45 protein-coding genes and 1 pseudogene are annotated in these 57671 nt (G+C 70.4%); 29 read left to right on the top strand and 17 right to left on the bottom strand.

The window, feature by feature from the left end:
- Nucleotides 1-243: 243 nt before the first annotated feature.
- Entirely contained in the window at nucleotides 244-816 is a 573-nt protein-coding gene (locus ABVB68_RS17550) for a DUF6542 domain-containing protein (protein ID WP_353601981.1), read from the bottom strand.
- A 182-nt stretch (nucleotides 817-998) separates the two neighbouring features.
- Between ABVB68_RS17550 and ychF the strand changes: the two genes are divergently transcribed.
- The 7 genes from ychF to ABVB68_RS17590 all read left to right on the top strand — a co-directional run bounded on the left by ychF (nucleotide 999) and on the right by ABVB68_RS17590 (nucleotide 9366).
- The gene (gene ychF, locus ABVB68_RS17555) at nucleotides 999-2087 is read left to right on the top strand and encodes a redox-regulated ATPase YchF (RefSeq protein WP_353601982.1); all 1089 of its coding nucleotides are present in this window, start codon (nucleotides 999-1001) and stop codon (nucleotides 2085-2087) included.
- Nucleotides 2088-3029: 942 nt separating this feature from the next.
- On the top strand, nucleotides 3030-3374 hold the full coding sequence (locus ABVB68_RS17565; protein ID WP_353602101.1) for a hypothetical protein: 345 nt from the start codon (nucleotides 3030-3032) through the stop codon (nucleotides 3372-3374).
- A gap of 147 nt (nucleotides 3375-3521) precedes the next feature.
- Nucleotides 3522-4274, top strand: a complete 753-nt coding sequence (locus ABVB68_RS17570) for a GntR family transcriptional regulator (protein WP_353601983.1) — start codon at nucleotides 3522-3524, stop codon at nucleotides 4272-4274.
- 506 nt (nucleotides 4275-4780) lie between these two features.
- Nucleotides 4781-4972: an SPOR domain-containing protein gene (locus ABVB68_RS17575; RefSeq protein ID WP_353601984.1), complete on the top strand. Its 192-nt coding sequence runs from the start codon at nucleotides 4781-4783 to the stop codon at nucleotides 4970-4972.
- A 222-nt stretch (nucleotides 4973-5194) separates the two neighbouring features.
- Complete coding sequence (locus tag ABVB68_RS17580) at nucleotides 5195-5614, top strand: (deoxy)nucleoside triphosphate pyrophosphohydrolase (protein ID WP_353601985.1); 420 nt, start codon at nucleotides 5195-5197, stop codon at nucleotides 5612-5614.
- A gap of 478 nt (nucleotides 5615-6092) precedes the next feature.
- A complete protein-coding gene (locus ABVB68_RS17585; RefSeq protein ID WP_353602096.1) occupies nucleotides 6093-6500 on the top strand; it encodes an ATP-binding protein in 408 nt (135 codons plus the stop codon).
- A 277-nt stretch (nucleotides 6501-6777) separates the two neighbouring features.
- On the top strand, nucleotides 6778-9366 hold the full coding sequence (locus tag ABVB68_RS17590; protein WP_353601986.1) for a SpoIIE family protein phosphatase: 2589 nt from the start codon (nucleotides 6778-6780) through the stop codon (nucleotides 9364-9366).
- A 453-nt stretch (nucleotides 9367-9819) separates the two neighbouring features.
- Here the strand turns inward: ABVB68_RS17590 and ABVB68_RS17595 are convergent, their stop codons facing one another.
- Nucleotides 9820-11766, bottom strand: a complete 1947-nt coding sequence (locus ABVB68_RS17595; RefSeq protein WP_353601987.1) for a hypothetical protein — start codon at nucleotides 11764-11766, stop codon at nucleotides 9820-9822.
- Nucleotides 11767-11846: 80 nt separating this feature from the next.
- Here ABVB68_RS17595 and ABVB68_RS17600 point away from each other — a divergent pair, with 80 nt between their 5' ends.
- The gene (locus ABVB68_RS17600; RefSeq protein WP_353601988.1) at nucleotides 11847-13121 is read left to right on the top strand and encodes a glycoside hydrolase family 18 protein; all 1275 of its coding nucleotides are present in this window, start codon (nucleotides 11847-11849) and stop codon (nucleotides 13119-13121) included.
- Between the two features lie 52 nt (nucleotides 13122-13173).
- On the opposite strand, the gene ABVB68_RS17605 is transcribed toward ABVB68_RS17600, so the two are convergent.
- The 4 genes from ABVB68_RS17605 to ABVB68_RS17620 are packed head-to-tail and all read right to left on the bottom strand — an operon-like array spanning nucleotide 13174 to nucleotide 17034.
- On the bottom strand, nucleotides 13174-13944 hold the full coding sequence (locus ABVB68_RS17605; protein ID WP_353601989.1) for a succinate dehydrogenase/fumarate reductase iron-sulfur subunit: 771 nt from the start codon (nucleotides 13942-13944) through the stop codon (nucleotides 13174-13176).
- A complete protein-coding gene (locus ABVB68_RS17610) occupies nucleotides 13941-15872 on the bottom strand; it encodes a fumarate reductase/succinate dehydrogenase flavoprotein subunit (protein ID WP_353601990.1) in 1932 nt (643 codons plus the stop codon). The genes ABVB68_RS17605 and ABVB68_RS17610 overlap by 4 nt, the downstream gene beginning before the upstream one ends.
- A gap of 22 nt (nucleotides 15873-15894) precedes the next feature.
- Nucleotides 15895-16716 (bottom strand): succinate dehydrogenase subunit SdhC, encoded by an 822-nt coding sequence (sdhC, locus tag ABVB68_RS17615; protein ID WP_353601991.1) that lies wholly within the window; start codon nucleotides 16714-16716, stop codon nucleotides 15895-15897.
- 27 nt (nucleotides 16717-16743) lie between these two features.
- The gene (locus ABVB68_RS17620) at nucleotides 16744-17034 is read right to left on the bottom strand and encodes an Rv0250c family protein (protein WP_353601992.1); all 291 of its coding nucleotides are present in this window, start codon (nucleotides 17032-17034) and stop codon (nucleotides 16744-16746) included.
- Between the two features lie 317 nt (nucleotides 17035-17351).
- Between ABVB68_RS17620 and ABVB68_RS17625 the strand changes: the two genes are divergently transcribed.
- The 7 genes from ABVB68_RS17625 (at nucleotide 17352) to ABVB68_RS17655 (ending at nucleotide 28440) form a co-directional block, all read left to right on the top strand.
- Complete coding sequence (locus tag ABVB68_RS17625) at nucleotides 17352-19550, top strand: ABC transporter family substrate-binding protein (RefSeq protein WP_353601993.1); 2199 nt, start codon at nucleotides 17352-17354, stop codon at nucleotides 19548-19550.
- A 140-nt stretch (nucleotides 19551-19690) separates the two neighbouring features.
- Nucleotides 19691-21598 (top strand): translational GTPase TypA, encoded by a 1908-nt coding sequence (gene typA / locus ABVB68_RS17630; protein ID WP_353601994.1) that lies wholly within the window; start codon nucleotides 19691-19693, stop codon nucleotides 21596-21598.
- A 578-nt stretch (nucleotides 21599-22176) separates the two neighbouring features.
- The gene (locus ABVB68_RS17635; protein ID WP_353601995.1) at nucleotides 22177-23211 is read left to right on the top strand and encodes an ABC transporter permease; all 1035 of its coding nucleotides are present in this window, start codon (nucleotides 22177-22179) and stop codon (nucleotides 23209-23211) included.
- A 124-nt stretch (nucleotides 23212-23335) separates the two neighbouring features.
- On the top strand, nucleotides 23336-25144 hold the full coding sequence (locus ABVB68_RS17640; protein ID WP_353602097.1) for an ABC transporter substrate-binding protein: 1809 nt from the start codon (nucleotides 23336-23338) through the stop codon (nucleotides 25142-25144).
- A gap of 90 nt (nucleotides 25145-25234) precedes the next feature.
- Nucleotides 25235-26215, top strand: a complete 981-nt coding sequence (locus ABVB68_RS17645; RefSeq protein WP_353601996.1) for an ABC transporter permease — start codon at nucleotides 25235-25237, stop codon at nucleotides 26213-26215.
- A gap of 10 nt (nucleotides 26216-26225) precedes the next feature.
- Nucleotides 26226-27290: an ABC transporter ATP-binding protein gene (locus ABVB68_RS17650; protein ID WP_353601997.1), complete on the top strand. Its 1065-nt coding sequence runs from the start codon at nucleotides 26226-26228 to the stop codon at nucleotides 27288-27290.
- A 22-nt stretch (nucleotides 27291-27312) separates the two neighbouring features.
- Nucleotides 27313-28440 (top strand): ABC transporter ATP-binding protein, encoded by a 1128-nt coding sequence (locus tag ABVB68_RS17655; RefSeq protein WP_353601998.1) that lies wholly within the window; start codon nucleotides 27313-27315, stop codon nucleotides 28438-28440.
- A 250-nt stretch (nucleotides 28441-28690) separates the two neighbouring features.
- Here the strand turns inward: ABVB68_RS17655 and ABVB68_RS17660 are convergent, their stop codons facing one another.
- The 3 genes and pseudogenes from ABVB68_RS17660 to ABVB68_RS17675 form a co-directional block, all read right to left on the bottom strand.
- Complete coding sequence (locus ABVB68_RS17660; RefSeq protein ID WP_353601999.1) at nucleotides 28691-29431, bottom strand: class I SAM-dependent methyltransferase; 741 nt, start codon at nucleotides 29429-29431, stop codon at nucleotides 28691-28693.
- Between the two features lie 632 nt (nucleotides 29432-30063).
- Nucleotides 30064-30416: pseudogene (locus tag ABVB68_RS36940) on the bottom strand (helix-turn-helix domain-containing protein); the annotation flags it as partial.
- A 149-nt stretch (nucleotides 30417-30565) separates the two neighbouring features.
- Nucleotides 30566-31042: an RICIN domain-containing protein gene (locus ABVB68_RS17675; protein WP_353602000.1), complete on the bottom strand. Its 477-nt coding sequence runs from the start codon at nucleotides 31040-31042 to the stop codon at nucleotides 30566-30568.
- 766 nt (nucleotides 31043-31808) lie between these two features.
- On the opposite strand from ABVB68_RS17675, the gene ABVB68_RS17680 reads away from it, so the two are divergent.
- Entirely contained in the window at nucleotides 31809-32312 is a 504-nt protein-coding gene (locus ABVB68_RS17680; protein WP_353602001.1) for a GNAT family N-acetyltransferase, read from the top strand.
- A 668-nt stretch (nucleotides 32313-32980) separates the two neighbouring features.
- Here the strand turns inward: ABVB68_RS17680 and ABVB68_RS17685 are convergent.
- From ABVB68_RS17685 to ABVB68_RS17705, 5 genes are all read right to left on the bottom strand, one after another.
- Nucleotides 32981-34024, bottom strand: coding sequence for an ABC transporter ATP-binding protein (locus ABVB68_RS17685; RefSeq protein ID WP_353602002.1), 1044 nt, complete (start codon nucleotides 34022-34024; stop codon nucleotides 32981-32983).
- A 26-nt stretch (nucleotides 34025-34050) separates the two neighbouring features.
- A complete protein-coding gene (locus ABVB68_RS17690; RefSeq protein WP_353602003.1) occupies nucleotides 34051-35082 on the bottom strand; it encodes an ABC transporter ATP-binding protein in 1032 nt (343 codons plus the stop codon).
- A 52-nt stretch (nucleotides 35083-35134) separates the two neighbouring features.
- Nucleotides 35135-36115: an ABC transporter permease gene (locus ABVB68_RS17695; RefSeq protein ID WP_353602004.1), complete on the bottom strand. Its 981-nt coding sequence runs from the start codon at nucleotides 36113-36115 to the stop codon at nucleotides 35135-35137.
- 119 nt (nucleotides 36116-36234) lie between these two features.
- Nucleotides 36235-37992, bottom strand: a complete 1758-nt coding sequence (locus ABVB68_RS17700) for an ABC transporter substrate-binding protein (protein WP_353602005.1) — start codon at nucleotides 37990-37992, stop codon at nucleotides 36235-36237.
- Nucleotides 37993-38069: 77 nt separating this feature from the next.
- Nucleotides 38070-39059 carry an ABC transporter permease gene (locus tag ABVB68_RS17705; RefSeq protein WP_353602006.1) on the bottom strand — a complete coding sequence of 330 codons (990 nt, stop codon included), beginning with the start codon at nucleotides 39057-39059 and terminating at the stop codon, nucleotides 38070-38072.
- 704 nt (nucleotides 39060-39763) lie between these two features.
- On the opposite strand from ABVB68_RS17705, the gene ABVB68_RS17710 reads away from it, so the two are divergent.
- From ABVB68_RS17710 to ABVB68_RS17730, 5 genes are read left to right on the top strand one after another with little or no spacing between them, the layout of a single operon-like run.
- Nucleotides 39764-41383, top strand: a complete 1620-nt coding sequence (locus tag ABVB68_RS17710; RefSeq protein ID WP_353602007.1) for a peptide ABC transporter substrate-binding protein — start codon at nucleotides 39764-39766, stop codon at nucleotides 41381-41383.
- Between the two features lie 6 nt (nucleotides 41384-41389).
- A complete protein-coding gene (locus ABVB68_RS17715) occupies nucleotides 41390-42310 on the top strand; it encodes an ABC transporter permease (RefSeq protein ID WP_353602008.1) in 921 nt (306 codons plus the stop codon).
- Nucleotides 42303-43307, top strand: a complete 1005-nt coding sequence (locus ABVB68_RS17720) for an ABC transporter permease (RefSeq protein ID WP_353602009.1) — start codon at nucleotides 42303-42305, stop codon at nucleotides 43305-43307. The genes ABVB68_RS17715 and ABVB68_RS17720 overlap by 8 nt, the downstream gene beginning before the upstream one ends.
- Before the next feature lie 7 nt (nucleotides 43308-43314).
- Entirely contained in the window at nucleotides 43315-44298 is a 984-nt protein-coding gene (locus ABVB68_RS17725) for an ABC transporter ATP-binding protein (protein ID WP_353602010.1), read from the top strand.
- Nucleotides 44282-45409 (top strand): ABC transporter ATP-binding protein, encoded by a 1128-nt coding sequence (locus ABVB68_RS17730; RefSeq protein ID WP_353602011.1) that lies wholly within the window; start codon nucleotides 44282-44284, stop codon nucleotides 45407-45409. Before ABVB68_RS17725 ends, ABVB68_RS17730 begins: the two co-directional genes overlap by 17 nt.
- A gap of 110 nt (nucleotides 45410-45519) precedes the next feature.
- Here ABVB68_RS17730 and ABVB68_RS17735 read toward each other — a convergent pair whose 3' ends face one another.
- Nucleotides 45520-47652, bottom strand: coding sequence for a S9 family peptidase (locus ABVB68_RS17735; RefSeq protein WP_353602012.1), 2133 nt, complete (start codon nucleotides 47650-47652; stop codon nucleotides 45520-45522).
- A gap of 164 nt (nucleotides 47653-47816) precedes the next feature.
- On the opposite strand from ABVB68_RS17735, the gene ABVB68_RS17740 reads away from it, so the two are divergent.
- The 8 genes from ABVB68_RS17740 to ABVB68_RS17775 all read left to right on the top strand — a co-directional run bounded on the left by ABVB68_RS17740 (nucleotide 47817) and on the right by ABVB68_RS17775 (nucleotide 55514).
- Nucleotides 47817-48011: a hypothetical protein gene (locus ABVB68_RS17740; RefSeq protein WP_030346161.1), complete on the top strand. Its 195-nt coding sequence runs from the start codon at nucleotides 47817-47819 to the stop codon at nucleotides 48009-48011.
- Nucleotides 48012-48097: 86 nt separating this feature from the next.
- On the top strand, nucleotides 48098-48958 hold the full coding sequence (gene mshB / locus ABVB68_RS17745) for an N-acetyl-1-D-myo-inositol-2-amino-2-deoxy-alpha-D-glucopyranoside deacetylase (RefSeq protein ID WP_353602013.1): 861 nt from the start codon (nucleotides 48098-48100) through the stop codon (nucleotides 48956-48958).
- Complete coding sequence (locus ABVB68_RS17750) at nucleotides 48955-49371, top strand: DUF6113 family protein (RefSeq protein ID WP_353602014.1); 417 nt, start codon at nucleotides 48955-48957, stop codon at nucleotides 49369-49371. The genes mshB and ABVB68_RS17750 overlap by 4 nt, the downstream gene beginning before the upstream one ends.
- 196 nt (nucleotides 49372-49567) lie before the next feature.
- Nucleotides 49568-51913, top strand: a complete 2346-nt coding sequence (locus ABVB68_RS17755) for a hypothetical protein (RefSeq protein WP_353602015.1) — start codon at nucleotides 49568-49570, stop codon at nucleotides 51911-51913.
- Between the two features lie 133 nt (nucleotides 51914-52046).
- Complete coding sequence (locus ABVB68_RS17760; protein WP_353602016.1) at nucleotides 52047-52976, top strand: ABC transporter ATP-binding protein; 930 nt, start codon at nucleotides 52047-52049, stop codon at nucleotides 52974-52976.
- On the top strand, nucleotides 52973-53713 hold the full coding sequence (locus ABVB68_RS17765; RefSeq protein ID WP_353602017.1) for an ABC transporter permease: 741 nt from the start codon (nucleotides 52973-52975) through the stop codon (nucleotides 53711-53713). Before ABVB68_RS17760 ends, ABVB68_RS17765 begins: the two co-directional genes overlap by 4 nt.
- 5 nt (nucleotides 53714-53718) lie before the next feature.
- The gene (locus ABVB68_RS17770) at nucleotides 53719-54903 is read left to right on the top strand and encodes a sensor histidine kinase (protein ID WP_353602098.1); all 1185 of its coding nucleotides are present in this window, start codon (nucleotides 53719-53721) and stop codon (nucleotides 54901-54903) included.
- Nucleotides 54900-55514, top strand: coding sequence for a response regulator (locus ABVB68_RS17775; RefSeq protein WP_353602018.1), 615 nt, complete (start codon nucleotides 54900-54902; stop codon nucleotides 55512-55514). The genes ABVB68_RS17770 and ABVB68_RS17775 overlap by 4 nt, the downstream gene beginning before the upstream one ends.
- A 4-nt stretch (nucleotides 55515-55518) precedes the next feature.
- On the opposite strand, the gene ABVB68_RS17780 is transcribed toward ABVB68_RS17775, so the two are convergent.
- Together ABVB68_RS17780 and ABVB68_RS17785 are read right to left on the bottom strand one after the other, a co-directional pair.
- Nucleotides 55519-56385 carry a SirB1 family protein gene (locus ABVB68_RS17780; protein WP_353602019.1) on the bottom strand — a complete coding sequence of 289 codons (867 nt, stop codon included), beginning with the start codon at nucleotides 56383-56385 and terminating at the stop codon, nucleotides 55519-55521.
- Nucleotides 56386-56413: 28 nt separating this feature from the next.
- Entirely contained in the window at nucleotides 56414-57640 is a 1227-nt protein-coding gene (locus ABVB68_RS17785) for a GNAT family N-acetyltransferase (RefSeq protein ID WP_353602020.1), read from the bottom strand.
- Nucleotides 57641-57671 lie beyond the last annotated feature (31 nt).

The raw sequence follows: 57671 nt of genomic DNA on the forward strand, positions 1-57671 counted from the left end.
CACAGGCCCGTCCCTTCAGATGGACCAAGACCGCGGACCAGATCATCGACCGCATCTGCCGCTACTGCGACAGGATCTCCGGACCAGCTCACTAGCGGGCCGCCCCCCGGTACGCCGACTCGGCTCGGCTGCGCTCCGTCTGCCGGGCTCGGCTGGGCTGGGATCAGCTCGGCTCGGCTCGGATCGGCTCAGCTCGGCTCGGCTCGGCTGGGATCGGCTCAGCTCGGCTCGGCTGGGCTGGGCTCAGCCGCGCCGTCGGCGCCGCCGTACCCACCGCACCCGGCGGACGAGGGCGATCGCGCCGGCGGCCAGCGTCCCGCCGTACAGCCAGCCGACCTGGGTGGCGAGGCCGGTGACCAGCCCCATGAGCCGGCCGAGCAGCCCCCCGCTGCCGTCGGCGACCGGGAGCAGCCCCATGGCGAACCCGATCGGTACGACGACGGGAGCGGTCAGCAGGTCGCCCTCGCGCACCCACAATGCGATCAGGACGCACACCGGCAGGAACAGCACCCCGTAGACCGGCAGGGACCCGCCGAACAGGAACCGGTCCACAGCGCCGAGCAGGAACATCACCACCACGCAGAACAGACCGCCGCCGAGCCCGGTCAGCCGGGGATTCGGCAGCCTCGGGCCGGCCGGCGCCGTCCCCGGCGCCCGGTCCTGCCGTAAGGCCCGTTCCGAGGCGGACCCGGCCCTGCGGTCGCCGCCGGGCCTGCGGTCGCCGGCGGCCCCGCGCCGCCCCTGCGAGGGCAGGGAGCCCTGCGGCGTGCCTCGCCGCCTTCCGCCGTTCGGGGGTCGTGTCCTGTGCTGCTCCACTGGACCAACTTAGGTCTGTTTATGTGGTCAATCGGTCCTCGGACACGCCGGTGGGAACACCTTGGCCGAGCGTCCGACGCTCCCGCGACCCGCCCAGGCGGAACGCCGTAGACTGGTGGATCGGCCAGTGCCTCTGGCCCCCCTGGCAGCCTCTGGCCCTCTCATCTACGGGAAGTCGCAAAGTGTCGCTCACGATCGGAATCGTCGGCCTGCCGAATGTCGGCAAGTCGACCCTGTTCAACGCCCTGACCAAGAACGACGTGCTGGCGGCCAACTACCCGTTCGCCACGATCGAGCCGAACGTCGGCGTGGTCGGGGTCCCCGACTCCCGGCTCGCCAAGCTGGCGTCGATCTTCACCTCGGAGCGCATCGTTCCGGCCACTGTCGACTTCGTCGACATCGCCGGCATCGTGCGCGGCGCCTCCGAGGGCGAGGGCCTGGGCAACAAGTTCCTCGCGAACATCCGCGAGTCCGACGCGATCTGCCAGGTGATCCGCGCCTTCAAGGACGAGAACGTCGTACACGTGGACGGCAAGGTCTCGCCGAAGGACGACATCGAGACGATCAACACCGAGCTGATCCTCGCCGACCTCCAGACCGTGGAGAAGGTCCTGCCGCGGCTCCAGAAGGAATCCCGGATCAAGAAGGACGTCGCGCCCAAGGTCAAGGCGGTCGAGGAGGCCAAGGAGATCCTGGAGAAGGGCGACACGCTCTTCTCGCACGGCATCGTCCAGGGCACCGAGCGTAACGAGCTGCTGCACGACCTGCACCTGCTCACCAGCAAGCCCTTCCTCTACGTCTTCAACGTCGATGAGGACGAGTTGACCGACGAGGAATTCAAGAACGAACAGCGTGCCCTGGTCGCCCCCGCCGAGGCGATCTTCCTCAACGCCAAGCTCGAGGCAGACCTGGCCGAGCTGGACGAGGAGGAGGCCCTGGAACTGCTGGAGTCCGTCGGCCAGCACGAGCCCGGCCTCGCCACACTGGCCCGCGTTGGTTTCAACACCCTCGGCCTGCAGACCTACCTGACGGCCGGCCCCAAGGAGTCCCGCGCCTGGACCATCAAGAAGGGTGCCACGGCCCCCGAGGCGGCCGGTGTGATCCACACCGACTTCCAGAAGGGCTTCATCAAGGCCGAGGTCATCTCCTTCACGGACCTGGTCGAAACCGGCTCGGTCACCGAGGCCCGCGCCAAGGGCAAGGCCCGCATGGAGGGCAAGGACTACGTCATGCAGGACGGCGACGTGGTGGAGTTCCGCTTCAACGTCTAGTACGTCCGGCGAAAAGGCCGTCTGACCTGCGACCGAGCGGGTTGGGCGGCCTTTGCGGTCCGCGCGGAGTCCGCGGCGTGCCGGATGAGCCCGGCACGCGGGGGAGCGGTTGCGCCGCGTCGTCGACCCGTGGCCAGGCATCGGCCGACAGGCCCGCGCACGCCTTGCCGACGGCGGCCCGGGCCCGTTGCCCGGAGTCGGGCCACAGGTGCGGTGCGAGCGAGCGGCCCGGGGCGGGCGGCGTACCCGCCGCGCAGCGCCGTCGCGTTCCCGGCGCCACCGATCTCGCCGGCCGTGCTCGCCCAGCATGCCGCCCTGTCCGGGGATCGGGCTGCTGTCGTGGGCGCTGCTGCCGGGCACGGGCGGCGGCGCAGCGTTCTGGCAGGGTGTCAGGGAGGGCGCACGCGACGGCCCGAGCACCTCGCCGGCCGAGGGTGAGTGCTCCGACGATCCCGGCGGTTCGCTGTCCGGCGCGGCCTACGACCTCGACACGGTCCCCTGTGCCGGTGAGCACGGCGGCGAGGTGTTCGCCTCCTTCGTCCTGGCCGGTGGCCGCTACCCCGGAGGGGCCGCGGTCACCCGCACCGCCGACGCACGCTGCTGGGACCTTCAGGACGGCTGCGCGATGGACGGCTGGGCGGTCCCGTCCGACGTCCACGTGTACTACCTCACGCCGACCGCGGGCAGTTGGGCGGCGGGGGAGCGCGAGGTCACCTGCGTGTTCGGCGGCACCACCGAGGGCGGCGGCCTCACCGGTTCGCTGCACAACGACGAGACCGTCCCCGACGCCGACCACGTCGCCTGTCTGAAGGCCGCTCACCTTCTCAACGCGGCCCTGGACACCGCCCCGACGCCGCTCACCTTCTCAACGCGGCCCTGGACACCGCCCCGACGCCGCTCACCTTCTCAACGCGGCCCTGGCACCGCCCCGACGCGGAGTAGGTGGAGGACGAACTGCCGGGCCACAAGGCGTGGGCGGGCCGGGTGTCGGCCGCGCCGGCGGGGCAGGCCCGGGTACTGCACGCGCACGACTGGGCCGCCAGGGCCTGCGGGCCGGTCATCGCGCCGGCCGCCCGGCTGGACACGGCACGTGCGCAATGGGCGAAGACCGCCGGGGCCGAGAACGGCGACACCTTCTGCGGGCGCCACGACTTCTACGAGCGCTACGACACCGCCATGCAACTCGTCGCGCCGCGCCAGGCGGTCACCGCCCGGAAGGCCCTGGGGCCCGCCACCACTCCGCCCGGGAGGGACGACGACCGTTCCGACACCGGTATGCGGGTGTGAGACCTCTTATACGGGGGAGAAAGTGCCTGGGTAAAGCCCTCCCGGCCTCCTTGTAATCACTTCGGGTGATTCTCTGGCCTTTGCTTGCGTCGTACAACCCACGGTTGCCAGGCTGTTGCTGTCTGTACAATCTGATGGGAGCGGCCAGTGACTTTCGGTGAGCAGCCGGCGTACCTGCGTGTCGCAGGAGATCTCCGCAAGAAGATCGTCGACGGTGCGCTGCCGCCCCACACCCGGCTCCCCTCCCAAGCCCGCATCCGCGAGGAGTACGGCGTCTCGGACACGGTCGCGCTCGAGGCCCGCAAGGTGCTGATGGCCGAGGGCCTGGTCGAAGGCCGCTCCGGCTCGGGCACCTACGTGCGCGAGCGGCCCGTGCCCCGCCGGGTCGCCCGCTCCGGTTACCGGCCGGCCGGGGGTGCGACGCCCTTCCGGCAGGAGCAGGCCGACGCCTCCGCACGCGGCACCTGGGAGTCCCGTACCGAGCAGACCGAGGCCGGGGCCGCCATCGCCGAGCGGCTCGCGATCCAGCTCGGTGACCGGGTCATGCGCACCAGGTACCTGTTCCGGGAGAACGGTGAGCCGATGATGCTCTCCACCTCCTGGGAGCCCCTCGCCGTCACCGGCCGCACGCCGGTGATGCTGCCCGAGGAGGGTCCGCTCGGCGGCATGGGCGTGGTCGAGCGCATGCGGGGCATCGACGTCATCGTGGACAACGTCACCGAGGAGGTCGGCGCTCGCCCCGGCCTCGCAGAGGAGCTGCACGTCCTCGGAGGTGTCCCCGGCCACGTCGTGCTGGTCGTCCAGCGCACGTACTTCGCCTCCGGCCGCCCGGTGGAGACCGCCGACGTGGTGATCCCGGCGGACCGTTACCGGGTCGCGTACCACCTGCCCGTGAAGTGACGTTGCCCCATGGGCGTCCGAAAACCGGCGCCCGCGGAGCAGCCGACCGGGTGCGGTCGGCTGTCCTCCCGTGGCGGCCTCTCCGAGCATCGGGCGGTGCCTCGCACGCCCCTGCGGGTGAGGTAGCGCACACCCTTGCGGTGCCGAACGGGCGGACGCCTCGTCCGCCCGGCCGCGGCCGACGCCGACCCGGCCGCCGCAATCCGGCCTTTTCCCAGGTGATCGCCCCTTCCGCGGGCAGACCCCCGAGCCGAGGTGGCGCCCTGCGCGACGGCGCGTTCGGCCCCGCGCGCCCCCGGCGTTCTGGCTGGTTGCGTACCTCTTTGTGAAAAGGCGTATTCGCTGCGTAAAGGTTGGGCGTACGCTCGGGCATATGCGGATTGGGGTTTCCTTAGGCGGGGCGCGGCGGGGGCCCGGGACGGAACAGGGGTTCGCTCGCGCCGGCGCAGCCGAACGTGGGGGAGGGCGGGGCGATGCGAGAAGGCGCGACGCGGGCGGAGGGGGCCATGAGTGAGGGCACGGTCTCGCTGCCCTGGATCGTCATACGGCAGGACGACAACGGCAATCGCTACCGCGTCGGCCGGTACGCGACGCGGGCCGAAGCCCAGAAGATAGCCGACAGCCTCGACGACCGAGGACACAAGCAGCTCTACTGGGTCGAACGCATCGGCCACAACGGCGACGGCGGTCACAACTGAGGGGGCCGGCTGTATGGAACGGCGGCGGTCGCGACCGAGGGGGCGGTCGTATGGAACCGCGGCGGTCGCGACGGAGGAGGCGGCCGGCCACGGTGCACGCCGGTAGCCCCGGGTGACGGCGGCGGGCACGACGCGCGGCGGCGCTCGGTACCGACGGGGCGGGCGGCAACGCGCGGCGCCGGCCACAACTGACGTTCCCCGCCCTCCCGTAGGCTCCGGACCATGACCTCCGACACGGAACGGATCGTGGTGGTGGGAGCCGCCCTGCTCGACGGCGGCCGCCTGCTCGCCGCGCGCCGAAGTGCGCCCGCGGAACTCGCCGGACGCTGGGAGCTGCCCGGCGGCAAGGTCGAGGCGGGTGAGCGGCCCGAAGACGCCCTGGTGCGCGAACTGCGTGAGGAACTCGGTATCGACGCCGAACCGGTCGAGCGCGTGCCGGGCGAGTGGCCGCTGCGGGCGCCGTACGTCCTGCAGGTGTGGACCGCGCGCCTGCTTCCCGGCTCCCCGGCCCCGGAACCCCTTCAGGACCATGACGAGCTGCGCTGGCTCTCGTTGGCCGAGGTCTGGGACGTGGCATGGCTGGACCAGGACGTGGCGGCGGTGCGGGAGATCGAGTCCCTGAGCCTGTTGCGGCGCCCTTAGGCAGCCCTGCGGCGGCCCTGCGCGGCCTTACGGCAGCCCTGCGGCGGCCTTACGGCGGCCTCGCACCCGCCCCGCAGCCTCCTCGTGGCCGCCGACTCGATCCGCTCGTGGTCATCCGCCGGTCCGCGTGCAGCTGTCTGCTCGGTCCGTTCGTAGCGGTCTGCTCGGTCCGTTCGTGGCGGTCGGCTCGGCCCGGGTGCGGTCACCGGCTCGGTCCTGCGTATCCGCCGGCTCGGTCCGCCTGTGCGGCCGTCGGCTCGGTCCGCTCGCATCCGCCGGCACCGTCCGCCCGCCGTCACCGGCCCGGGCCGCGGGGCGCCCGACGTGTTCCGGCGCTCGCATCGGCCGGATGCGGCGCCTCGTACGCCGTTCGTGCCACAGTGCGCCCTTCGGCGCGGTACTGCCGGCTTGATATCGGGTATGTGCCCATTAACCCCATGAAACCGGACATGGGTGGGCTCGCTTGCTGGCCTGGGAAGTGATCGGCGTGATCGACACCGATGGCGACTGCGTCGAGTGGTCCTTTCCCGCGGAACCGGGTGCCGTGCGCACCGCCCGGGCCGCGGTGCGCGGCAAGTTGCACGGCTGGAACCTCGACTCCGTCTCCGACCTGGCCGCGTTGCTGGTCAGCGAGTTGGTCACCAACTCGATGCGGCATGCCACCGGTCCCATCGGCGTACGGCTGGTGCGCCCCGCCGGGTTGGACGGCGCGCTGCTGGTCGAGGTCTCCGACCCGCTCCCGGACCCGCCGCGCGAGCGCGTCGCCCGGCTGGAGGACGAGAGCGGCCGGGGCCTGCAGCTGGTGGCCGGTTCCTCGCGCCGCTGGGGCACCCGGCCCGGTGTGGGCGGGAAGACCGTCTGGTTCGAACTGACGGTTCCCGGATGAGGAGGAGACCGCCCCATCGAGTGATGGTGCGGTGTACATCCACCGGTGAGCCGTCCACGTCCCGCTTCCGCTCCCGCGACCGGTCCCGCCCTGCGTGATTCGCGGGCGTGTTCCCTGGTTAGAAGAGTGGAAGTGTTGTCACGGCCCGGTCTGAAAAGCGTCTGGACCGAGCTGTGATCGTGAACACCGTGTCGTGCGGCGCCGTAGTGCTGGATACTGCGGGCAGCCGCCTCCGGTGACCGGTACCGGACGCGGTGAGCTGGAGGGGACGGTTCGCGTGAGCGAGATACCAGCGAAGGCCACGGAGTCCGAGGACCCGTCGGACGGCGCGAGGAAACAGGCCGCGGATGCTGCCGCGGTACCCGGCGACGCCGTGTGGCAGAGCAGTCCGCCCGGTTCGATCTACGACTACATCAAGGTCGCCTCCTTCTCCATCGGCCCCGACGGGCTGGTCGACCAGTGGAGCCTGCGCGCCGAGCAGCTCTTCGGCATCCCCGCCGAACGGGCCGTCGGGATGGACCCCATAGCGGCCTTCGTCGACCCCGACCAGCACGAGCGCGGTCAGCGCAAGATGGCCGAAATCCTCGACGGACGCGAATGGACCGGGGTGGTCCCCTTCCGCATGCCGGACACGCCGGACGGCGGCCGCGGCAAGGAGGGCCTGGCCGAGGTGTACGTCATGCCCACCCGGACCGCCGAGAGCGACAAGGCCGCCGTGTGCATCGTGGTGGACGTCCGCACCCTGCGCGGCATGGAGACCGATCTCGCCGCCTCGCAGGCGATTTTCGGCCAATCGCCCTTCGGTTTCTTGCTGATCGACCCCGATCTGAGGGTCCGTCGGGCCAACAAGCGGTTCGCCTCCATCTTCGGTGGAGCCCCGGACGACCACCGAGGCAAGGGAGTTCACGACTATCTGCCCCGGGCCGAGGCCGAACGGGTTTCGGCCACGCTGCGGCGGGTGCTGGAGTCGGGCGAGTCCATCACCGACATGCACGTCACCGGTTTCGTTCCGGGCTCCGAGGAACGCCGGCACTGGTCCGTCAACCTCTACCGGGTGCACGGCGGCAGCGGCCGGCCCATCGGAGTCGCCTGGCTCGGCATCGACATCACCGCCCGCCGCGCCGCCGCCCGCGAGGCCGCCGCGGCCCGGCGCAACCTCGCCCTGCTCAACGAGGCCGGCGCCCGCATAGGCAACTCGCTCGACCTGGAGACGACGGCCCGCGAACTCCTCGACGTGGTCGTCCCCGGCTTCTGCGACCTCGCCACCGTCGACCTGTACCAAGGGCTGCTGGCCGGCGACGAGGCCCCGCCCGGGCTCGCCGACGGCAGCGCCGAACTGCGCCGTGTCGCCTTCGCCAGTGCCGTCTCCGACGCGCCCTTCACCGGTTCCGGCGAATCCGTCGCGGTCGGCGCCGTCCACCACTTCCCCTTCAACTCGCCCTGCGCCGACGCCCTGCGCAAAGCACGTCCCCAGGCCGTGCCCGCGGAGGAGGGCGGCCTGGTGCAGTCCACGCTGGCCGTGCCGATGGTCGCCCACGACACGGTCGTGGGCCTCGCCCAGTTCGCGCGGACCAAGGGCAGCGAGCCGTTCGGCGACCGGGACCGCGACCTCGCGGTGGAACTGGCCGCACGGGCCGCGGTCTGCATCGACAACGCGCGCCTGTACCGCCGCGAGCACGAGCGGGCGCTGATACTGCAGCGCTCCCTGCTGCCGCCCGGCGACCCGGAGGCCTCCGGACTGGACATCGCCTGCCGCTACCTGCCCGGCAACGCGGCGACGGAGGTCGGCGGCGACTGGTTCGACGTCATCGAGCTGCCCGGGCACCGCACCGCGCTGGTCGTCGGCGACGTGATGGGGCGGGGCCTGCGGGCGGCCGTGGCCATGGGGGAGCTCCGCACCGCGGTGCGCACGCTGGCCCTGCTGGACCTCGAACCGGCCGAGGTCCTCTCGGCCCTGGACGAGATCGCGCGCGGCCTCGGCACCCCCGGCGGAGTCCAGCAGGCCACCCGGACGGCCCGGCAGCCCCGGGACGCCGACCTCTCCGAGGTGTACCTCGCCACCTGCGTGTACGCCGTCTACGACTCGGTGACCAGGCGCTGCACGTTCGCCAACGCGGGCCATCTGCCGCCGGTCCTGGTCGAGCCCGGCGAGCCGGCGCTGATGCTCGACGTGCCGCCCGGCATGCCGCTCGGCGTGGGCGGCGAGCCGTTCGAGGAGGTGGAGGTCGAACTTCCCGAGGGCGCGCTGCTGGCGCTCTACACGGATGGACTGGTCGAGTCCCGCGACCATCCCCTCGACGAGGGGCTCCAGGCTTTCGTGGGCGCGCTCACGGACCCCACCCGTCCGCTGGAGGACGTCTGCGACCACGTGCTCAGCACCCTCGACACCCACCACGGCGAGGACGACATCGCTCTGCTGATGGCCCGGGTGCAGGGTCTGCCCGCCGAGTCCGTCGGCGACTGGACGCTGCCGCGCGAGCCGCGCAGCGTGGGCCGGGCCCGGGAGTACGCCCGCGCGCAGTTGCTCAGCTGGGATCTGGAGCCGCTGGTCGACACCGCGGAACTGCTGGTCAGCGAGCTGGTGACGAACGCGCTGCGGTACGGCGAGGGAGAGATCCGGCTCCGGCTGCTGCTGGACCGGACGCTGGTGTGCGAGGTGTGGGACTCCGGGCTGGTCCAGCCCCGACGGCGGCGGGCCCGCGACACGGACGAGGGGGGCCGAGGACTGCAGCTGGTCGGATTGCTGAGCGCGGCGTGGGGTTCGCGACGAACGCCTCGCGGCAAGACGGTGTGGTTCGAGCTACCGCTGCCCGGCGCCGAGAACGGCCTCACGGACCCGGCAGAGGCCCTGCTCAGCCTGTTCTGACCGGGGGCGGGTCCGCCGCCTGTTTTGACCGGGGCGGGTCTGCGGCCTGTTCTGACCGGGCCGGGTCCGGAGGCTCTTCCGACCGGGGCGGGGTCCGCACCCTTTCCACCGGGGCGGATTCGCGGGCTCTTCTGACCGGGGCGGGTTCGCAGGTCAGTTGACCGCGGCGGGTTCGCAGCCTGGTCTGACCGGGGCGGGTTCGCAGCCTTGTCTGACCCGGGCGGTTCGCAGGTCAGCTGACCGGCCGGGTTCACGGGCCACCTGACCCGGACTCGGCCGCGGGCCGACCTGGCCCGGCCGGCCCGCGCGCCCACCTGACTCGGCCGGCCCGCGCGCCCACCTGACCCGGCCGGCCCGCGTGCCCGCCGGACGCGGGTCGGCCTGTGTGCGTGCGCCTCACCCTGGCCGGCCCACCTGCCCACCTGCCCCGGCCGATCCTGTCGGGGTGGACGGTCAGGGAGCCGGGGGGAAGTGGTGTCTGCCCCGGGTCTGCGGGCCGCCGAAGCTCGCCGGGGGGCCGCCGTCCGGGTCCTCGGCCAGCAGGATCCCGCCGAGGACGGCACCGGCCCGGGTCGCCGGGTCGCCGTCGGTGCCGGTGTAGGGGTCGCCGTGCGTCCGCACATCCCGTTCGGCGAGTTCGCGGGCCCGCCGGGCGACGGTGTCGGCCTCCTCGGCATCCTCCCTGGCGAGCGACCGCACCGCCTGTGCCAGCCGGGCCCGCGCCTCCGCGCCCACCGCGCCCCGGTGCACCGCCACGAACTCCTCCGCCCCGGTGACAGAATTTTGGGCCACAAGCAGGGCCGCGGTGTCGAGCACCCCAGACCGTGCCGCCCCCAGCCGCGCCAGGGCCCGCGTGATCCGGCGCAGCGCGTCCAGCGGGTCGTACGGCCCCCCGGTCGCCTCCGCACGAACGGCGGTCAGCACCGCGTCCGCGTGAGCGAGCCGGGCATGCAACTCGCCGGCGGCCGGTGAGGCCCACACCCGGCCCGCCGGAACGGCCTCCTCCTGACCCGGCTTGCCCTCCGGTGCCGTCTCCGTCTCCGGCCCTGACTCGGTCTCCGGCCTCGCCTCCGCCTTTGACCCCGACTGCGCCTCCTGCCCCGGTTCCGCCTCCTGCCCCGGTTCCGCCTCCGCCCTGGCCTTCGTCTCCGGCCTCGCCTCCGTGTCCGGCCTGGTCTTCGTGTCCGGCCTCGTCCTCGTCTCCAGCTCCGATTCCGGCCTCGCCTCCGCCTTTGACCCCGACTGCACCTCCTGCCCCGGCACCGCCTTCGGCCCGGCCTTCGTCTCCGGCGTCGCCCCCGCTCCCCGCCCCACCCCCTGCTCCGTCTCCGCCCCCGCTCCCTGCCCCGCCCCCGTCATTCCGTGCCGCACCCCCCGCAGCCTCGCCTCTGCTTCCGTCAGGGCGGGGGGTACCAGGCCGGACGCCTGGTGGAGCCGGTCCGCGAGTCGCTCCACCGCGTCCAGCAGGGTGCCGGCCTGCGCGACGGCGCCCTCGGCCGCGCGCAGGTGGGCCGCCGCCCCCTCCTCCTCGCCCGAACCGTCCGCCCGGCGGGCCCGGTTCAGCTGGTCGGTGGCGAACAGCAGCCGGTCCTCGGCCTGTTCGACGTACCCGGTGACGGACCCGCCGGCCAGGGGCGGATACCGCCCGTGCAGTGCCGCGAGCGTCCCCTGAGCGGCCGTCGCCCGAGCCGTCAGCTCCCGGAACCGTCCCTCGGCGACCTCCAGCGCGCCGCCCACCCCTCGCTCCAGTCCGCGCAGTCCGTCCAGGGCCGGTGTCTCGGCGTCCAGTCGCCGTCCCGCCTCCGCGCACCGCCCTATCACCCCCACCAGCGCCTGCCGGCGTGCGTCCGGTTCCGCCGGTGCCCCCTCCTCGTACCGCCGCCAGATCGCGAACGCCGCCGACAGCTCGGTCTCGGCGGCCCGCACGGCCTGCGTGAACGGTTCGACCTCCACCTCGCCGAACCGCTCGCGCACGAAGGACAGTTCTTCCCGGCTGGTGCGCACGCAGTCGTCGGCGAGCACCAGCGCGGCGCGGGCCTGGCGCTCGGAGTCGGCCGGGGTGGGCGTGGGCGGCCGCACGGAGACGATCCCCGGAGTCGTACGGGAGCGGGCCCGCCGGGTGCGCCGCAGGTAGCCGTATCCCGCCAGCGCGACGGCGGCGCCGCCGGCGACCAGCGGCAGCACGAGATCGGCGGTTGACGTCTCGTCCTGCTGCGCCGCGGCGGCGCCGGCGACCGGACCTGAGGCCGCCAGGGGAACCGGTTCGCGGGCGCCGACCGTCATCACCGGCAACACCAGCCACCCGGATGCGACCACGGCACCCAGCACGGCCTGCGCGACGCGCACCCGTATCTGCGCCTTGGCGTGCCGGGGCCGGCACCGGATCAGGGAGGACGTCACATTTCGGAGCGTATGGGCAGGTAGGCGGCTTCGCGAGCGGGATGGATACGGGTGGGGGACTTGGCGGACAGGGGGACGCAATGGACAACGGAGCGATGACCGGAGCGGGCGCGGGGGAGCCCGACGGCACCCCCGGCCGACCGGACCCCCATCCCGCAGACGGTGCCTCGGAGGCGGGGCGGCCGGGCCCGCAGGCCGTTGACGGTGTGGCGGAGACGGGGCGGCCGGGTCCGCAGTCGGTGGACGGTGTCGCGGAGGCCGAACGGCCGGGCCCGCAGCCCGCAGACGGTGCAGCGGAGGCCGAACGGCCGGCCCCGCAGGCCGCTCGCGTCGCGGCGGAGGCCGGGCGGCGTAGGCGGCGGCGAGTCCTGCGTTGGGTGATCGGCTGTCTCGTGCTGCTCCTTCTGCCCCTGATCACCGCCGAGACCGCCCTGCGGCTCAACTACACCGGTGATCCGGCCCCCGGCACCCGCACCCGCCACCAGGACGCCCTCTGGCTGGGCCACGCCTGGGTGGACGGACGCAAGGGGGACGAGGACGTCGAAGCGCTCGCCCGGCGGCTGCGCGGTACCGGCATACGCGATCTGTACGTCCACTCGGGGCCGCTGGAACACGACGGCACCCTGCCCGGCTCCGCGTACCCGAAGGCACGCCGGCTGATCGCGGCCGTCCACCGGGAGCTGCCCGGCGTCCGCGTCCAGGCCTGGCTCGGCGACAAGCTGGCCGGCGAGACCCCGGACGGCCTGCGGCTGGAGCGGCCCGCGACCCGCGCCGCGATCCTCGCCTCCACCCGCCGGATCCTCGCCGCCGGTTTCGAGGGCGCCCACTTCGACCTGGAGCCGCTGCACTCCGGCGACCAGGACTACCTGGCCCTGCTCGACGACCTGCGCGCCCTCACCCGCGCCCGGCACGCGCTGCTCTCCGTCGCCGCCCACCAGATCGACCCGCTGCCCGCGTTCCACTCCTTCTGGGGCGCGACCACCGGGCACCCCAAGTGGTGGTCGCAGGCCTACTTCGGGCAGGTGGCGCGCCGGGTCGACCAGATCGCCGTGATGTCGTACGACACCATGCAGCCGCTGCAGAGCCTGTACGGCGGGTACGTGGCCCAGCAGACCAGTCTCGCCCTGGAGGTCACCCCGGACACCACCGACCTCCTCATGGGCCTGCCCTTCTACCACGACAACCGCTTCGGCCACCGGGCGCGCGCCGAGACCGTCCCGGCCGCCGTACGGGGTGTGCGCCTCGGGCTGTCCCGCACCGACGCCGGCCGCGCCCGCTTCGGCGTCGCCCTGTACGTCGACTTCGCGGCGACGGAGGGCGACTGGCGGGCGTACCGCGAGGGCTGGGCCGACTGAGTTCCGGGCCGGGTCGGGCCGGCTGAGTTCCGGGCGGGGCCGGGCTACGGCGCTACGAGGGCCGCCTTCCGATCTTCGAGCCCAGCCACACCAGCGGGTCGTAGCGGCGGTCGACGGCCCGTTCCTTCAGCGGGATCAGTGCATTGTCCGTGATCCTGATGCCCTCGGGGCAGACCTCCGTACAGCACTTGGTGATGTTGCAGTAGCCCAGGCCGTGTTCGTCCTGGGCCGTGCGCGCCCGGTCCAGGCCCGACTCGGCGGCCGCGTCCAGCGGGTGCATGTCCAGCTCGGCGACGCGCATCAGGAAGCGCGGGCCGGCGAACGCGGTCTTGTTCTCCTCGTGGTCGCGGACCACATGGCAGGTGTCCTGGCACAGGAAGCACTCGATGCACTTGCGGAACTCCTGCGAGCGGTTCACGTCCTCCTGCATCATCCGGTACTCGCCGGGGCCGACTCCGGCGGGCGGCACGAACGCCGGGATCTGCCTGGCCTTCTGGTAGTTGAAGCCGACGTCGGTCACCAGGTCGCGGATCACCGGGAACGCGCGCAGGGGCGTGACGGTGATCGTCTCGTCGCGGTCGAACACCGACATGCGGGTCATGCACAGCAGCCGCGGACGGCCGTTGATCTCCGCGGAGCACGAACCGCACTTGCCCGCCTTGCAGTTCCAGCGCACGGCGAGGTCGGGCGCCTGGGTGGCCTGGAGCCGGTGGATGATGTCGAGCACCACCTCTCCGTCGTGGGCCTCGACCGCGAAGTCCGTCAGGCCGCCGCCCTGCGCATCGCCCCGCCACACCTTGAAGCGGGCCTCGTAGCTGCTCATTCGTACAGCTCCTCTTCGGCGAGGTACTTGACCAGCTCCTCCTTCTCGAAGAGGGCGAGCAGGTCGGGGCGGATGGGCTCGGTGGTCTCGCGGGTCAGGCGGATCTGGCCGTGGGCGGGGTCGGCCGCCGCGAGGCCGCCGGTGGGGTCGGCGAGGGCGCACACCAGGTTCACGTTGCGCCAGGCGCGGTCCATCTCCGGGTGGTCCTCGCGGGTGTGCCCGCCGCGCGACTCGGTCCGCTCCAGCGCGGCCCGCGCCACGCACTCGCTGACCAGCAGCATGTTCCTGAGGTCCAGGGCGAGGTGCCAGCCCGGGTTGAACTGGCGGTGCCCCTCGACGCCGGCCCGCCGGGCCCGCACCCGCAGCTCGGCGAGCTTGTGCAGGGCCTGGGTCATCTCGCCCTCGCGGCGGATGATGCCGACCAGGTCGTTCATGGTCTGCTGGAGTTGCTGGTGGAGGGTGTAGGGGTTCTCCGGCGGTCCGCCCTCGCCCTCGGTCTCCGCGGAGAAGGGCCGCAGGGCCTCCGCGGCCGCCGTGTTGACCTGGCCGTCGTCGACCGGCGGCCGCAGCCCGGCCGGCCCCTGCGCGTACTCGGCCGCGTGCCGGCCGGCCCGGCGCCCGAAGACCAGCAGATCGGACAGGGAGTTGCCGCCCAGGCGGTTGGAGCCGTGCATGCCGCCGGCCACCTCACCGGCCGCGAACAGTCCCGGCACCCCGCGCGCGGCCGCCGTGTCCGAGTCGACGGCGATGCCGCCCATCACGTAGTGGCAGGTCGGGCCGACCTCCATCGCCTCCGCCGTGATGTCGACGTCCGCCAGCTCCTTGAACTGGTGGTACATGGAAGGCAGCCGGCGCCGGACGACCTCCGCCGGCATCCGCGTCGAGACGTCCAGGAAGACCCCGCCGTGCGGTGAGCCGCGGCCCGCCTTCACCTCGGCGTTGATCGCACGGGCCACCTCGTCGCGCGGGAGCAGTTCGGGGGGACGGCGGTTGTCCTCGGGTGCCTCGTACCACCGGTCGGCCTCCTCCTCCGACTCGGCGTACTTCTCCTTGAACACGTCCGGGATGTAGTCGAACATGAACCGCTTGCCCTCGGAGTTCCGGAGCACCCCGCCGTCGCCGCGCACCGACTCGGTGACCAGGATGCCCTTCACCGACGGCGGCCAGACCATGCCCGTCGGGTGGAACTGCACGAACTCCATGTTCACCAGGGGTGCGCCGGCGAGCAGCGCGAGCGCGTGGCCGTCGCCGGTGTACTCCCACGAGTTCGACGTGACCTTGAAGGACTTGCCGATGCCGCCGGTCGCGACGACCACCGCGGGGGCCCCCAGCACGAAGAAGCGGCCGGTCTCGCGGTCGTAGGCGAAGACGCCGGAGACCCGGTCCCCGTCCTTGAGGATCCTGGTGACCGTGCACTCCTGGAAGACCTTCAGCCGGGACTCGTAGTCGCCGGTCTCCTCGAAGTCCTCCTGCTGCAGCGAGACGATCTTCTGCTGCAGGGTGCGGATCAGCTCCAGGCCCGTGCGGTCGCCGACGTGCGCGAGCCGCGGGTACTCGTGGCCCCCGAAGTTGCGCTGGGAGATGCGGCCGTCCTTCGTGCGGTCGAACAGCGCGCCCCAGGTCTCCAGCTCCCACACCCGGTCCGGGGCCTCCCGGGCGTGCAGCTCGGCCATCCGCCACTGGTTGAGGAACTTGCCGCCGCGCATGGTGTCGCGGAAGTGCACCTGCCAGGTGTCGTGCTCGTTGGCGTTGCCCATGGCCGCCGCGATGCCGCCCTCGGCCATCACGGTGTGCGCCTTGCCGAACAGGGACTTGCAGATCACCGCCGTACGGGCGCCCCGCTCGCGCGCCTCGATCGCGGCCCGCAGCCCGGCGCCCCCCGCGCCGACCACGACGACGTCCCACTCCTGCCGGTCCACCACGGACATCAGTCGGTCCTCAACTCATTCTCTAGAAGAAGCGCGGATCGTCGAAGACACCGGACGCGACCAGGTAGACGTACAGGTCGGCGAGGGACACGCTCACCAGCGACGTCCAGGCGAGCAGCATGTGCCGGGCGTTGAGCCTGCCGACGAACTGCCAGGTCCGGTACCGCACGGGGTGCTTGGAGAAGTGCTTGAGCTTGCCGCCGACGATGTGCCGGCAGGAGTGGCAGGAGAGGGTGTACGTCCAGATCAGCGCGACGTTGACGAGGAACACCAGGGTGCCCAGGCCCATGTGGCCCCACCGGTAGTGCGTGTCCCGGAAGGCCAGCACCGTGTCGTAGGTCAGCACGCCGGCGACCAGGACGGCCGCGTAGAAGAAGTACCGGTGGAGGTTCTGCAGGACCAGCGGGAAGCGGGTCTCACCGGTGTACCTGCGGTGCGGCTCGGCCACCGCGCAGGCCGGCGGGGACGCCCAGAAGCTGCGGTAGTACGCCTTGCGGTAGTAGTAGCAGGTCAGCCGGAAACCGAGCGGGAAGACCAGGATGATGATCGCCGGTGAGATGGCCCACCAGCTGCCGAACACGTCGGCGTTCGGTCCGCCGTGCATGGTCGCGCAGTTCCGCGCCAGACAGGGCGAGTAGAGGGGCGACACGTACGGCGCCGCGTAGTAGTCCGCGTTCGCGAAGGCCCGCCAGGTCGAGTACACGACGAAGGCGAGCAGGCCGGCCGCGGTGGTGGCGGGCGCCAGCCACCAGCGGTCGGTCCGCAGGTGCGGGGCGGCGATCGCGGCGCGGGTGCCGGTGCGTACGCCGCCGCTGTTCTGTTGGGGTTCCGTACCAGTAGCCAAGAGGGACTCCGGTCGGTTCGGGGGATGTCAGGGGGCGTGGCGGTCGCGGGCGCCCAGGCCCTCGTCGTCCGAGTCCGTCCACAGGCTGATGTCGTAGGGCGTGTCGGAGATGGTGACGAGGTCGGGGCGGCGGGCGGCGTCCGGGGCGGCCGCGGCCGCCCGCAGCAGCGCCACGCTCTCGCGCAGGTGGTCGGCGTCCAGCCGGACCCGGCGCATCTCCAGGCCGCCGCTGCCGAGGTGGTCCTCCAGGCGTCCCAACGACCGGTGCAGATCGTCGAGGGAGCGCTGGACCGAGGTGATGTCGTCGTGCACGGTCATGACTTGCCCCTCACTTCCATGGATCCGGCGGAACCAGGGCGGCAACGTTCATGCGCCTTGGAGTGTTGCGCGCCACACGTGCCGGTGTGAAGGCATGTGCAGCGATTGGCGGAGGCGCACCGGTGCATCACCGGAGGGGTTGCGCCGCACGGGTGGGGTTACCGCCTGCCGTCGCCGTGTCGCCCGCTGTGGCCGGATCCTTTCCACTTCAGTGGCCGCATAGATCTGATCAGCTCCATATACCGCCAAAAGTGATCAGCTCCATATACCCGCACAAAAGTGAGCATAAAGCCCGCGGCTTCCCGGAGGTAGCAGAGATGTCCCACGACGGCGTCGGCCTGCGCGCGGTCATGCGCTCGGTCGCCTTCCTCACCGCGGGCGCGCTCGCGGTGTCGCTCCTTGCCGGCTGCAGCTCCGAGGACGAGGTCAGCAGCCCCCTCGCGCCGCAGGACATCGCTCTCGCCGCCCGCGACCGGGTCGCCGACGGCGGCACCCTGAAGTGGGCCGTGGACGCCGTACCGGAGACCCTGAACACCTTCCAGGCCGACGCGGACGCGGGCACCACCCGGATCGCGCAGGCCGTGCTGCCCTCGATGTTCCGGCTCGACGCGAACGGCCGGCCGGTGGCGAACCCCGCCTATCTGGAGTCGGCCAAGGTCATCGAGACCGAACCGCGCCAGGTCGTGCTCTACAAGCTGAACCAGCAGGCAGTCTGGAGCGACGGCCGGGAGATCGGCGCCGCCGACTTCGCCGCCCAGTGGCGCGCCCTGTCCGGCAAGGACAGCGCCTACTGGACCGCCCGCAACGCCGGCTACGACCGCATCGCCAAGATCGAGCGCGGCGCCAACGACCTCCAGGTCCGGGTCACCTTCTCCCGCCCGTACGCCGACTGGAGATCGCTGTTCTCCCCGCTGTACCCGAAGGACGTCATGGGCACCCCGGACGCCTTCAACGACGGCGCCCGCCGCAAGCTGACGGTCACCGCAGGCCCCTTCAAGGTGGAGAAGGTCGACACCGCCAAGAAGGACGTCGTCCTCACCCGCAATCCGCGCTGGTGGGGCAATCCCGCCAAGCTGGACGAGATCGTGCTGCACGCCGTGACCCGCGACAAGCGGGCCACCGCGCTCGCCGACGGCACGGTGGACCTCGCCGAGATCGACGCCGCCGAGGCCCAGCGGATCGGCCTCGCCACCGGCAAGAAGGGCTCCGGCTCCCCCTTCCAGGGCGGCGGCAAGACCTCCGTGGCCAAGCTGCGCTCCTGGGCGCTCGCGCACGGCTTCGACTCCGAGGAGGTCAAGGGCGGCAGGAAGAAGCTGCTCAAGGCCGTCACGGAGTACCTGGAGCAGCAGCAGGCCCTCGGCGACTTCGCCGTCCGAAGGTCCCTGGAGCCCGCCTACACCCAGCTCGCCCTCAACGGCTCCGCGGGCCCCCTCACCGACGAGCGGGTCCGGCGGGCCGTCGCCCGCGCGCTGGACCGCACGGAGCTGGCCAAGCTGGTCCTGACCCCCCTGGGCCTGCCCGCCGTCCCGGTCGGCAGCCATCTCGCCCTGTCCGGCCAGCCCGCCTACGCCGACAACAGCGGTGCCGTCGGCGGTCCGGACACCAAGGAGGCGCAGGCGCTGCTCGCCGACGCCGGCTGGGTGGCCGGAGGCCCGATCAAGGAGCAGAAGAAGGCGGAGAAGGCGGCCGGGGCGGAGAGCGGGAAGAGCAGGAAGAAGGAGGAGGAGGGGTCCGAGGGCGGCGAGGACGGCGCGTACATCGTCGGCGAGGACGACAAGGGCCGCGAGGAGGAGCAGGCCAAGGGCAAGCACCACGAGTCGGCCGAGGGCACGCACGAGCACGGCGAGGAGAGCGGCCGGCATTTCGCGCAGGAGGGCAAGCACGGCGGCGCGCCGGGCGCGTACGCCCCGCAGGGCACGGCCGCCCCGGCCGCCGCGCCGGCCGGACTGCTCGCCAAGGACGGCAAGCCGCTGGCCCTCGACTTCGTCCTGCCCTCCGGCCCCGGCTCCGAGACCCTGAACACGGTCGCCGAGCGGATCAGGGCGATGCTGGAGCGGGTCGGCATCCAGGCCACGATCACCAAGGTCTCGGACGAGAGCTACTTCAAGGACCACATCGCCTCCGGCGACTACGACCTCGCCCTGTACTCCTGGCCCGCCTCGGCCTTCCCCGCGACCGACGCCCGGCCCGTCTACGCCAAGCCGGTGCCGGCCGCCGACGGGTCGGTGAACGTCGAGCAGAACTACACGAGGGTCGGCACCGACCAGGTCGACCAGCTCTTCGACGAGGCGGCGGCGACGCTGGACGAGGACGAGGAGCGTGCGCTGATCCGCAAGGCCGACTCGCGGATCTGGGCGGCGGCCGGCTCCATCCCGCTCTACCAGCGACCTCAGCTGGTGGGAGTGCGGAAAGACCTGGTCAACGCGGGTGCCTTCGGATTCCAGACACCGGTCTACGAGGACATGGGCTACCTGAGGAAGGGTGCCAAGGGCGCCCCGAAACCGTCCGGCGGCTGAGGCCCGCGGGGCCCCGGGGAGGCCGAACCCCTCGGGGCCACGTAATATGGGGTGAGGCCGTGGCATGTCAAGCCCGGCAGGGCCCGCGTCATTCGGACGTACGAGAGGGCCTTCCTCACACTCCGGGAGTACGTCGCAATATGGCCACGCGCCACGACATCCGCAATGTCGCCATCGTCGCCCACGTCGACCACGGCAAGACCACCATCGTCGACGGCATGCTGAAGCAGGCCGGCGCCTTCGCCGCCCACCAGCTCGAGGGCGTCGACGACCGCATGATGGACTCGAACGACCTGGAGCGTGAGAAGGGCATCACGATCCTCGCCAAGAACACGGCGGTCAAGTACCACCCGAAGGACGGCGGGGACCCGATCACGATCAACATCATCGACACCCCCGGCCACGCCGACTTCGGCGGCGAGGTGGAGCGCGGTCTGTCGATGGTCGACGGTGTCGTGCTGCTGGTGGACGCCTCCGAGGGCCCGCTGCCGCAGACCCGGTTCGTGCTGCGCAAGGCCCTCCAGCAGCGCCTGCCCGTCATCCTGTGCATCAACAAGACGGACCGCCCGGACTCCCGGATCGACGAGGTCGTCAACGAGACCTACGACCTCTTCCTGGACCTGGACGCGGACGAGGAGCAGATCGAGTTCCCGATCGTCTACGCCTGCGGCCGTGACGGCATCGCCTCGCTGACCAAGCCGGACAACGGCACGGTCCCGGCCGACAGCGACAGCCTGGAGCCGTTCTTCTCCACCATCCTGGAGCACATCCCGGCCCCGACGTACGACGAGGAGGCCCCGCTCCAGGCCCACGTCACCAACCTGGACGCCGACAACTTCCTCGGCCGTATCGCGCTGCTCCGCGTCGAGCAGGGCGAGCTGCGCAAGGGCCAGACGGTCGCCTGGATCAAGCGCGACGGTTCGGTCAGCAACGTCCGCATCAGCGAGCTGATGATGACCGAGGCGCTCACCCGCAAGCCCGCCGAGAAGGCCGGCCCGGGTGACATCTGCGCGGTCGCCGGTATCCCGGACATCATGATCGGCGAGACCCTGGCCGACACCGAGAACCCGATCCCGCTGCCGCTGATCACGGTCGACGAGCCCGCGATCTCGATGACGATCGGCACCAACACCTCGCCGCTGGTCGGCCGCGGCGGCACCGGCAAGGGCGCCGACGCGAAGGCGGCCGTGAAGGACCGCAAGGTCACCGCCCGCCAGGTCAAGGACCGCCTGGACCGCGAGCTGATCGGTAACGTCTCGCTGCGCGTGCTGGACACCGAGCGTCCGGACGCCTGGGAGGTCCAGGGCCGTGGTGAGCTGGCGCTCGCCATCCTGGTCGAGCAGATGCGCCGCGAGGGTTACGAGCTGACCGTCGGCAAGCCGCAGGTCGTCACCAAGGAGGTCGACGGCAAGACCTACGAGCCGGTCGAGCGCATGACGGTCGACGTGCCCGAGGAGCACATGGGTGCCGTCACCCAGCTCATGGGCGTCCGCAAGGGCCGGATGGACAACATGTCCAACCACGGCTCCGGCTGGGTCCGCATGGAGTTCGTCGTCCCCTCCCGCGGTCTCATCGGCTTCCGTACCGAGTTCCTGACCCAGACCCGCGGCACGGGCATCGGCCACTCCATCCACGAGGGCTTCGAGCCCTGGTTCGGCAACCTGACGACCCGCAACAACGGCTCGCTGGTCGCCGACCGCTCCGGTGCCGTCACCGCCTTCGCGATGACGAACCTGCAGGAGCGCGGCGTGCTGTTCGTGGAGCCGGGCACCGAGGTGTACGAGGGCATGATCGTCGGTGAGAACTCCCGCGCCGACGACATGGACGTCAACATCACCAAGGAGAAGAAGCTCACCAACATGCGGTCCTCCTCGGCCGACTCGTTCGAGGCGATCGTCCCGCCGCGCAAGCTCTCGCTGGAGCAGTCGCTGGAGTTCTGCCGCGACGACGAGTGCGTCGAGGTGACCCCCGAGGCCGTTCGCATCCGCAAGGTGAACCTGGACGCCCGTGAGCGCGCCCGCGCCGCGAGCCGCGCCAAGCACGGCTGATCCGCAGGGCACTTGAGCCCGGGTCCCCCCAGCATGGGGGGACCCGGGCTTTTTGCAACCCCTTTTACGGCTGCCGGCGGCCCACCGGGCCGTGATCGTGTCCGTAATACGGAGATCGTCGACCGATAGCCATGTAACACGTCCGTTTCGCGGCCTTCTCGACGCGAACAGTTTGTCCAGTTTTTGGAAGTTCTACACGGCAGCTGTGACTGAATTGAGATTTAAAGACAGTGGTCGCCACCTGGCTCATGGCAGATAGTTAGCCGCGTAGCGCTCGGGTCAATGGGTCTCGCGCTGTGGGGACAGCGCCGACTCACGAGCACCAGGGGGTGTCTGACCCTCCGTCAGGGGTGGCGGAGGGAAGACGGAAACCCTCTCCTGTTGGTGAACACGTGAAGTCATGAGGAGGAACCCCCATGCGCGGTGTCACAAGCACCAAGCGGGTCAGTTCGTCACTTCCAGCGGTGTGATTCGGCTGTAGAACTACGCGCGTCCGACTGCGGCTTCGCCCGCGGGTGCGACGCGTTCCCGGAGTACCCGGGCACCTCTCACACTCATATCTGTGAAACGGACGAACCGTGACAAGTCCTATCGACATTGAGGACGGCGGGACCTCGGTCGTCGTCGACGGCGAACCAGGGCCGGAGGCGAAGAGCGAAGCCGTCAAGCTCGAAGGCCGGTCCCCCGGCCAGCTGATGTGGATGCGCTTCAAGCGCGACCGCACCGGTGTGATCTCGGCCTACGTCGTGGGCTTCTTCTTCCTGATCGGCCTGCTCGCCCCGCTGATCTCCAAGGTGTACGGCAAGAATCCGTACACGGTGTACGCGGACGAGCGTCCGGAACTCTTCGACAGCGCCGGCGTGCCGGTGCAGCCCAACGGCGGCATCAGCGGTGAGTTCTGGTTCGGCCTCGAACCGGGCAACGGCTACGACGTTTTCACCAAGCTGATCTACGGCATCCGCACCTCGCTGATGATCTCGGTCGCCGTCACCGTGGCGGTCGTGGTGACCGGCATCCTGCTCGGTGTCACCGCCGGCTACGTCGGCGGCAAGGTCGACTACTTCATCGGCCGGATCATCGACTTCCTGCTCGCCTTCCCGGCACAGCTGTTCTTCATCGCGAGCATGCCGGTCGTGGTCTCCCTGTTCGTCAGCCCGCGCGACGAGACGCCCACCTATGTCCGGGTGGTGGCACTGATCCTCGTGCAGTGGTTCCTGGGCTGGATGGGGCTCGGCCGCATCCTGCGGGGCACCGCACTCGCGCTGCGAGAACGGGAGTTCATCGAGGCGGCCAAGGTCAGCGGCGCCTCGCCGTGGCGGATCATCCGCAAGGAGATCCTGCCGAACATCGTCACCCCGCTGCTCGTGCAGGCGACCTACCTGCTGCCCGGCTTCGTGACCGCCGAGGCCGGCCTGTCCTACCTGGGCGTGGGCATCGTCGAACCGACGCCCGACTGGGGACAGATGTTCTCCAAGGCATCCACCGAACTGGTGATGCAGAACGACATCACCTACATGTTCTTCCCCGGCATTTCGATGATCATCTTCGTGGTCTCGTTCAACCTGCTCGGGGATTCGGTCAGAGACGCCTTCGACCCCAAGACCGCGCGCTGACCTCGGCACCGCAATCCCACGGAACCTCAGTTCCGTTGCACAGCACTGCATTTCCAGCAGTTCTTTTCGCACTGGTGACACACAGAACGCACTGGTGACACACAGATGGGTGGGAATCTTCGTGATGAGTAGGGGCGGACGCCACGCATACGGCGCACTCTCCGTGCTCGCGGCCGGGGCTCTTGTGCTCACCGGTTGCAGCAAGGGCGGCAGCGACAGCAACAGCGGCGACAAGAAGCAGGAGGAGAACGCCAAACGCCAGCAGGCGTCCATCAAGTTCGGTGACGCGGCGGCCTCCACCGGCCCGGCCGCCGACGTGCCCGGCGCCAAGCCCGGCGGCACGATGGAGGTGCTGCAGCGCGACACCTACGCCCACCTCGACCCGGCGCAGATCTACGTCTCCGACGAGGGATCGCTCGCCATGCTGCTGCACCGCGGGCTGACCGGCTACAAGGCCACCAGCAACGACGGCAGCAAGCACGAGGTGGTCGGCGACCTCGCCACCGACTCCGGCACCACGACGGACGGCGGCAAGACCTGGAAGTACACGCTCAAGGACGGCATCAAGTTCCAGGACGGATCCCCGATCACGTCCAAGGACGTCCGCCACTCCGTCGAGCGGCTCTTCGCGCCCTTCATCAACCAGGGCCCGACCTACCTCCAGCAGTGGCTGTCCGACAAGCCGGGCACCGAGTACCGCAACCTCCTCAAGGGCGGCCCGTACAAGGGCAAGCACCTCCCCGCCTCCGTCCTCGAGACGCCGGACGCGAAGACGATCGTCTTCCACTTCAAGACCCCGCACCCCGACCTCCCCTACGCGCTGGCGATGGCCGGCTACGCGGTGGTCTCGGAGAAGGGCGACACCAAGGAGAAGTACGACAAGGCCCCGGTGGCGACCGGCCCGTACAAGATCCAGTCGTTCAAGTCCGGCAAGTCGATGGTGCTGGTCAAGAACACCAACTGGGACCCGAAGACGGACCCGATCCGCCACCAGTACGTGAACCAGTTCAACTTCACGTTCAACCAGCAGTACGAGACCTCGACCAAGGCCCTGCTCGCCGACACCGGCGCGGACCAGACCGGCGTCAGCTTCAACAACCAGGTGGACGCGGGCAACCTGTCCCAGGTGCTGCGCGACCCGAAGCTGAAGGGCCGCACGGTCTCCGGCTACCAGCCGTACGTGGGTCAGATGAACATCAACATGAGCCACAAGCCGTTGCAGGACAAGACGGTCCGCGAGGCCATCGCCTACGCCCTGCCGATCAACCCGTTCGTGCGCGCCTACGGCGGCACCGACGCCATGGAGGTCGCCGGCGGTCTGATCTCCCCGACCGTCTCCGGCTACGACGCCACCTTCGACCCGTTCGGCAAGAAGAAGAAGCCGGCCGGTGACCCGGTGAAGGCCAAGGAGCTGCTGAAGAAGGCCGGCAAGCTCAACATGAAGCTGACCTTCGGCTACATCAACACCCCCGAGGGCCAGCAGTACTCCACCGCCATGGCGGCGGGCCTGAAGAAGGCCGGCTTCAACGTCCAGCGCCAGGAGATCCCGGCCGAGACCTACTACGACCAGGTCTCCAAGCTGAACAACAACTACGACATCTACCACACCGCGTGGGGCGCCGACTGGCCGTCCGCCTCGACCGTGATCCCGCCGCTGTACGACGGCCGCGTGATCGCCGACGGTGCGCAGAACTACTCCCACATCAACGACCCGAAGATCAACAGCGACATCGACCGGATCAACAAGATCACCGACCCGGTCCAGTCCGCGGCCGAGTGGGAGAAGCTGGACCAGTACATCGTGAAGGACAGCGTCAACGTCGTCCCGACCGCGTACTACAAGCAGACCCAGATCGCCGGTTCCAAGGTCGGCGGCCTCGTCTACGACGACGTGCTCGGCGGCATCGACCCGCGTCGCCTCTACATCAAGTAACCGTTCCCTCCGGTACCCGGCGCGCCCCCGCACGTACAAGGGGTGCGCCGGGTACCGCCCGGACCGCCGACGTCTGAGAGCTGCCCTGTCATGCTGCGCTTCCTCGTCCGCCGGATCATCGGTGCCGTCGTCATTCTGTTCCTGCTGAGCATCGTCGCGTTCTTGCTGTTCTTCGGGGTGCCCCGGGACCCGGCGCTGCTGATGTGCGGCAAGACCTGCAACCCGGACAGCATCGCGAACATCCACCATGTGCTCGGCCTGGACAAGTCCATCCCCGAGCAGTACTGGGTCTTCCTGCACAACCTCGTCCTGGGCAGCGACCAGTTCGCCCAGGGCCCGTGCCCGGCCCCCTGTTTCGGCTACTCGTACCACACCAACGAGCAGGTCTGGGCCACGCTGATGGACCGCCTGCCCACCACCATCTCGCTCACCCTGGGCGCCTCCGTGTGCTTCCTGCTCGCCGGCCTGGGCACCGGGCTGCTCGCGGCCTGGCGGCGCGGCACGATGGTCGACAAGACGGCCACCGCGGGTGCCATGGTGCTCAGCTCGATGCAGATCTACTTCCTCGGCCCGCTGGCCCTGGCGATCCTCGTCTACCAGACACACTGGTTCGACAAGCCCGCCTACAACGAGCTCACCCGGGACCCGCTCACCTGGTTCACCGGCCTGATCATCCCCTGGGTCGTCCTCTCCACGATCTTCGCGGCGCAGTACACCCGTATGTCACGGTCCTCGATGATCGAACAGCTCCAGGAGGAACACGTCCGCACCGCCCGCGCCAAGGGCATGTCCCGGCGGTACGTCTTCTTCCGGTACGCCTGGCGCGGCTCGCTGATCCCGATCGTCACCATCTTCGGCATCGACCTCGGCGCGCTGCTCGGCGGCGCGATCATCACGGAGGTCACCTTCAGCCTGCCGGGCATCGGGCAACTCGCCGTGCAGTCCGTCTTCTTCAGCGACCTGCCGCTGCTGCTCGGCGTGATGCTGTTCTCCGCCAGCATGATCCTGCTGTTCAACATCATCGTCGACGCCGCGTACGCCTTCATCGACCCGCGCGTGCGGCTGTCCTAGGAGCACTGTCGTGACCACTCTGACCAAGAAAGCCGGCGCCCCGGACCCGGCCGGCACCGGGCCCCTGCTCTCGGTACGGGACCTGCACGTCAGCTTCAAGACCGAGGACGGCGTCGTACGGGCCGTGGACGGCCTCTCCTTCGACGTGGAGCGCGGCAGGACGCTCGGCATCGTGGGGGAGTCCGGCTCGGGCAAGTCGGTGACGAACCTGACCATCCTCGGCCTGCACAACCCCATGTTCACGACGGTCGAGGGCGAGATCCTGCTGGACGGGCAGGAACTGACGACGGCCCGTGAGTCGGAGCTCGAGAAGCTGCGCGGCAACAAGGTCGCCATGATCTTCCAGGACCCGCTCACCGCGCTCTCCCCGTACTACACCGTCGGCCGCCAGATCGCCGAGCCGTTCATGAAGCACACGGGCGCCTCCAAGAAGGACGCCTGGGACCGCGCCGTGGACATGCTGGGTAAGGTCGGCATCCCGAACCCCAAGGAGCGGGCGAAGGACTACCCGCACCAGTTCTCCGGCGGCATGCGCCAGCGCGCGATGATCGCCATGGCGCTGGTGTGCGACCCCGACCTGCTGATCGCCGACGAGCCGACGACCGCCCTGGACGTGACGGTCCAGGCGCAGATCCTGGACCTGCTCAAGGACCTGCAGCAGGAGTTCGGTTCGGGCATCGTCTTCATCACCCACGACCTGGGGGTGATCGCCGACATGGCCGACGACATCATGGTGATGTACGCGGGCGGCGCGGTGGAGCGGGGCACCACCGGTGAGGTGCTGCGCTCGCCCCAGCACCCGTACACCTGGGGCCTGCTCAACTCGATGCCGCGGCTGGACTCCGACCTCGGCGCCCAGTTGTCGCCGATCCCCGGCGCCCCGCCCTCGCTGCTCACCCCGCCGTCCGGCTGCCGCTTCCACCCCCGCTGCACCTTCCAGGACCGGGTGGCGGGAGCGGGCCGCTGTGTGAACGAGCGCCCGCTGCTCGCCCCCGACCGGGCATCGGCCTGCCACCTCACCGCCGACCAGAAGCGGACCATCTTCATCGAGGAGATCAAGCCCCGACTGGGCTAGGTCGACATAGGAGGACACCGTCATGAAAGAGGACCTGGTCCTCCCGGTCCCGCGCGAGAAGAGCGCCGGCGCGGGCGGGGAGCCGCTGCTGGAGGTCTCGGGGCTGACCAAGCACTTCCCGGTGAAGGGCGGCTTCCCGATCCGCCGCACCGTCGGCGCGGTGCAGGCCGTGGACGGCATCGACCTGACCGTGCACGCCGGCGAGAGCTTCGGCCTGGTCGGTGAGTCGGGCTGCGGCAAGTCGACCACCGGCCGGCTGATCACCCGGCTGATGGAGCCGACCAGCGGCACGATCACCTACCGCGGTCAGGACATCAGCCATGCCTCACGTGGGCAGCTGGCGCCGATCCGCTCCGAGATCCAGATGATCTTCCAGGACCCGTACTCGTCGCTGAACCCGCGGCAGACGGTCGGCAAGATCATCTCGGGTCCGATGGAGATCAACGACATCAACCCGGCCGGCGGCCGCGAGAAGCGGGTCCGCGAGCTGCTGGAGACCGTCGGTCTCAATCCCGAGCACTACAACCGCTTCCCGCACGAGTTCTCCGGCGGTCAGCGCCAGCGCATCGGGGTGGCCCGTGCGCTGGCCCTGGAGCCGAAGCTGATCGTGGCCGACGAGCCGGTCTCCGCCCTGGACGTCTCCATCCAGGCCCAGGTCGTCAACCTGCTGCAGAAGGTGCAGAACGAACTCGGCATCGCCTTCCTCTTCATCGCGCACGACCTGGCGGTGGTACGGCACTTCTCGCAGCGCGTCGCCGTCATGTACCTCGGCAAGATCATCGAGGTGGGGGACCGCGACTCCATCTACACCCGCCCGCGCCACCCGTACACCCACGCCCTGCTGTCCGCCGTCCCCGAGGTCAGCCTGGAGGAGGAGGGCGCGCCGGCCCGCGAGCGCATCCGCCTGGCCGGTGACGTCCCGTCGCCGATCAACCCGCCCTCCGGCTGCCGCTTCCGCACCCGCTGCTGGAAGGCGCAGGAGAAGTGCGCGACCGAGGAGCCGCCGCTGGTCCAGATCGCCGGGAACCGCAGCGGTCATCTGACGGCCTGCCACTTCCCGGAGGAGCCGACCACCGAGGCCCGGGACGAGGACATCGTGCTGGACCCGGCGCTGGCGGCGCTGGAGGAGGGCGCGACGGGCCAGCCGTAGACGACGGTCCGGCGAACCGGCCACGGCCCGTGGTCCGGCGGATCGGGCGGGGACCGTGGTGGTTCGGCGAACCGGCCACGGACCGCGGTCCGGCGGATCAGCCGTGGAGGACAACTCGGTGGATCAGCCGCGGGGACCGGGGCCCGGCGCGCGAGTTGGGGACCGGGGTCCGGCAGGCGGGTTGGGGACCGGGGTCCGGCGGGCCGCTCCCAGGCCCGCCGGACGGCGGTGACGCCCTCGGCTGCCGTCCCTAGGCCGGCCGGGCCACGGTGATGATCTCGGGGGAGGCCGGGGCGAGCGGCCCGCGCCCCCAGTCGCCGTACTGCTCGACGACGGCCAGGCCGGCCTCCGTGAGGAAGTCCGCCAGGGTCGGCGGGTCGAGGAAGCGCAGGACGCCGTGGCTGACCCGCGGTGCGGGCCAGTCGTCGGCGTCGAAGTTCTCCGTGTAGCGCACCCGCCCCGCGCGCGGTCCGCCCTCGCGCACCTCGTGCCACACCCGCACCGGCGTGCCGTCGGCGGCCGTGGCCTCGTACACCCGCTCCGGCGTCCATCGCTCCCAGGCGCGGGCCTGCGGATTGCGGGTCTCGAAGACGAACCGTCCCTGCCGGCCGAGGGCCGCGCGGACCGCCCGCAGGCAGCCGCGGATCTCCTCGTCACCGACCAGCTCCTGGAAGGCGTGCCCGGTCATCACGACGAGGTCGAACTCCTCCTCCCACCGCCGCACCCGGGTGTCCCCGAGCACCCACTCGACGTCCGGACGGTCCCGGCGGGCCTGTACGAGCATGGCGGCCGCGGGATCGAGCCCCATCAGCCGGCCCCGGTGCCCCTCGGCCCGGGCCCGTCGCAGTAACCGGCCGGTACCGCACCCGATGTCGAGCACCGAGTGGGACTCCCTCACCAGGCCGAGGTAGAAGTCGTCACCCGGCCCCCAGGGGTTGAGGTCGTCGTAGAGCGAGGCGAGCGTGAGATCGGCGAACGAGTGATCTACCACCGCGGCAGTGTGACACACGTTGTTGAACGGTGCGTCAGTTTCCAGTGCAGTTCCTGAACTTGCCTCATACTCAGGCCGGCGTGGTCTTGTGCCCACCTCGTGGCAAGCAGGCTGGCCGAACGCCTCGCCGGTGGCGCGGACTCCGTCCACGTCGTGACGGGTTCTGGTACACCGGCCGGTGAGCCGTCCTTCGTGCACAGATTGCCGAGCCCTCTGCGGACGCGGGCTGGTGTCGGTTTACACCTCGGTCGGCATCTCCCAGGCTCTGCGGAGGTCTGTGGCCAGCGGTCGGGCGGGCCGGAACTGGGCATAGTCGGCGATCACCAACGATGTCCACCGGTCGGCTGCCGCCGAGCTGCGGAGCCGGGCTCGGTCCACCCGAGGGCCTGCTTGAACAGTCGGAAGGTGTGCTCAACTGTCGGGGCGTCGGAGGAAGAACTGCCAGCAGCGGTTGGTACCCGCTTCGGTGGCGTCGGTGCGCGACCGCCACACCGCCAGTCAATCCAGCCGCGTTCGACACCGGACCGTAAATGACGAGCCGAGCGACTCCCAACTCCAGTGACCAGCGAACAAAGACGGCCGGCCGCCCTCAGTGCTTTCCAGGGGGCGTCGCAACACGCGGGCAGCGGCGCGGCCTGGGCGGCGTGGAGCCGGTACCGGCCGTTGCCCGGATGCCGGTTGCGGCGGTTCTCGCGGCTGATGGTGGACGGGCTGCGGCTCAGCTCGGCGGCCATTGTCCGAACGGTGGCGCTCTTCCCCAGCCGGTCGGCGACGTAGATCCGGTCGTCCTCGGGCGGGTATCTGGACAGACCAGGAGGCGGCATCACCGTGTTGATCGGTGGTGCCGCCTCCTGCCTGCGGTCGGCGCTGCGGCCGTTACGCCATCGCCGGCCGGTCTTCTCGTTGATGCGACGATCCGGCGTGCCTCTTTGTTGCTCAGACCCTGATGCATGAGCTGGGAGTGCGCCTCCCGCTCTCGCGCCAGCTACTAGTGCGCCTGAGTGACTGTCCGTAGGTCCCGGATCTCGATCTCCATCGCCTCCCCTGAACTGGGGTACGACGACCACTGGAACGGAGGGAGGAGGTGCGGCCTTCTGCCTTCGAAGCAGCCGACCCGGACCCCTGTTCCGTGGATCAGTACTTGATGATCCAGATCATCTTCGGAGAGTACTTGTGCCCGTGGTTGATCAGGATCCGCTTGCCGCACGACACCTTGCCGCTTACGACCTTGAAGTAACCGCACTGCATTGCGCCGATGGTGGTCTGTGCGTTCGGGTTCAGACTGGAGAAGAAGAGCTGAGGAGCGTCGGAGTATTGCCGCCCGTATACGGGCTTCTCGCGACCGGCGTCGCCCAGGCAGAAATCACCACCGGGGGAGACGTAGTTACACAGCTTCGCGGCCTTGTAGTTCCACCACTGCCACTGCGTCCTCTTACACTTCTCTTGGGTGATCTTCTTGTTGTAGCCGTTCCATTCCAGGCACTTGCCGGTGTCCTTGTTCACGATGTAAAAGGTGTGGCCTGGGGCAGCCTGGGCCGAGACCGGGCCGAAGAACGAGAAGGCGAGCGCCAGAATGGCTACGAGGAGCCCCGATTTCCTGATGTGCTGCACAGATATTCCCTCAACTCTCAGTGGCTGGTCACTCACTGTGAGTCTGATCTTTCCCGTCATGCAGGACTGTCGTCAAGGGAGCTGAGCAAGACTTGAGGCTCGCGCGCGAGGCCTGGCAGGCGTCTTCGGTGGGCGAGGAATGAGGCCGCAGCTGGGCGGCGGGACCCTCATTTTGCCCGAATCGGACGCATGCGAGGATGGGTTTATGGCCCGGTAAACCCCGTTTTCGCATAGAGGCGGCGGCTGACTCAGGACCGAGCCGGAGAGCGGGCGTGACCTGGGTCTGGTGAAGACTTGGGGGGTGGCAGCCCTCGCCCGGGTCCGGCAACGGGAGCAAGTTCGTGTGGTGCGGACTCAATGCCGCCCGGGACTTCTGCCAGAGGCTGGCCGCTTCTTGGCCCAACTCCGGTGCGGCCAGTAATTTCGATGTGAGGCAGAGGGCCTGGACGAAGATCACGTCGCTGGAGATGAGGTGGTCGTTCTCCATGAGTAGTTAGGCGGAGAAGTCGCGGTGGGCGCTCGAGCCGCACGCGGACTCCTACGAAATGTTCGTGCTGCAGGTGGTAGCCCCGAAGAAATGGTCTCTGTACCCACGTCTTGACCCGGTTCCTCGGGCGGGGGCTCGGCTGAGCCGGGCACGACTGGGTCCTGAAGAGGAGACATCGTCCTGGATCCGGCGACTCGTTGTACCTTCGATGCAGGGCCTGGCGGTCTACGGGGAAAATCCAGGGGAGCGGACGGCCGCGCGCTGCTACGGTCGGGCGCTATGAGCTGGCTCCCCGATGACTTCGTCCATCCCGTCCTGGTACCGCTGCCGGGCAGTCGTCATCACCTGCGGCCGATCCGGGAGGCGGACACCCCGCTTGACTATCCGGCTGTGATGGGTTCGCGCGAGCGGCTGTGGACCATCTTTGGTCCAGCCTGGGGCTGGCCCCCGGCCACCATGACGTACGAGGCCGACCAGGCCGACCTGTTGCGGCACGAGAAGGAGATCGCCGCACACCAGTCTTTCAACTACGCGCTGTTCGACGCGGCGGAGACAGCTCTGCTCGGCTGCGTCTACATCGACCCACCGGAGAGGGCCGGCGCGGACGGCGAGATCTCCTGGTGGGTGGTGGACGAGCTGGTGGGCAGCAGGATCGAACAGGCCCTCGACGAGCTGGTGCCGCAGTGGATCGCCGCCGACTGGCCGTTCGAGCAGCCGCGCTTCCTCGGCCGCGAGATCTCCTGGTCGAGCTGGCTCGCCCTGCCGCAGCACCCCGACACGTAAGTGGTTGTTGCACGTACCGATCTTGAAGGCTATCTACGAACGGGAGTCTCGATCGGGTGACTGCGGCGGTTTCCACGCGTTAACGCAGGGCCTCCTGGTAGCTCGGGGATGCGATCCCATTCCGAGTGGTTCCCGGAGGCCCTGTTGTCTTTGTACGTGCCGGAGCACGTTGACTTCAACTCGCCCGCCGGGTCGTACGATTACCTCGCGGACGTGTACGGCAACGCGCTGATCGCCGAGTTCCCACGACCGGCTGCGCGGGACGCTTCGTGAGCGCGAGGGCCGCGAGGCCGAGCTCACTGCGGGGATAACCGACGCGCAGTCGGTGCGGGCCGCCGTGACGGGGCCGGCCGTCTCGCCGGCTACGACGGCGGGAGATACGGCTTCACAGGGAGGTCTCCTCTCCAGCCCACGCGAATGGCCTGATCGCGATAGCGACCGAGCAGCGCGGGCCTTTGTCCGGGGCGACGCTGGCTGCCCTATGTCCAGAGGGCGGGCAACCAGACGTATGACGGCCGGTTCCGTCTCCTGGCTTGCTCTCCGACCAAAGATGACCCGCGCTCGGGTGAGCGCGGGTCATCTTCCCCTGGAGCGGACGTTCATGGGCTCGGGTCAATGGGCCGGGAAAGTCCGTTCCGCAAGAGGGCGGCTGACGGGAAAGGGGTGTGTCAGACCGCCGCCTCGGGGTCCTTGGAGAGACGGGGCGCGGGAACGGTGTCCGCCGTCTCCGGGTAGTGGCACGCCGTCAGGTGGCCGGGCTTGTTGCCCTCCACCTGCACCAGCGGCGGAGCCTCCGTCGCGCACTTCTCCGTCGCCTTCCAGCAGCGGGTGCGGAAGCGGCAGCCGGAGGGCGGGTTGATCGGCGACGGCACGTCGCCGATCAACCGGATGCGCTCACGCGGCTCCTCGTCCACCGTGGCCTCGGGCACCGCGGACAGCAGGGCCCGGGTGTAGGGGTGGCGCGGGTTGCCGTACAGGTCCTCGCGGTCGGCGATCTCGACGATCTTGCCGAGGTACATGACCGCGACGCGCTGCGAGAAGTGCCGCACGATCGCGAGGTCGTGAGCGATGAACACGAACGCGATGCCGAGTTCGTTCTGCACCTTCTGCAGCAGGTTGACGACCTGGGCCTGGATGGAGACGTCCAGGGCGGAGACCGGCTCGTCGGCCACGATCAGCTTCGGCTCCAGGGCCAGCGCACGGGCCACCCCGATGCGCTGGCGCTGACCGCCGGAGAACTCGTGCGGGAAGCGGTTGTAGTGCTCGGGATTGAGACCGACGATCTCCAGCAGCTCCCGGACCCGCTTTTCGCGGCCGCCGGCCGGGTTGATGTCGTTGATCTCCATCGGACCCGAGATGATCTTGCCCACCGTGTGCCGCGGGTTCAACGAGGCGTAGGGGTCCTGGAAGATCATCTGAATCTCGGAGCGGACCGGGGCCAGTTCCTTGCGGCCCGCATGCGTGATGTCCTGGCCGCGGTAGCTGATCTTGCCGGCTGTGGGCTCCAGCAGGCGGGTGATCAGCCGGCCGGTGGTCGACTTGCCGCAGCCGGACTCGCCGACCAGGCCCAGGGCCTCGCCTTCGGACACCTGGAAGTCGAGCCCGTCGACGGCCTGCACGGCTCCCACCGTACGGCGGATCGGGAAGCCGCCCTTGATGGGAAAGTGCTTGGTCAGCCCGGAGACGTCCAGGAGGGGAGTGGTGCTGCTCATGGTGGTGAAAATCCCGTCTCTTTACGTCAGTGGGCCCTGGCGGCGGTGTCGAGGAACTCGTGACGCTGCTCGTGTGTCAGGTGGCAGGCGCTGCCGCGGCCGTCCACGAGTTCCAGCAGCGGACGCTCCTTCGCGCACTTGCCGCCCTCGACCTTCTCGGCGAAGGCGCAGCGCGGATGGAAGCGGCAGCCGGTCGGCGGGTTCAGCAGCGAGGGCGGCGAACCCGGGATCGGAGTCAGCGGCACGTCCACCGGGCCTTCCAGGCTCGGCATCGAGCCCAGCAGACCGAAGGTGTACGGGTGCTGCGGATCCCGCAGCACCTCCGCCTTCGAACCGCGCTCCACGCATCGGCCGCCGTACATCACCAGCACGTCGTCGGCGATGTCCGCGATGACGCCCAGGTCGTGGGTGATGAAGATGATCGAGGTGCCGAACTCCTGCTGAAGGTCCTTGAGGAGATCCATGATCTGGGCCTGCACGGTGACGTCGAGCGCGGTGGTCGGCTCGTCGGCGATGAGGAGCTTCGGGTCGCACACCAGGGCCATGGCGATCATCGCGCGCTGGCGCATACCGCCGGAGAACTCATGCGGGTAATTGTCCACGCGGCGGTCCGGCTGTGGGATTCCCACCCGCTTCAGCATCTCGATCGCCCGCTCCCGGGACTCCTTCTTGGAGGCGCCGGTGTGCTTGCGGTAGACCTCGCCGATCTGCGTGCCGATCGTGTGGTACGGCGACAGCGAGGCCAGGGCGTCTTGGAAGATCATCGCCATCTTGTTGCCGCGGAGCCTCTCGAGCGTTCTCTCCGAGGCGCCGTTCAGCTCTTCACCGTCAAGTTCGATCGAGCCCTCAACCTTGGTGCTGTCCGGGTTGTGCAGGCCCAGGATGGTCAGATTGGTGACCGACTTACCGGACCCCGACTCACCCACGATGCCCAGCGTCTTGCCGCGTTCGAGGTCGAAGGAGAGGCCGTCGACGGCCTTGACGACGCCGTCCTCGGTCGAGAAGTGCACCTTCAGATCCTTGACGGAGAGGAAGGGCTGCGAATCGGTGCTCGTCACGGGGACGCTCCAGAGGGGGGTGATGCGGGGTAGCTGGTGGGGGCGGCCGGGGTCAGGAGAGCCGGATCCGCGGGTCGATCAGGGCGTAGCAGGCGTCGACGACGATGTTGGCGATCACCACGAAGGCGGCTGTGATGATCATGACGCCGAGCAGCATGGGCAGGTCGTTGTTGGTCACCGACTTCACGGCGAGCATGCCGAGGCCCTGGAGGCTGAAGGTCTTCTCGGTGATCATCGCGCCGCCGAGCAACACACCCATGTCGATGCCGAAGATGGTGACAATGGGGCCCATCGCACCTCGCCAGGCAAAGCGGAAGAAGACGTTGCGCCGGGACAGACCCTTGGCGCGGGCCGTACGGACGTAGTCCTCGGTCAGCGTCTCGACCAGTTGGGAGCGGGTCATCCGGGTGTAGTTGGCCGTCCAGATGAGGGCCAGCACGAGCCAGGGCACGAGCAGCCCGCTGAACCAGGTGCCCGGGTTGTCGCTGAAGGGCGTGTACGAGGGCTGCTTCAGCAGGTGCGACTGGTACACGAGGAGGTACAGGGCGACCGGTCCCACGAAGTAGATCTGCATCGACGAGGCGACCAGCGAGGTGGAACTGGCGATCTTGTCAACAGCCTTGCCCTGCTTCACCGCGGCAAGCATGCCCGTGCCGATACCAAAGATCAGGAAGACGACCGAGGAGCCGATGGCGAGGGACGCCGTGGTCGGGAAGCGGTCCAAGACCGTCGCGAGAACCGGCTGGCGGTTGATGAACGAGTAGCCGAGGCACGGTGCGTCGCAGTGCCCGAAGCCCGTGTAGTCCCGCCCCACGAAGATGGCCTCGAGCCAGTGCCAGTACTGGACCGGCAGCGGGTCCGAGATCCCCATGTTGTGTCGGATCACGTCGAGCGTCTCCGGCGTGCAGACCTTGCCGCAGGCGACTCGGGCCGGGTCGCGCGGCACCGCGTAGAAGAGCATGAACGTGATCGCGCTGATGATGACCAGCGTGATCACGGCGCCGAGGAGCCGGCGGACGAGGAAGCGAAGCATGGGGGTTGGCTTTCCTGGGAGGGCCGTCGTGTGGAACGGGCCGGGCCGGGGTGACCGGGAGCCCGGTGGACGAGCCGAGGGTGGGGCGGCCGGGAGCCGCCCCACCTCTCAGGTGTGGATCAGGCCTTGACGTACATCTTGTAGAGCATGCAGCCGTCGAACTGCGGGTCCATCTTGACGTTGCCGAGCTTCGAACCGTGCATGTACAGACGCTTCATGTAGACGTCGGGGATGAAGGCGCCCAGCTCCGTGACCTGCTTGTCCAGGGCGGCCCACATCTCGTTGGCCTTGTCCTGGTCCGGTTCCGCCGTGGCGGCCTTGATGGCGGCGTCGACGTCGGGGTTCTTCAGGTGGCAGTAGTTGGTGCCCTGGTCCACGATGTTGTGGCTGTCGAACAGAGCCTGGAAGACCGAGTAACCGGTCGGCCAGTCGGCGGACCAGCCGCCCCAGTAGATGTCGTACTGGTTGTCGATCTTGCCGATCTGGTCGTACCAGGTGGTGGAGTCAATGCCCTTGGATACGACGTCGAAGCCGGCCGCCTTCAGGGCGTTCTCGACGACGACCTTCACCTTGGCGTTGATCGGGTCCTGCTGGTAGGCGTAGACGACCTTGGTGCCGAGCTTGCCGGCCTTCTTCAGGATTGCCTTCGCCGCAGCGGGGTCGCCCGCCGGGTTCTTCAGCTTGCCCCACACATCCTGCGACTTGTAGCCGGCGACGAGCGGGCTCATGACGCCGGTCGCGTAGTCACCGCGGTGCAGGCCACCCTGGATCGACCGGATGCCGGCGGTCGGCCAAGCGCGGATGATGGCCTCACGGACCTTGATGTCGGTGATGCGGGTCTGGTTGATCCAGTAGAGACTGGTACCGCTGCTCAGGGACTCGAACAGACGGTCCTTGCCCTTGGCGGTCGCCTGCTGGACCCGCGACTGCGGGACGGTCCGCCACGACACGGCGAACTGGTCGTTGCCGGAGTCGGCGATGAGACGGTCCGCGGCGGTCTCCGCCTCGATACCGAAGGTGAAGTCGAACTCGTCCGGGTACGCGTTGCGGATCGGGTCCGTGTTCGGGTCCCAGTGCTCGTTGCGAACCAGCATCATCGACTTGTCGGTGATGTGCGACTTGATCCTGTACGGACCGTTGGAGAACGGCTTCTTGTCGTAGTCCTGCTTGGTGTCGTGCTTCACCGGGGTCGGCGCGTAGGACTGCATCGCGACGACGTAGTTGAAGTCCGGACGCGCCTCGGACAAGTGGAACGTGACGGTCTTGCCGCTGGTTTGGATCGACTTCAGGTGCTTGCCCTTGAAAGGACCTGCGTAAGACTTGCGGTAGTTCTGGGTGCCCGTCAGCCAGGACTGGGCGTAGACCGCACCCTCGGTGACGAAGTTGGCGAAGGCACGCTCGAAGCCGTGGCGGACGTCGTCGACGGTGACGTCGGACCCGTCCTCCCACTTGACACCGTCCTTCAAGGTGAAGGACCAGGTCTTGCCGCCGTCCTTCATCGTGCCCGTGTCGGTGGCCAGGTCGCCGACCAGCGTCATGGAGCCGTCGTCGCCGATCTTGTAACCGGTCAGGCCGCGGGAGAGGACGATGACCGCCAGCGAGTTCCAGGCGTAGTAGGTGCGCTGGGGGTCGAGGTGCGAGAAGTCGTCGTCGTTCAGCAGGTAGACCTTGCCGCCCTTCTTGGCGCCGGTGACCTCCGGGGCCGGGCCCTTGGAGTCCTCCGCGGTACCGATCTTGACGGTGGTCGTGTGGGCCTTGGCCGCCTCCTGCTTACCGGTGCTGCTGCTGGAGTTGCCGCTGCTGCACGCGCTCAGCACGGTGGTGGAGGCCGCCGCGACACTGGTGGCTATCAGGAAGTTTCTGCGCGAGAAGGACATCGCATCCTGCCTTGAAGTGAGTTGATGAGAGAAGCCCGGCACCCGGCGGTGTTGCCGTGGTCCTGAAGCGGGCTGGATCAGCGCTTGGTCTTCGGGTCGAGCGCGTCGCGCAGCGAGTCACCGAGAAGGTTGAACGCCAGCACGAAGATCACCATGGTGATGCCGGGGAACAGCAGGAAGGTGAAGTCGTCCTGATAGAAGCCGGCGGCGTATCCGAGCATGACGCCCCAGTCGGGGGTCGGATCCTGCATGCCGACACCGAGGAAGGCCAGCCCTGCCTCTGCGGTCACCATCGCGGGCAGCAGGAGCGTGCCCTGGATGAGAATCGGCGTCCACAGGTTGGGCAGCAGTTCCTTGAAGATGATCCGGGCCGGAGAAGCGCCGGTGACCTTGGCCGCCTCGACGAACTCCCGCTCGCGCAGGGCCAGCACCTGACCGCGCAGCAGCCGGGCGATGGAGGCCCAGCCGAACACCACCAGCAAGGTGATGAGCGAAACGACGACGATCCAGGTGGGCGTGTCCTCGTTGGGCGGCACGAAGAGGTTGAGGACCACCGGGGTGAAGGCCACGAAGAACAGCTGCTGCGGGAAGGCGAGCAGGATGTCGATGACCCGTCCGAGGAGCCAGTCCGTCTTGCCGCCGACGTAACCGGCCGTGACGCCGATGACCACGCCAACGATCATGACGAGGAGAGTGATCGCTGTCGAGATGAGCAGCGAGTTACGGATCGCGTACAACAGGAAGGTGAAGACGTCGCGGCCGAGCTGCGGATCGAGGCCGAACCAGAACTCACCGTCGATACCGCCGTTCGGCTTCGCCGGGTAACCGTTGTCCCCGAGCAGGCCGGGCGTGTTGATGCCATAGGTCGTGTACGGATCCTTGCCGTACAGCTTGGCTATGAGCGGTGCGGCAATGCCGATCACGAAGAAGAGGATCACGACGATCGCCGAGATGACGCCCGTGCGGTCCCGCTTGAAACGGCGCCAGGCCAGCTGGCCGGGGGACCTGCTCTGGCTGCCCTTCGAGGCGTCCGAAGTGTCCGACTTGGCGACGATATCGTCGGTCACCTCAAGCGGGGCAGCCGCAGATGGAGTTGGGGGGGTCATGGTGCTCCTGGCCCAAGGGAGGGTCTGATGACTCCGCAGGGCGCTCCCCTACGGGCTACGCCGGACTTTTTCAACGCAATTCATTCAAGGTCAATAAATTCTCGGTCGCCTTGGTTGTCTCTTTGCCTTCTTTACTCGTACTTGACCATTCCGTAGCTACGCGGGTAGCGCGCCGTAATCAATCCGTGCTTCACATCGGACTAATTGGACTATTCCGGCAACAAGTTCGATATGCGGACGCTGATGTGTCGAAATGCGTACAACGGAACGTCGCAATCCAACGTTTCGGCATCGTTGCGTGAAGATCTATTGCGCCGCCGACCAAGATCCATCGTCGAGCGGTCCGGCTACCCCCTCCCGCCCGCTTGAAACAAAGAGGAAGGCGCGGGAAAAGCACCGCATTCAAGCGCTCGATGTCTGCAACACCGATGATTCCCAGGATGTCGGACTGTTTGGATCTTGGATTGCTCGGCGAGGCCGGGTCGGTGCTCCGTGACGGCGGTGGTGGCGCGGTCGCGGGCGGTTTCGTCCCGCGCCGGCGGACCCGGCCGGGTGCGCGTACATCCGGCTGACCGCCCGCGCGTCCGGTTCGGTACCTGGGCATTACACCCATAAGTTCGTGATATCGACCGCTTATGGGGAAATGTCCACGGAGGAGGTACGCCATGCGCGGAGCCACGCGCGCCCGATGGGCTGCCGCCGGGGTGGCCGTCGTCCTCGCGGCCACGGGCTGCGGCTCGGGCGGCGGCGGCAACGGCGGCGCGGTGCTCAGCTCCTCCTGGGGTGACCCGCAGAACCCGCTGGAGCCGTCCAACACCAACGAGGTGCAGGGCGGCAAGGTCCTCGACATGATCTTCCGGGGCCTGAAGAAGTACGACCCGAGGACCGGCCAGGCCCAGGACTGGCTGGCCGCGTCCATCGACACCGCGGACTCGCGGAACTTCACCGTCAGGATCAAGGACGGCTGGACCTTCTCCAACGGCGAGAAGGTGACCGCCCGGTCCTTCGTGGACGCCTGGAACTACGGGGCGAGCCTGCGCAACAACCAGAAGAACGCCTACTTCTTCGGCTACATCGACGGGTACGACAAGGTCCACCCCGACAGCGGCGCGCAGCGCGCCGACACGCTGTCCGGACTGAAGGTGCTCGACGACCACACCTTCACCGTCAAGCTCAACCAGAAGTTCTCCGGCTTCCCCGACACCCTCGGGTACGCGGCCTTCGCCCCGCTGCCCCGCACCTTCTTCACCGACCACGCGGCCTGGGTGAGGAAGCCGGTCGGCAACGGCCCGTACACGATCGAGTCCTACACGAAGGGCTCGCAGATGTACCTGAGGAAGCGGGACGACTACCCGGGCCCGGACAAGGCGCGCAACGACGGCGTGACCCTCCTGGTGTACACCGACAGCAACACCGCCTACACCGACCTCCTGGCCGGCAACCTCGACCTCGCCGACGACATCCCCGCGGCACAGCTCAAGAACGTCAAGGGCGACCTGGGCGACCGCTACATCAACACCCCCGCGGGCATCCTCCAGACCCTCGCCTTCCCCTACTACGACAAGGCCTGGAACAAGCCCGGCTCCGCGAAGGTCCGCACCGGCCTGTCCATGGCGATCAACCGCAGGCAGATCACCGACACGATCTTCCGGAGGACCCGGACCCCGGCCACCGACTGGACCTCCCCGGTCCTCGGCACGGACGGCGGCTTCAAGGCCGGCCTGTGCGGCCGGGCCTGCGACTACGACCCCGTGCGGGCGAAACAGCTGATCAAGGAGGGCGGCGGCATCCCCGGCGGCCAGGTCAGGCTCACGTACAACGCGGACACCGGCTCGCACAAGGAGTGGATCGACGCGGTGTGCAACTCCATCAACAACGCGCTCGGCAACGACAAGGCCTGTGTCGGCAACCCGGTCGGCACCTTCGCCGACTACCGCAACCAGATCTCGCAGGCCAAGATGCCCGGCCCCTTCCGGGCCGGCTGGCAGATGGACTACCCGCTCATCCAGAACTTCCTGCAGCCGCTCTACTACACCGGCGCCTCCTCCAACGACGGCAAGTGGTCCGACAAGCACTTCGACCGGCTCGTGGACCAGGCCAACGCCGAGACGGACACCGCCAAGGCGGTCGCCACCTTCCAGCGGGCCGAGGAGGTCGTCCGGGACAACATGGCCGCCATCCCGCTCTGGTACCAGAACGGCAACGCCGGCTTCTCCGAGCGGCTGTCCGGCGTGGCGCTGAACCCCTTCAGCGTCCCCGTCTACAACGAGATCAAGGTCGGCTGACCCGCCGTGGGACGCTACGTTCTCCGGCGCCTGATCCAGATGATCCCCGTGTTCATCGGCGCCACGCTGCTGATCTTCCTGATGGTGAACGTGATGGGCGATCCCGTCGCCGGCCTGTGCGGGGAGCGCGCCTGCGACCCGGCGACCGCCGCCCAGCTGAAGAGGGAGTTCGGCCTCGACAAGCCGTTGTGGCAGCAGTACGTGACCTACATGGGGAACGTCTTCACCGGTGACTTCGGTACGGCGTTCAACGGGCAGCCGGTCACCGAGCTGATGGCGACGGCGTTCCCGGTCACCGTCCGGCTGACCGTCGTGGCCGTCCTCTTCGAGATCGTCATCGGCATCACGCTCGGAGTGGTGACCGGGCTCCGGCGCGGCCGGCCCGTCGACACCGGTGTCCTCCTGGCCACCCTGGTGGTGATCTCCGTCCCGACCTTCGTCACCGGTCTGCTGCTGCAACTGCTGCTCGGCATCAAGTGGCAGTGGATCCGGCCCTCGGTCCGCACCGGCTCCTTCGACGAGCTGATCGTCCCCGGCCTGGTCCTCGCCTCGGTCTCGCTCGCCTACGTCACCCGGCTGACCCGGACCTCCATCGCCGAGAACAAGCGTTCCGACTACGTCCGCACGGCGATCGCCAAGGGCCTGCCCCGGCGCCGGGTCATCACCCGGCACCTGCTGCGCAACTCCCTGATCCCCGTGGTCACCTTCATCGGCACCGACATCGGCGCGCTGATGGGCGGCGCGATCGTCACCGAGCGGATCTTCAACATCCACGGTGTCGGCTACCAGCTCTACCAGGGCATCCTGCGCCAGAACACCCAGACGGTCGTCGGCTTCGTGACCGTCCTCGTGCTGGTCTTCCTGGTCGCCAACCTGCTCGTGGACCTGCTCTACGCCGTACTCGACCCGAGGATCCGCTATGCCTGAACAGCCCTACGAGCCCGAGCGCGCCATCGCCGGCACCGGCATGGGCGGCGCGATGGACCTCGCGGCGAGCGAGGCGAGCACCCTGGAACAGCAGTCGTCGGACGCCTCCGGCGGGCCCCCGGGCGGGCGGAAGGGGGCCGGCCCGGCCGACAGGCCGCGCTCGCTGTGGTCCGACGCCTGGCGGGACCTGCGCCGCAACCCGGTCTTCCTGCTCTCCGCGCTCGTCATCCTCTGCCTGGCCCTCATCTCCCTGTGGCCCGGGGCGATCACCACCGGCAGCCCCCTGACCTGCGACCTGGCCAAGGCCCAGGACGGCTCGGGACCGGGGGCCCCGTTCGGGTACGACGGCCAGGGCTGCAACGTCTACACGCGGACCGTCTACGGCGCCCGTACGTCCGTCACGGTCGGCCTGTGCGCCACGCTCGGGGTGGCCGTGTTCGGTTCGGTCCTCGGGGGGCTCGCGGGCTACTTCGGCGGGGTCTGGGACGCGGTCCTCTCCCGCGTCACCGACATCTTCTTCGCCATCCCGGTCGTCCTCGGCGGTCTCGTCCTCCTCTCCGTGGTGACCAGCAACACGGTCTGGCCGGTCATCGGGTTCATGGTGCTGCTGGGCTGGCCGCAGATCTCCCGGATCGCGCGCGGCTCGGTGATCACCGCCAAACACCACGACTACGTGCAGGCGGCCCGTGCCCTCGGGGCCTCCGACGCCCGCATCATGCTCCGGCACATCGCCCCGAACGCCGTGGCACCCGTGATCGTCGTGGCGACCATCGCGCTGGGCACCTACATCGCCCTGGAGGCGACCCTGTCCTACCTCGGCGTCGGCCTGAAACCGCCCAGCGTCTCCTGGGGCATCGACATCTCCGCGGCCTCGCCGTACATCCGCAACGCCCCGCACGCCCTGCTGTGGCCCGCGGGAGCGCTGGCGATCACCGTGCTGGCCTTCATCATGCTCGGCGACGCGGTGCGCGACGCCCTCGACCCGAAGCTGAGGTGAGCGCGCCGTGCTGCTCGAAGTCGAGGACCTGCACGTGGAGTTCCGCACCCGGGACGGTGTCGCCCACGCCGTCAACGGGGTGAGCTACGCGGTGGACGCGGGGGAGACCCTCGCCGTGCTCGGCGAGTCCGGGTCCGGCAAGTCGGTGACCGCGCAGGCGGTGATGGGGATCCTGGACACGCCCCCGGGGCGGATCACCGGCGGCCGGATCCTCTTCCAGGGACAGGACCTGCTCACCCTGAAGGAGGAGGAGCGGCGGAGGATCCGGGGCGCCGGGATGGCGATGATCTTCCAGGACGCTCTGTCGGCGCTCAACCCCGTGCTCTCGGTCGGGGACCAGCTCGGCGAGATGTTCGTCGTGCACCGCGGGATGTCGCGGAAGGCCGCGCGGGCCGAGGCCGTCGAACTGATGGACCGGGTCCGCATTCCGGGCGCGGCCCAGCGGGTGCGGGACTATCCGCACCAGTTCTCCGGCGGTATGCGCCAGCGCATCATGATCGCGATGGCGCTGGCCCTGGAGCCGGCGCTGATCATCGCCGACGAGCCCACCACCGCCCTGGACGTCACCGTGCAGGCCCAGGTGATGGAACTCCTCGCGGAGTTGCGGCGCGAGTACCGCATGGGGCTGATCCTGATCACCCACGACCTGGGTGTGGTCGCGGACGTCGCCGACCGGATCGCGGTGATGTACGCGGGCAGGATCGTCGAGTCCGCGCCCGTGCACGACATCTACAAGGCCCCGGCCCACCCCTACACCCGCGGCCTGCTGGACTCCATCCCGCGCCTGGACCACAAGGGGCGGGAGCTGTACGCCATCAAGGGCCTGCCGCCGAACCTGATGCACATCCCGCCGGGCTGCTCCTTCCACCCGCGCTGCCCGATGGCCCGGGACGTCTGCCGCACCGACGAGCCCCCGCTGTTCGCGGTGTCCGAGGAGCGGGGAAGCGCCTGCCACTTCTGGAGGGAGTGCCTGCATGGCCACGACCACTGAACCGATCCTGGAGGTCAGCGGGCTCGTCAAGCACTACCCGCTGACGCGGGGCGTGCTGTTCAGGAAACGGATCGGCGCGGTGAAGGCCGTGGACGGCGTCGACTTCGCGCTTCACCGGGGCGAAACCCTCGGCATCGTCGGCGAGTCGGGCTGCGGCAAGTCCACGGTGGCGAAGCTGCTGTGCCATCTGGAGCGCCCGACGGCGGGCTCGATCCGGTTCAAGGGCGAGGACGTCACCAGGCTGTCCGGCCGCGCCCTCAAGGCCGTGCGCCGCAACATCCAGATGGTCTTCCAGGACCCGTACACCTCCCTCAACCCCCGGATGACGGTCGGCGACATCGTCGGCGAGCCCTACGACATCCACCCCGAGGTCGCGCCCAAGGGCGACCGGCGCCGCCGGGTGCGGGAACTGCTGGACGTGGTCGGCCTCGACCCGGAGTACGTCAACCGCTATCCGCACCAGTTCTCCGGCGGGCAGCGCCAGCGCATCGGCATCGCCCGGGGGTTGGCGCTGCGCCCCGAGATCATCGTCGCCGACGAGCCGGTGTCCGCCCTGGACGTCTCGGTGCAGGCCCAGGTGATCAACCTGCTGGACCGGCTCCAGTCGGAGTTCGAGCTGTCGTACGTCTTCATCGCGCACGACCTGTCGATCGTCCGGCACATCTCGGACCGGGTCGGGGTGATGTACCTCGGGCGGATCGTGGAGACGGGGCGGGACGCCGAGATCTACGACCACCCCACGCACCCCTACACCCAGGCGCTGCTGTCGGCGGTCCCGGTCCCCGACCCCGCGGCCCGCGAACGCCGCGAGCGGATCGTCCTCACCGGTGACGTGCCGTCCCCGACGAACATCCCCTCCGGCTGCCGCTTCCGCACCCGCTGCTGGAAGGCCCGGGAGCGCTGCGCCCTCGAGGTACCTCTCCTCGCGGTCCCCGCCGTGTTCCGGGACACCACCGGGCCCGCGGCCCACGACTCGGCCTGCCACTTCGCCGAGGAGATGGCGCCGGCCGGGCACCCCGCACCGGGGACCGAGCCGCCGGAGGGGCCGGAACAGCCGAAAGAGCCGGAACAGTCGAAAGAGCCGGAACGGCACGGCAACGGGCCGGGGTGACATGGCGCACCCCGGCCCGTACACGGCACCCGCACGGCCGTACGCGGATCAGCCTCCCGCGTCCGTGTCTCGGTGCCGCTTCCGCGAAGTTGCCCGCGCGTTAACGCGGTTCAGGCGGATGCGCCGCGTTCCGCCAGGGCGTGCCGCAGGAAGTCCACCTGGAGCAGCAGCAGGTTCTCGGCGACCGTCTCCTGCGGGGTCATGTGGGTCACCCCGGACAGCGGCAGCACCTCGTGCGGGCGGCCGGCGGCCAGCAGGGCGGAGGACAGCCGCAGGGAGTGGGCGACCACCACGTTGTCGTCCGCCAGGCCGTGGATGATCATCATCGGGCGGTGCGGCTGCGCCGGGTCGACCAGACCCTCGTCGTCGATCAGCGAGTTGCGGCGGTAGACCTCCGGCTGCTCGTCCGGCAGGCCCAGGTAGCGCTCCTGGTAGTGGGTGTCGTACAGCCGCAGGTCGGTGACGGGCGCACCGACCACCGCCGCGTGGAAGACGTCCGGGCGGCGCAGCGCCGCCAGCGCGGCCAGATAGCCGCCGAAGGACCAGCCCCGGATGGCGACCCGGTCCAGGTCCAGCGGGTACCGGTCGGCGAGGGCGTGCAGTGCGTCGACCTGGTCCTGGAGCACGACGGCCGCCACGTCGTCGCGGATCTCCTTCTCCCAGGCGGGCGAGCGGCCCGGGGTGCCCCGGCCGTCGGCGACGATCACCGCGAAGCCCTGGTCGGCGAACCACTGCGAGGTCAGATGGGCGTTGTGCGCGGCGACGACCCGCTGGCCGTGCGGACCGCCGTAGGGGTCCATGAGCACCGGCAGGGGAGTGTCACCGTGGTAGTCACGTGGCATAAGCACGGCGCACGGAATTCGGCGTGCGCCCCCCTCGGTGAGCGTGACCCGAGGGGACATACCGGGATCTTCGGCGTACGACCGGACAGTGGCCGCCGGTTTTCCGTCACGCAGCACCTGGACACGGGCGCCCGGCCTGTCCAGCGTGGCGGACACGAGCACGGTCACGTCCCCGGCCCGTACCGCCGAGTGCACGCCGGGCTCCTGCGACACGCGCTCCACGCCCAGCTCGTTCACCCGGTACACATGGACCTCGCCGATCTCCGGCGTCTGGGCCTCCGCGCCCGCCGAGGCGGAAACCAGTACGTCGTCGGCGCCCACGTCCAGTACCGCCCGGATGTGCAACTGCCCCCTGGTCAACGGGCGTTCGCCGACCGCCAGGACCCGGGCGCCGCCCTCGTCCGCGATCCGCACCAGGTGCCCGGACGGGCTCCAGCAGGGCACGCCGGGGAACAGTTCCAGCCATGTTGGATCTTCATCGGCGTGCACCATGCGCGTCGCGCCGGTGTCCGGGTCCACCGCGAGGAACAGCTGGCTGCGCTGGTCCCGTGCCTGCACGAGCAGCAGCGGCGCACCCGCCTGTGACCAGTGCACACGGGCCAGGTACGGATAGCGGGACCGGTCCCACGCGACCTCCGTGCGCTCCCCGTCGAGACCGCACACGAACAGCCGCACGTCCGCGTTGGGGGTGCCCGCAGCGGGGTACGCGACCCTGTTCGGCTCCCGCGCGGGGTTGGCCGGGTCCGCGATCCACCACCGCTGCACCGGCGTGTCGTCCACCCGCGCCACGAGCAGCCGGCCGGAGTCCGGAGCCCACCAGAAGCCCCGCGTCCGGCCCATCTCCTCGGCCGCGACGAACTCCGCGAGGCCGTAGGTCACGTTCTCCGACTCCGGTTCCGCGAGCGCCCGGTCGCCGGCGCCCTCGGCCTCCACCACCCGCAGCGCACCCCGCGCCACATACGCGATGTGCCGGCCGTCGGGCGCCGGACGCGGGTCGATCACCGGCCCCGCAACGCGCAGTTCGCGCGTGTCCCCGGCCCGCAGCCCGGCCGTGAAAAGCCGGCCTGACAAGGCGAAAGACGCCAACTCCACGGCGGTGTCGGTGGCGTAGCCGACGATGCCCGCACCGCCCTCCCGGCTGCGCTCCCGGCGCGCCCGCTCCTCGGGCGGAAGCTCTTCGGCGGCGCCCTCCAGGAGGGCATCCGGCCCGGCCGCCAGGCGCTCCCGGCCGTCCGGCAGGTCCAGTACCCACAGGGCGTTGGCCCGGTCCGTGCCGGAGCCCGAACGCAGGAACACGACACGCGAACCGTCGGGTGCCACGGTGAACGCACGCGGCGCGCCGAGCGTGAACCGCTGGGTCCGGGCGTGCCGGCGGGGGAAGGAGTCAGCCTCGGTCGTCATACCCCGACCATATTGGCCATGCGCCCCCTTGTGCGGCCGTGCGCCGAGCGATGCGCGAGTACGGATAGTTATGATCACTACCGCTGTGTGGGTATGAACCTGCCGGCGACCGCTTGGAATTGCTCAACTGATCTGGATCTCGCGATCTTTGGAGGTGAGCCGCCGTGGCACTCTCGATTTCGGCGGTGGTGCTGCTGGCGATCATCGTCTTCCTGCTGATCAAGAAGTCAGGACTGAAGGGCGGCCACGCGGTCGTCTGCATGCTGCTCGGTTTCTATCTCGCTTCCTCGACCGTCGCTCCCACGATCAGCGAGCTGACGACGAACGTCGCGAGCATGATCGGCAGCATCAAGTTCTGACGGCCCCGGCCGCGGTGGTCCAGGGGCGTCGCCGCGGCGCCCTCGCGGCAGCGGTTCCCCGGGCCGGGACCTCGTAGGGTGGTCCCATGACGGAACTGCCCTCCCGGCGTCTGCTGCTCGTGCACGCGCACCCCGACGACGAGTCGATCAACAACGGCGCGACCATGGCCAGGTACGCGGCCGAGGGTGCCCACGTGACCCTGGTCACCTGCACCCTCGGCGAGCGGGGCGAGGTCATCCCGCCGGAGCTGCGGCATCTGACCGGACCCGCGCTGGGCGCGCACCGGCGCGGCGAGCTGGCCGCCGCCCTGCGCGAGCTGGGCGTGAGCGACTCCCGGCTGCTCGGCGGCGCCGGCCGGTACGGCGACTCCGGCATGCTCGGCACCGCCGACAACGACGACCCCGGCTGCTTCTGGCAGGCCGACGTGGACGAGGCCGCCGGCCGTCTCACCGAGGTGATCCTGGAGGTCCGCCCCCAGGTCCTCGTCACCTACGACGACAACGGCGGCTACGGCCACCCGGACCACATCCAGGCCCACCGGGTCGCCATGCGCGCCGTGGACCTCGCGGCCGAGCGGGGCCACCGCATCGCCAAGGTCTACTGGAACCGCGTCCCGCGCTCCGTCGCCGAGGCCGCCTTCGCCCGCCTCCGGGACGAGCTGCCCGTGCTGCCGTTCGACAAGAGCGCGGCCCTGGACGAGGTGCCGGGCGTCGTGGACGACGAGCGGATCAGCACCGCGATCGACGGCGCCGCCCACGGCTCCGCGAAGGCCGCGGCGATGCGCGCCCACGCCACCCAGATCGAGGTGGCCGAGCCCTACTTCGCGCTCTCCAACGCGCTCGCCCAGCCGCTGTTCACCACCGAGTACTACGAGCTGGTGCGCGGACCCGGACAGCCCGGCGAGAGCGACCTGTTCGCCGGGCTCGACACGGGGGAGGCGGCATGAGCGGTGCCGGACAGGGCTCGCTGCTCGCCCAGCCGCTGCGGCGCCCCTCCGCCGGACGGGTGGCCGCCTACGTCGGGCTCTTCCTGCTCGGCGCGGTCGTGGGACTCGCCGGGACCCTCGTGCAGCCGGCCTGGTTCCCGGGCGGGCTGCTGCTCGCCCTCGCGGGCGCGGCCGGACTGTTCCTCGGCGGGGCGCAGGCCACCGGCGGCCGGGCCGGGGCGGTGGCACCGGCGGCCGGCTGGATCGTCGCCGTCGTCCTGCTCACCACCGCGCGCCCGGAAGGGGACTTCCTCTTCGGCGCCGGAGGCGGCTCCTACCTCTTCCTCCTCGGCGGCATGGCCCTCGCTGTGATCTGCGCCACCCTTGGCTCCGGGAGGCAACCCGGCGCCGGCTCTGCCCGACTTGAGAAGTGACGTACCACTTCGCCGGGCGGCGCACGTGGGAGTCCGGTGTGGGTTTCCTCGGCGGTCATGGGATAAGCGCCAGAAGTGGCCAGTATGGTGGTGCGCGCCGCCGAGCCTCCCCCAAGCACTCGATTTCGCGCGAGTCGGGGGGACCCCAGAGAGTTGAGGTCGCAACGGGCGGTGGAGCCAACTGGGAGAACCTGCCTTGAGTCGTGAAACTGACACTCCGTCCTCCGGGCCCAACGGGCGCGGCGGAGCCGCGTACCCCTCCGGCACGCCGCCGTACGGGACCCCCATGGCTTCCGAAGACGGCCCGGACGCGGGCCGTTCCGGCACGCGGCCCGAGGAGAAGAAGACCGAGACCACGCTGACGACCCGGATCAGGATCAACATCCCCGGATCGCGGCCCATCCCACCGGTCGTCGTGCGCAAGCCCGTCGGGGACACCGACACCACCGGCGACGAGACGCCCGCCGCCGACCCGCGGCCCGCGCCCGACCGGACGCCCGCCCGCGCCGCCGAGGCCCCCGCCGAGAGCGCGCCGCAGGCGGAGGAGAAGACCAGCGACTGGTTCGCGCCCCGCAAGTCCGCCCCCGGCAAGGGCGGTCCGGGCGGCGGCGGCACGAACGGGGCCGGTGCCCCGGGTGGTTCCGCACCCGCCGGCCCGTCCGGCGCCCGTACGGGTGGCGCGGGAGCATCCGGTGCGGCCGGTACCACCGGCGCACGCGGCGGCGGTCGCCCCGGCGGTGTGGTCGGCTCCATGAGCGTGCCGGGCACCCCGCGCGCCGGCGCCACCAACGGCAAGGGCCTGCCCGGTGCCACCGGCGGCCCCGTCGCCCCCGGCCACGGCGGCGGCACCGGCTCGTTCGACGTGACCGAGGCACTGACCGCGGGCCCCCTCGGCGGCTCCCGCCCGGGCGCGTCCGGCGGCGAACAGCGCCGCGACGCCCTGCCGTACTTCGCGGAGAACGGCGGCGGCCAGGACGGCTTCGGCGGCGCGGGCGCGAGCGGCGGTGACTACGACGGCTTCACCGGCGGCACCGGTGGTCCCGGCGGCTTCAGCGGGCAGGGCGGCCCGGGCGGCTCCAACGGACCTGGCGGCACCAGCGGTTTCAACGGGCCCGGCGGCCTCGGCGGCCAGCAGGGCCCGGCCGGGCCCACCGGCGGCCCGGTCACCGGCGACGGCACCCTGGTCCCACCGGCCGGCGGCCTCGGCCCGGCCGCCGGTGAGGCCTTCGACAGCCCCGGCGGCCCGGCCGGCTACGGCGGCCCCGGCGGCCAGAGCACCCCGCCCGCCCGCAGCGCTCTGGCCGACCTCGACGGCCCCGCCGGCCCCGGTGTGCCGGGCGCCGGCCCCGCGGGACGCGGCCCCGGCGGCGGGCTCAGCGACGACACCGCGATCCTCACCCCGCAGAAGCCGGCCGACCCGGGCGCGCCCGGCTACCGGTCCCCGGCCGCCGACAACGTCTCCGGACACACCGTCACCAGCGGCATCCCGGTCGTCCCCGGTGCCGCCCCGTTCGGCTCCGCCGGGCACCCCGGCGGCCCGGCGGCGCAGACGGCACCCCGGCCGGCCGCCGCTCCCAAGGCGACGGCCAAGCCGAAGAAGAAGGGCCGCAGCAAGCTGGTGCTGCTCGCCGTCGCCGTGGTCGTCGTCGCGGGCGGTGCCTACGGCGCCGGGCTGCTGATGAACCGCACCGACGTGCCCAAGGGCACCACCGTGCTCGGCGTCGACATCGGCGGCGGCACCCGCGACGACGCCGTCAGGAAGCTCGACGACGCCTTCGGCAAGCGGGTGAACAAGCCGCTGAAGCTGGCCGTCGGCGGCCGGACGGTCACCCTCACGCCGGAGAACGCGGGGCTGCAGTTCGACTTCCAGGCCACCGTGAGCCAGGCCGCGAAGAGCGACTACAACCCGGTCCACGTCATCGGCTCCCTCTTCGGGGAGAATCGCGTGGTCGAACCGGTCATGCCGGTGGACGAGGAGAAGCTGCAGGCCGCCCTCCAGCACGCCGGCGGTGGCTCCGGATCGGTCACGGACGGCACCATCCGCTTCGAGGCCGGCAAGGCCGTCGCGGTCTACGGCAGGGTGGGCAAGGCCGTCGACTCCGCCCGGTCCGCCCAGGCGGTCGAGGCGGCCTACCGCACGCTCGTCGAGACGGACACGGCCACCCCGGTCACCGTCCCGACGACCACGAGCCGGCCCACGGTGCCCGACGCCGAGGTCGACCGCGAGATGCGGGACTTCGCCAAACCGGCGATGGCGGGACCCGTCACGGTGATGACGGACCCCGCGCACTCGGTGCTGATGAGCCCGCAGAAGTCGCTGTGGAAATTCCTGAAGGTGACGTCCGTCAACGGCAAGCTGGTCGACAAGCCCGACCTGGCCGCCCTGAAGCAGCTCTACGGCGGGGCGTTCGACCACGTCCTCATCACCCGCGGCAACGGCAAGAAGACGCCCGTCACGCCCGAGGACGTCTACGGAGCCCTGCGCCCGGCGCTGATGAGCAGGACCAACCGGGTCGCGGTCATCCAGACCAACCCGAGCTGACCCGCCGTACCGGGGGGCGTCCGCGAGACGCCCCCCGCCGTCCCCGTCACCCGATCCGCATGACATCTGTCATCCGGCACTCGGGACCGGCGGCACTGCCGGGGCGGGGACCCCTGCGGCCAGCATGGACGTCATGACGACGACAGCGGCGCCGGCCGCCACCACCCCGGTGGTCGGCTTCGACCAGGTGACCAAGACGTACGGCAGCACACGGGCGGTCGACGGGCTCTCGCTCCGGCTCCACCCCGGCGAGACCGTCGCCCTCCTCGGCCCGAACGGGGCCGGCAAGTCCACCACCCTCGACCTGCTCCTCGGGCTCAAGCAGCCCGACGGCGGCACGGTGAGCGTGTTCGGCACCAGCCCGCGCGAGGCCATCGTCGCGGGCCGGATCGGTGCCATGCTGCAGAGCGGTGGCCTGATGGACGAGGTCACCGTCGCCGAACTGGTCGGACTGGCCTGCTCCCTGCACCCGAAGCCGTACCGGGCCTCGGACGTGCTCGCCCGCGCCGGCATCACCCAGTTCGCGGACCGCAAGGTCGACAAGCTCTCCGGCGGTCAGGTCCAGCGCGTCCGCTTCGCCCTCGCCACGGCCGGCGACAGCGACCTGATCATCCTGGACGAGCCCACCACCGGCATGGACGTCTCCGCCCGCCAGGCCTTCTGGGCCACCATGCGCGAACAGGCCGACCGGGGCCGCACCGTCCTGTTCGCCACCCACTACCTCGAAGAGGCCGACGCCATCGCCGACCGGGTCCTGGTGCTGCACCGCGGCCGGCTGCTCGCCGACGGCACGGCCGCCGAGATCAAGGCCAGGGCGGGAGCCCGGCGGGTCTCCTTCGACCTGGCGGGCGCCATCGACGACAGCGCCCTGCGCGCCCTGCCGTTCCTCACCTCGTTCGACGTGTCCGGGCAGACCGTCCGCCTCCAGTCCACCGACGCCGACGCGACCGTCCACGCGCTGTACGGCCTCGGTGTCTATCCCCGCAATCTCGAAGTCGCCGGCCTCGGCCTGGAGCAGGCCTTCGTCGCCATCACGGAGGCCGAGGAGGCCAGGCAGTCATGACCGCGCTCATCAAGCTGGAACTGACCCGCGCCCTGCGCAACAAGAAGTTCCTGTTCTTCTCGGTGCTCTACCCCTCGATCATCTACCTGATCTTCTCCAGCAGCGCCGGCACCGGCGAGAAGGTCCAGGGCGCCGCCCTGACCGTCGCCACCTACCTGATGGTCTCCATGGCCTCGTTCGGCGCCCTCACCGCCGTCCTGATGGGCAACAGCGAGCGGATCGCCAAGGAACGCGAGAGCGGCTGGGTACGGCAGCTGCGGCTGACCGCGCTGCCCGGACACGGCTACGTGCTCGCCAAGACCGCCGGCGCGGCGGTGGTGAGCCTGCCCTCCATCGTCGTGGTGTTCCTCGTCGCGGCCGGCGTCAAGCACGTCCGCCTCGACGCCTGGCAGTGGCTCGCCCTCACCGGCGTCATCTGGGCCGGCAGCCTCGTCTTCGCCGCGCTCGGCGTCGCCATCGGATACCTCGCGTCCGGTGACGCGGTCCGCCCGATCACGATGATCGTCTACTTCGCCCTGTCGCTCCTCGGCGGCCTGTGGATGCCGTCGACGGCCTTCCCGCAGGTCCTGCAGGACATCGCCGAGTGGCTGCCCACGCACGCGTACGCTTCCCTGGGACGGGCCATCGAACAGAGCCGGGCCCCGCACACCACGGACATCGCCGTCCTCGCCGCCTACTTCGTCCTGTTCGCGGGCGGTGCGGCCTGGCTGTACCGGAAGGACACGCTGAAGGCGTGAGCACGATGACGGAAGACCGGCAGACGGCGATGCCGACACCCACACCGGTGGGCTGGCCGCCCCGCAACCGGCGCGAGCTGCTGGTCAAGACGCTCTGGATCGGGGTCTGGCTGGTCTTCCTCAGCTCCCCGGTCGACGACCTGGTGGGCGGCCGCCACACCACCGGCGCCACCGTGGCCGGCGCCCTCGGCCTCGCCGTCTTCGTCGGGGTCTATCTGACGCTGGTCTACCGCAACATGGGCCGGCCGTTCGCCCCGCGCGTCGTGCTCGGCCTGGGCGGCATCCTCGGTGTGCTCGCCTGCGCGCTGGCCTACACCCTCGGCAGCGCCTGGCTGGGCCTCTTCGTCTACCTGTCGGTCGCCTGGGGGGCCACCCTCCCGCTGCGGGCGGCCTACTGGGCCATCCCGGCCTCCGGCGTGGTGATGTACCTGATCGGCCTGCGCTTCGACGAGAAGGAGGCCCGCGGCCTGCTCCTGCTCGTCGTCCTCATCGGGTTCGCGATGACCGGCGTCGGCCAGCTGGTGCGCACCACCGTCGAACTGCGCAAGGCCCGGGCCACCGTCGCCCAGCTCGCCGCCAACGAGGAGCGGCTCCGCCTCGCCCGCGACCTGCACGACCTGCTCGGCCACTCGCTCTCCCTGATCACGCTGAAGAGCGAGCTGGCGGGCCGGATGCTGCCCGGCAGCCCCGACAAGGCGGCCCAGCAGGTCGCCGACATCGAACAGGTCAGCCGGCAGGCCCTGGTCGACGTCCGGGAGGCCGTCACCGGCTACCGGCGCCGCCGGCTCGCCGCCGAACTCGCCGGCGCGCAGGTCGCCCTGACCGCCGCCGGGGTCGCGGCCGAGGTGCCCGCCGAACCCGAAGTCGCGGGCGTGCCCGAGGAGTCGGAGTCGGCCCTCGCCTGGGCGCTGCGCGAGGCGGTCACCAACGTGGTCCGGCACAGCGGCGCCGACCGCTGCGTCGTACAGCTGCTGAGCCGGCAGACCCTGGACGGGCCGGTGCTCGAACTCTGCGTCGAGGACAACGGATCCGGTGGCCCGGGCAACGGCCCCGGCAACGGGCTGACCGGGCTGACCGAGCGGCTGGAGAAGACCGGCGGGAGCCTGGAGGCGGGCCGGGTCAAGCGCGGGTTCCGGCTGGTCGCCCGCGTGCCCGCGGCCCCGGCCGGGCACGTAGGATCCGGGGCATGACGAGCACGATCAAGGTCCTGCTGGCCGAGGACCAGTCGATGGTCCGCGAGGCGCTGGCCGCGCTGCTCGGCCTGGAGGACGACATCGAGGTCGTCGCCCAGGTGGCGCGCGGGGACGAGGTGCTGGCGGCCGTCGCCGCGCACGACGTGGACGTGGCGCTGCTCGACATCGAGATGCCCGGCTGCACCGGCATCGAGGCGGCCGCCCGGGTGCACCGCGCGCACCCCGCGGTCAAGCTCGTCGTCCTCACCACCTTCGGCCGGCCCGGCTATCTGCGCAGCGCCATGGAGGCGGGCGCCGACGCCTTCCTCGTCAAGGACGCCCCGGCCGCCCGACTCGCCGCGGCGATCCGCACGGTGCTGTCCGGGGAGCGGGTCATCGACCCCACGCTCGCCGCCGCCGCGCTCGCCGAGGGCGCCAACCCGCTCACCGAACGCGAGCGCGAGGTGCTCCGCGCCGCGGCCGACGGCTCCACCAACGCCGAACTGGCCAAGGCCCTCCACCTCTCCCAGGGCACGGTGCGCAACTACCTCTCCACCGCGATCCAGAAGCTGGCGGTACGCAACCGGACCGAGGCGGTACGGACGGCACGGGAGAAGGGCTGGCTGTGACGGGTCAGTTGAGCATCGCCCGGGCGGTGTGCGCCTGCTGCCGCACCTTGTGGGCGGCCGGTTCGTCGATGACCTCGATCAGGTCGGCGTAGGTCTCCAGTTCCTCGGCTCCCGCGACGAACTGGCCCCGCTGGACCAGGAGTTGCCCGCGTTCGTACCGCAGCCGCGCCGGATGCGAGGGCACCAGCAGCGCCAGCTCCACCGCCCGCAGCGCGACGTCCGACATCTCCGGCCGGGCGGCGGCCCAGGCCCGGATGTTGTTCAGGACGCGCTGGACGACCTCCAGCGACGGCGCGGGCCGCAGCATCGACTCGTCCAGCGGCGCGCCCGTGGCACCCGCCACGAGCAACCCGGCGTCGTCACCGGTCAGCACGCGGCCCCCGTCGAAGGGGTCGGCCAGCACCCGCTCCCCGGCGGCCCCGAAGCCGACCACGAAGTGCCCCGGCAGCGCGACCCCGTACACCGGGGCCCCGGCCCTGCGGGCGACCTCCATCCACACCACCGACAGCAGGATCGGCAGCCCGCGCCTGCGCCGCAGCACCTCGTGCAGCAGCGAGGACTCCAGCCGCTGGTAGTCGGCCGGGACGCCGTGGAACCCGTGCCGCGCGCCGAGCAGCCGCCGTACGGCCTCGGCCCACGCGCGCGGGCCGCCGGGCCGGTACGGCAGCTCACCCGCCAGCCGGTCCAGCTCGAGCTGCGCGGCGTCGATGCCGCCCTCGTCCAGCGAGCCGTCCGCGTCGGCGCCGATCAGCAGGCACAGCGCCGACAGGTCCGGGCGCTCGCAGCGGGCCTCCTCGGCGAAGCGCCGCCGCAGCTGGGCGGACCGCTCCGGCGGGGGCGGGTACGGCGGCGGCAGGTACGGACGATCCATGACAGGCTCTTGTCCTTCCACGCGCTCGCTACGACGTCCCGCCGCCGGAGTCCCCCGGCCCGCCGCCCGCCGTCGGCTCAGGCTCGCCGCCCGCCGTCGGCTCCGGCTCGCCGCCCGCCGTCGGCCCCGGCCCGCAGGCCGCGCCCGGCGCCGGTGCCGGTCCGGCGGCCTGGTGGGTTTGCGGGGCACGGTAATGGTGGTACGCGTGATGCGGTGTGAAACCGAGCGCGGCGTACAGCGCACGCGCGCCCTCGTTGTCCGTCTCGACCTGCAGCCAGGCCGCCGACGCGCCCTCCTCCTGCGCGCGCCGGGCCAGCGCCGCCATCACCTCCGTGGCGAGCCCCTGCCGCCGCCGGGCGGGGTCGACCTCGACCGCGGCGAACCCGGCCCACCGCCCGTCCACGACACACCGCCCGATCGCCGCCGGCGGCTCACCCCGGGCTCCGGCCACGGACGCGAACCACACCGACGGACCTCCGCCGAGTACTCGCAGGGCCACCTCGCTCACTCCCTTGCGCCGGTACCGCGCGAGCCACGACGCGTCCGCCTCCCGCGACAGGAGCACGTCCGCGCCCTCCGCCCGGTCCGCGACCGGCGCCAGGGCACCGGTCCACACCTCGGCGGTCACCTCCCGCACCCAGCCGCGCCGCTCCAGCTCCGCGCACAGCACTTCCTGTGTGCCCTCGGCGCCGGTGGCGGTCTGCACGTACGCGGGCAGGCCACGCTCGCCGTACCAGCGTCGTACGGCCGCCAGGGCCGCGTCGAGCGGGAGGCCGGGATCACCGAGGGGCAGCACGCTGTTGGCCCGCCGCGTGAAGCCGGTCCGCGGCCCGGCCACCGCCCCGGCCGGCCGCTCGCCCGCTGTCGGAGGCCCCGCGGCACCGCCGTCGGGCGGACCCGGCTCGACCGCCGCCCGCAGCTCCCACTCGCCGAGCCGCTCGCTCTCCAGCGGCTGCCACCCGCGCGAGGTGATCCGTGCGAGTTCCGGATAGTTCGCCGCCGGACCCCTGCGGCGGGCCGGTGCGGCCGGCACCACCTTCCCCGCCACCAGCGCGGATTCCGGGATCCGGACACTTCGTCCGTCCCGTCGTGTGATCATGAGCACGGCATCATCCCATGATGTGAGAACACCCACCGTGTCAGTGAACTTCTCCCGCGACCCTCCGGGTTCGCCCAAGCGCCGTACCGACACTCGTTTGCCCACGTCAGCAGGGGTAATTCGGACTTCCAGGCGTCCTGCTGCCGAGATTTCCACTGGTCAGTTCACCCCTCCTGTTCGGATCACG

Source organism: Streptomyces sp. NPDC096012 (assembly GCF_040426375.1).
Lineage (GTDB): Bacteria > Actinomycetota > Actinomycetes > Streptomycetales > Streptomycetaceae > Streptomyces.

Coding starts and splice junctions, on each gene's coding strand:
- ABVB68_RS17775 (WP_353602018.1), top strand. CDS start 54,900: ATGACGAGCACGATCAAGGTCCTGCTGGCCGAGGACCAGTCGATGGTC.
- ABVB68_RS17580 (WP_353601985.1), top strand. CDS start 5,195: ATGACCTCCGACACGGAACGGATCGTGGTGGTGGGAGCCGCCCTGCTC.
- mshB (WP_353602013.1), top strand. CDS start 48,098: ATGACGGAACTGCCCTCCCGGCGTCTGCTGCTCGTGCACGCGCACCCC.
- ABVB68_RS17620 (WP_353601992.1), bottom strand. CDS start 17,034: ATGACCGTGCACGACGACATCACCTCGGTCCAGCGCTCCCTCGACGAT.
- ABVB68_RS17610 (WP_353601990.1), bottom strand. CDS start 15,872: ATGTCCGTGGTGGACCGGCAGGAGTGGGACGTCGTCGTGGTCGGCGCG.
- ABVB68_RS17605 (WP_353601989.1), bottom strand. CDS start 13,944: ATGAGCAGCTACGAGGCCCGCTTCAAGGTGTGGCGGGGCGATGCGCAG.
- ABVB68_RS17720 (WP_353602009.1), top strand. CDS start 42,303: ATGCCTGAACAGCCCTACGAGCCCGAGCGCGCCATCGCCGGCACCGGC.
- ABVB68_RS17575 (WP_353601984.1), top strand. CDS start 4,781: ATGAGTGAGGGCACGGTCTCGCTGCCCTGGATCGTCATACGGCAGGAC.
- ABVB68_RS17600 (WP_353601988.1), top strand. CDS start 11,847: ATGGACAACGGAGCGATGACCGGAGCGGGCGCGGGGGAGCCCGACGGC.
- ABVB68_RS17760 (WP_353602016.1), top strand. CDS start 52,047: ATGACGACGACAGCGGCGCCGGCCGCCACCACCCCGGTGGTCGGCTTC.
- ABVB68_RS17750 (WP_353602014.1), top strand. CDS start 48,955: ATGAGCGGTGCCGGACAGGGCTCGCTGCTCGCCCAGCCGCTGCGGCGC.
- ABVB68_RS17680 (WP_353602001.1), top strand. CDS start 31,809: ATGAGCTGGCTCCCCGATGACTTCGTCCATCCCGTCCTGGTACCGCTG.
- ABVB68_RS17700 (WP_353602005.1), bottom strand. CDS start 37,992: ATGTCCTTCTCGCGCAGAAACTTCCTGATAGCCACCAGTGTCGCGGCG.
- ABVB68_RS17735 (WP_353602012.1), bottom strand. CDS start 47,652: ATGACGACCGAGGCTGACTCCTTCCCCCGCCGGCACGCCCGGACCCAG.
- ABVB68_RS17780 (WP_353602019.1), bottom strand. CDS start 56,385: ATGGATCGTCCGTACCTGCCGCCGCCGTACCCGCCCCCGCCGGAGCGG.
- ABVB68_RS17765 (WP_353602017.1), top strand. CDS start 52,973: ATGACCGCGCTCATCAAGCTGGAACTGACCCGCGCCCTGCGCAACAAG.
- ABVB68_RS17695 (WP_353602004.1), bottom strand. CDS start 36,115: ATGCTTCGCTTCCTCGTCCGCCGGCTCCTCGGCGCCGTGATCACGCTG.
- ABVB68_RS17770 (WP_353602098.1), top strand. CDS start 53,719: ATGACGGAAGACCGGCAGACGGCGATGCCGACACCCACACCGGTGGGC.
- ABVB68_RS17645 (WP_353601996.1), top strand. CDS start 25,235: ATGCTGCGCTTCCTCGTCCGCCGGATCATCGGTGCCGTCGTCATTCTG.
- ABVB68_RS17640 (WP_353602097.1), top strand. CDS start 23,336: ATGAGTAGGGGCGGACGCCACGCATACGGCGCACTCTCCGTGCTCGCG.
- ABVB68_RS17655 (WP_353601998.1), top strand. CDS start 27,313: ATGAAAGAGGACCTGGTCCTCCCGGTCCCGCGCGAGAAGAGCGCCGGC.
- ABVB68_RS17710 (WP_353602007.1), top strand. CDS start 39,764: ATGCGCGGAGCCACGCGCGCCCGATGGGCTGCCGCCGGGGTGGCCGTC.
- ABVB68_RS17625 (WP_353601993.1), top strand. CDS start 17,352: ATGTCCCACGACGGCGTCGGCCTGCGCGCGGTCATGCGCTCGGTCGCC.
- typA (WP_353601994.1), top strand. CDS start 19,691: ATGGCCACGCGCCACGACATCCGCAATGTCGCCATCGTCGCCCACGTC.
- ABVB68_RS17730 (WP_353602011.1), top strand. CDS start 44,282: ATGGCCACGACCACTGAACCGATCCTGGAGGTCAGCGGGCTCGTCAAG.
- ABVB68_RS17685 (WP_353602002.1), bottom strand. CDS start 34,024: ATGAGCAGCACCACTCCCCTCCTGGACGTCTCCGGGCTGACCAAGCAC.